This window comes from Microcoleus sp. EPA2, assembly GCA_020882975.1.
Taxonomy (GTDB): Bacteria; Cyanobacteriota; Cyanobacteriia; order Cyanobacteriales; family Microcoleaceae; genus Microcoleus.
This window is the reverse complement of record JAHRFD010000001.1, coordinates 162,007-219,677: the sequence shown is the minus strand read 5'-3', so window position 1 is coordinate 219,677 and position 57,671 is coordinate 162,007. Positions and strand designations below refer to the sequence as shown.

Genomic DNA, 57,671 nt, shown 5'->3' with positions numbered 1-57,671 from the left:
ATCCTATAATTTTACAAAGACGCGCCCGGACGCAGTAGAGCAAATACTGCATCCAGACGGCTTCTCCAAGGTTGTCAACCCAACACAGGGAGCAATACAATTATGCCAAACAATCCAAACTGGTTGCGTTACGATCCAGACGAAGACAAATCTCGACACGCAGCAGCCGACGAAGCTTGTTGCTATGAGATGCAAAGAAAATATGGTTGGAAACTACTTGACATAGAGGAAATTGATACAAATGGTCTAGAAGTTGATTGTGTTTTTCGAGGCCAAACAGAGTTTCCCAAATCATTCTACGACACTGAAAGAGAGGACGACGATGCATAAATACATTATTTTCAGAGCAGAACCGAGAACTCCTGGGTGGAAAGATCGAAAATTCCAGCACACTCAATCATTGACTCGCATTTTAGCCGAACACTTTGACTCTTCTAATGACCAAATTCCTGAAGTTGGCTATCGTCCCCCAGAGTTTGTGCGCGTAGAAGCAGAACACGATCCAGATAGGCACGGTTACAGCACTCATTACCGCACCAGCGATTGGGAAGTGGCGCGAGTTGAGACTTATACTCCCGATATTCCGATCGGTGAATTTGATATGGTAGTAATCTGCTATTGCCAATATTCCCCGATCGATGCTCCACTAAAACCGATGCCAGAACGTCAAGTTTCGATCGATTCCTTTGGAGGTGACAAAGAAGCTTATCAACGTTGGTTGGAGTCTCAAAAAAGCAAAGAATATACTGAAGTGTAAATGAGATAGAGTCCAGTAATAATATACCTGAGAAATAAGAGTGCGATCGTCTTGAAGTGCGATCGCACCCTATATCTTTAGGCGTTATCCTGCGATAATTCTCCAAACTGCGATCGATAACGCTCTAACAAAGCTTCGAGTTCATTCGCACGTTGACTTTCAGCCTCAGCCCGTTGCCGTTCTGCTTGCAAAGCTGAAGCCAATTCATCGGGAATCAATAATTTCTCCCCATTATCTTCCCGATAAAACCCAATCAATTTTCCTTCTATTTCTAACCGCAGTTGCAATACCTCGCTGCGACTATCTCTAATTAATTCATACCCATCTTCTCCCAATCGATACCCACGCCATTGTTCAGGAATCCATTCACCTCTAGGGTCAAACAACCAATATTCCTGAACTTCTATCCCCTCATACAAGTCTTTTTTATAGATTATATCTTCCGACTTTGTACCGGGTGATGTGATTTCAAAAATCGCTTTCGGCACTTGACCTTCTTCCCAGATTTTGTAATTATCTCTGCCACCTGGTTCTACATCAAAAATCACCATGACATCAGGTGCTACGCGCAATTTGGAAAAACCTTGAGCGTAGTATAAAAATTGGTTTGCTAAAACAGTAGCTCGACGGTCAGCCAGGTATTGTTTTAAGACTTCTAAAGTGGTTAAAATTGCGTAAAGATGGTCGTAAGTTTCTGCCACTGGTTCTCCATCAGCGCTCGGGTATATAATTTCAGAATTTTTGAGGGTGGTAACGACTGCTGTCATGGTCGTGCTTCCTGTGAGTTGTAGACTTATTATAAACTTTTTTCCTGCAACTATCGATCGCCCCTCCTCAAAAAATTGGTGAAGCGAAGCTATCCCAAAGGGAATCGCCCTCTTAATTTTAACGCAAGTGCGATCGCCCGTTAAAACTCCAACGCCGCATCACCGATCGAATTCATCAACACGCATCGGTTAGCAAATCGAAATCCAACTCAGGTACTAACTTGCTGTGGCTTGTGCGATCGTCACCGCAAAAGTTATTCTATAATTCTGCAAAGACGCGCCCGGACAGCGATATTTATACTGCGTCCGGATCGATACCCTGACTTCTTAAATAAGCTGCAAGTCGATCGGCCCGCTGTTGTTCCTGTTGTACCCTTTGTTGTTCCTGTTCCACCTTTTCTGTACCCCACAACAACAAATTGCCATTCTCATCCCACCAGCGCAACCAATAACCCCTCCTCTGAGATTTTTCACCTTCCCAAACCCCCAAAAATAATCCCATTGATTCTATCCAAAATCGACCGTTGGCATCCGCCTCTTGCAATTCGTACTGTCCCGAAACCAAGCGGTATACTTCCAATTCTCCCGATTTAGGATCGAAAATTACATACACCGGTACTTGCAAGATTCGCTCGTAAAATCGCCACTTTCCGTAAGGATATGTCGGTTTAATTGAATATTCACTGCCGTCAGTATCTGATAGAAATTCCATCACTACTGCTGGCACTTCTCCCTCCGCATTGGGACTATAACTGCGACGAACTTCTCCCGGTTCGGCTGGCAATACTGATGGCACGTACACCCAATCCGGTGCTTTTACTATTGTTTTGTCATTAACTTTGGCGCACAGTCCAAAATTGGAAGCTATCAGCATTGATGCGAGGATAAATCCGGCAAGTTCTAAGGATTCTCGCAAGGCGGCTGCTAGCAGTGGTTGGTCGATGTTTTCCACAGGATCGTCTGGTAATTTGAAGTCTTCTGGCAATTTTTCCCAAGTTATAGTGTACTTGGTTTTGGTTTCGGGTGGTTTCGATAGTGTTTGGGTCATGGTTTTTCCTGATTATTCATTAATAATTCCTGCGTCAAACACCTGTTGTGCCGTTAAGTTTAACTCGGCAAAAGCAGCCGATTTAATGCGATCGCCTCCTCTGAACTGCGTTAATTCATACTCTCCCTCAACCAATAGATAAACCGAAATTGTAGGTTGTTTGGGATTGCCGATGTAGCGTCTTCCACCCAATCCCAAATAATCGACAATCCAGTATTCAAAAATGCCCATTTCTTCATAATCCCGCAGTTTGGTGAGATAATCAGTTTGCCAGTTATTGCTAACAACTTGTACTGCCAAACGCACCGACGAACCCATTGTAATAATCGATTCTGCTGCCCAACGCGGTTCATTTATCACTTGCTGGCGATCGATAACGATGACATCTGGCTCATATCCTGACTCGTCGCGATCTGGCTTAAGGACGCATTCTTTGGGAAGGAAATAAGGCAATCGAGCAGCGCGGCACAAAATGCCGGCTTCTATGTTGATAAATCCAGAGACTTCTGAATGTTGACCAGTTCCTTTGGGCATTTCAACAATTACTCCATCGTGCAGTTCGTAGCGGCGTTCTGAATTCTCAGGATACCACGCAATGAATTCGTCAAATGTTACTAATTTTGTTAAGGCTTGAACCATGTCGATCGCTCCTTGATTCTAATTTATATTTAATTTTACTCTATTTTAAATATTTCGGTAGGGGCGATTCCAAGAGATCGGCCCCGTGAGTGCGTAAGTCATAAAATATTTAGCTTTCCTTCAAAGCCTGAATAAATTCCGTAACAGCATCGTATTGGTCGAAGTAAGTCACGTACTTGACTAACAAAGCAATGTCTAACTCGGGCAACAATTCGCTGCGATCGACTTTTTCGTACTCCTCCCTCAAATAATAGATACTCAGCACCCCATCTTCCCAAAACCAAACTTCAGGTATGCCCAAACGCTTGTATAGTTGCAGTTTATCGATGCCACCGCTGGTGAATATAACTTCGATCGCCAAATCAGGAATTGCCTTTTTAGTCTGCAAATTATACGACTCATCAGGCTCTTTTCTGGCCCCTAATTCTTCACTTCCCAAAGTTGACCCACCCTTAACATAAAATCGGATGCCCTTTTCTCTCATGTATGCTTCTAACAAAAGACTAAGGGTACTCTTCGATTGTTCATGTTCGGGGCTAACTGTCCTAGTGTCTAAAATCCCATCTAAATAAGCGAATTTGATACCGCCGAATGACTCAAAAGCGGCTTCTAGCGATTCAAACTGCGACCAAATCACTCCTTTTAGAGTCAAGCAGCTATCGGCAATTGAGTTTTTGACTGCTGTTTGCAGCATAGTTTTTCCGGCAATAATTTTGATTTTAATCTTTAGAAACCACGACTGCTTTTTCTATTTTAATTAATAAAAAACACCCTGATATTCAAGAGTTCCAGTAGAGGAAACGGCACTGCCATTTTCTCTATTTCATGTCTAAGTGCAACTGGAATTGATATTACTATGGTAGTTCTCCAAAGTGCGATCGATAACGCTCTAACAAAGCTTCTAGTTCAGCAGCCCGTTGTCGTTCCGCTTCGGCCCGTTGCCGTTCCGCTTCGGCCCGTTGTCGTTCCGCTTCGGCCCGTTGCCGTTCCGCTTGCAAAGCTGAAGCCAATTCATCAGGAATCAATAATTTTTCTCCATTATCTTCCCGATAAAACCCAATCAATTTTCCTTCTATTTCTAAACGCAGTTGCAATACTTCGCTGCGACTATCTCTAATTAATTCATACCCTTCTACCCCCAATCGATACCCGCGCAATTGTTCGGCAATCCATTCACCTCTAGGGTCAAACAACCAGTATTCTTGAACTTCTATCCCCTCGTACAAGTCTTTTTTAGTGATTATATCTTCCGACTTTGTACCCGGTGATGTCATTTCAAAAATCACTTTTGGCACTTGGCTTTCTTCCCAGATTTTGTAATTATCTCTGCCACCGGGTTCTACATCAAAAATCACCATCACATCCGGTGCTACCCGTAGTTTGGGAAAACCTTGGGCGTAGTATAAAAATTGGTTGGCTAATACCGTAGCTCTACGGTCTTTTAGGTATTGTTTTAAGACTGCTAAAGTGGTTAAAATTGCATCTACATGGTCGTAAGTTTCTGCCACTGGTTCTCCATCAGCGCTAGGGTAGAAGATTTCTGAAGTTTTGAGGGTGGGAACGACTGTTGTCATGGTCGTGCTTCCTGTGAGTTTGAGATTTTATATAACAATCCTAAATCATTGGCGTATTGTAGGGGCAATCCCCCTGTGGTTGCCCCTGGCTTAATACCTCTTATCCTATGACAATTCTCCAAACTGCGATCGATAACGTGCTAGCAAAGATTCGAGTTCAGCAGCCCGTTGACTTTCGGCTTCGGCCCGTTGACTTTCGGCTTCGGCCCGTTGACTTTCGGCTTCGGCCCGTTGACTTTCGGCTTCGGCCCGTTGACTTTCGGCTTCGGCCCGTTGACTTTCGGCTTCGGCCCGTTGACTTTCGGCTTCGGCCCGTTGCCGTTCTGCTTCGGCCCGTTGACTTTCCGCTTGCAAAGCTGAAGCCAATTCATCAGGAATCAATAATTTTTCTCCATTATCTTCCCGATAAAACCCAATCAATTTTCCTTCTATTTCTAAACGCAGTTGTAATACTTCGCTGCGACTATCTCTAATTAATTCATACCCTTCTACCCCCAATCGATACCCGCGCAATTGTTCGGCAATCCATTCACCTCTAGGGTCAAACAACCAGTATTCTTGAACTTCTATCCCCTCGTACAAGTCTTTTTTAGTGATTATATCTTCCGACTTTGTACCCGGTGATGTCATTTCAAAAATCACTTTTGGCACTTGGCTTTCTTCCCAGATTTTGTAATTATCTCTGCCACCGGGTTCTACATCAAAAATCACCATCACATCCGGTGCTACCCGTAGTTTGGGAAAACCTTGGGCGTAGTATAAAAATTGGTTGGCTAATACCGTAGCTCTACGGTCTTTTAGGTATTGTTTTAAGACTGCTAAAGTGGTTAAAATTGCATCTACATGGTCGTAAGTTTCTGCCACTGGTTCTCCATCAGCGCTAGGGTAGAAGATTTCTGAAGTTTTGAGGGTGGGAACGACTGTTGTCATGGTCGTGCTTCCTGTGAGTTATAGATAGATAATAAACTTTTTGGCTGGAATAAACAAGTTTATTTAATTAATTTTGTTGAAATTCAACTGTTTCTGGTTTCTGGGTAGTTCCAGATGACAAAGCAGCAGGTTTTGGTTTATTGAGTAAAATCGGAACCATCGGTTTAGCAGGTGGAACTACCGTCGTTGCACTAGAATTAAAATTGGTATTCAATTGACTAGAAAGTGGAGCCAAGGTTTGAGCTACTTTCACTTGCTGTTGCAATTGTTCCGTGGAACTGAACAAACCTCCTAGTCCGTTTAATAACTTGCGAATATTGTTGCGAAAAGCTGGATCTCCTGTAACTTCGTCTACATCGGCAGTGATTTTATGGACATTCTGAAGTGTGGCGCGGGCTGCATCTAAAGTTTGCTGTAATAACTGGAATGTGGCTGGATTATTCAGATTGGTAGATAAATCTCGCAAGTTAGCAGCAGCTTGGGCTGCATTTGCTGATAGATTTTCCAGGTTGTTCAGTAATTGTCCTTGGTTAATTCGATTGATAGTCGGACTCAAGCTGCTGACGGTGACACGGATTTCTTGACTGGCTTGATTGAGATTATTCAGAGTTGCAACTAAACTCGATCTGTTGCTGATAACTAGAGAATTGAGTTCGTTAGCGGTTAAAGTAATTTGATTAGCAGCTCTAGTGACGGAGTTAGCTGAATCTATGGCAGCGGCAGATACTGCTTTTGTGGAACTGTCCGCCGTCTTTGCTACTTTAGACACATCGGCTGCTACTCCTGATAGTTCTCCTTTCAGTGATTGATTTAAACTGCTCGCTTCTCGCTTCAAAGATTGATTTAAACTGCCAATCTCTCCTTTTATTGACTGATTAAAAGTTCCTAATTCTCCTTTCACTGATTGAGTTAAGTTGTTAACATCTCCTTTGACTGATTTAGTTAAATCTTTAATTTCTCCTTTAGCAGAGATGGTCAAGTTTGATAATTCTTGAGTTAATTTTGCAGCACCTTTGGCTGTATTGGATGTATTTTCAGTGAGGGATTTGATATTATTAAATAGGGCGGGGTCTGTGTATAAATTAGCTAGGCGGACGGTGGAGCGAATTAGTTCATCGAGGCTGACTCCAGCTTGACCTTTTAAGCGCGAATTTTTGCAGATAATTGCAGCCGGACATTCGGTACTCAAAGGATTGGCGGTAATTAACGATTCGGGTAAAATTGAATTGGGTGTAATGTCGATCGATGCTTCCCCAATTAAACCAGATTTATTTGCTTCGATCGCCACATCGCTGGGAATGACTAAATTACCAGGGGAAATTTCCAGGATCGCGTCTACTCCGTTGGGGCCAGCTTTCAGGGCAGTAATTTTACCCACACTAACCCCGCGATACCTGACTGGTGTGCCGATTTGCATTCCTTGGGCGCTGGCAAATTCTACGACAAATTTATAGCTGCGGTTCCCTAGTTGTACCCCTCGCAGCCAGAGGACTAAGCCTCCAAATAAGCCGATTCCTACTAAAATTAAAAACCCGACAGAACCTTCTCTAACAGTTCGCGATCGCATAGGGCCTCCTTAGTCATTAGTCCTTGGTTATTAGTCATTAGTCCTTGGTTATTAGTCATTAGTCATTGGTCATTGGTCATTGGTCATTAGTCATTAGTCATTGGTCATTGGTCATTGGTCATTAGTCATTGGTCATTGGTCATTAGTCATTGGTCATTAGTCATTGGTCATTGGTCATTGGTCATTGGTCATTAGTCATTGGTCATTAGTCATTGGTCATTAGTCATTGGTCATTAGTCATTGGTCATTAGTCATTGGTCATTGGTCATTAGTCATTAGTCATTGGTCATTAGGCATTGGTTATTGGTTATTAGTTATTAGTCATGATTTTTTGGGGATGACCCGATAGATTGTAGGTATGAGTTTAATTGAGGGGCTAAGTCATTAATAATTACTGTGAATATATTGACTTGTTCAACAGTTAAAACGTTTCGAGTGTAAGCTCGTCTCAACCAGTGTTGAGTTTCATATAAAGAACCTCTAGCTATCTTGACAAAACGTCTATTGTCTTGATAGCTGCCTCGTCCGACTCCTTCTGCTATGTTAGCACCGACGCTATCGGCTGAACGGACAATTTGTTGGCCGATCGTATTTTTGGCAAATGGCTCCCAAGTGTTAACAGTTGTCCAAATTTCATCAGCTAGTCGTTCTGATAATTTATAAACTCGCAATTCCTGAAAACTTTTTGTTGCCATATTACTCTCGCTCCTAATAACTAATGACTGCTGACTAATGACCAATAACCAATGACCAATGACTAATGACTAATGACTGCTGACTAATGACCAATGACTAATGACTGCTGACCAATGACCAATAACCAATAACCAATGACCAATGACCAATGACCAATAACCAATGACCAATAACCAATGACTAATGACTAATGACCAATGACCAATGACCAATGACCAATGACCAATGACCAATGACCAATAACCAATGACTAATGACCAATGACCAATGACTAATGACCAATGACTAATGACTATCCAATGACTTGAATTGGCCCAGTAACGCTGCCACTAAAAAATTGTTGAATTAATAAATTATCTGTCGTCGCAATGTCGTTGACTTGGCCCTCCCACTGCACCTTGCCTCGATACAGGAACACGATGCGATCGGCTGTGCGACGGATGGTACTGTCTTGGTGAGTGACGATCGCATAAGTGCTGCAAACACCCTGAGCCCTCTGCAAATCGCGGATTAAATCTTCAATTACCGTCGAAGCAATGGGATCTAAACCCGCCGTCGGTTCGTCATACAACAAAACCTCTGGATTATCCCTAGCATTATCGGGATTAGCCATAATGGCACGGGCAAAACTGACCCGCTTTCGCATTCCCCCAGACAACTGGGCTGGATAGCGATCGCCAATTTTGGGCAAACCCACCATCTCCAATTTTTCCTCCACCAATTCCCGAATCCGGCGACGCGACAGCTTAGAATGCTGGTACAGTAAAAAACCAACATTCTCTTCCACCGTCAGCGAATCAAACAAAGCCGCTTGCTGAAACACCATCCCAATCCCGATCGGATCGGTCACGTCGTCCACCCATCCTATCCTGCGCTGTCCCTGAACAAAAACCTCACCGGCATCTGGAACCAGCAAACCCGCAATTATTCGCAAAATCGTAGATTTCCCAGTCCCAGAAGGACCAATAATTGCCAGAGCCTCTCCCCGATAAATCTTCAGATCGACTCCATCGAGGATTGGAGTCTGATTGAAGGACTTACTTATCCCCTTGAGTTCGATTAACGGCTCATCCATAAGATGCGATTAAGATGTTATCATTCCCCAGTCATCAGTCTAGCTATTGACTCTCTCAGTGTTGACTAATGATTAATAACTTAAATTGACTGTCAGAATCAAAACTCTCTTGTATTCTAAATTTGTCAGGTTTAGCTGTTCCCATACCCTTAAGACTAATTAACCATGTCAATTAGTTCATTTCCCAAAGCCCTCCGTGTTTGGGCTAAAACCAGACAGGTTGTCACCAAATCCAGAAATCCTTACCCTTCCTCTTTACGAAACGGGCGAGTTCACCAGTGGTTTAAGTGGTTGTCCCCCGGACTGTTAGTGAAACGCTGGCTGCTGATCAGTGCTAGCGGTGTGGTACTTGCCAGTTTGGGTTTAGCAATTTGGACTGGGATGACTCCCATTTTCTTTTTGTTGCAATTATTGAGAAATTTTTTGGCGTGGATTGCGGAAGTCGTTCCCAATTACATATCTGGTCCCCTAGTCATCGCCACCGGGATTTTGTTGATTCTGTGGGGACAAACCCGCAGTTTGAACTCCATTACTCAAGTGCTGATGCCCGAAGGAAACGAGGAATTGGTCGATCGACTCCTCAACCACCGCAGGTTGCACCGCGGACCAAAAATAGTCGCCCTCGGTGGCGGTACGGGTTTGTCCAATTTGCTGAGGGGATTGAAGGACTATAGTGCCAAAATCACTGCTATTGTCACCGTGGCCGATGACGGCGGTTCTTCGGGACGCCTGCGGCGAGAAATTGGGGTGCTACCACCGGGTGATATTCGCAATTGTTTGGCTGCTTTGGCTGATGAGGAAAAGTTATTGACGGAGTTGTTTCAATATCGTTTTCGGGCCGGTGACGGTTTGGTTGGTCACAGTTTTGGGAATTTGTTTTTGACGGCGATGAGCGATATTGCTGGAGATTTGGAACAGGCGATCGCGGCTAGTTCTAAAGTTTTAGCCGTGAGGGGGGAAGTGCTGCCGGCTACTCTGAGCGATGTTTCTTTGTGGGCAGAACTAGCAGACGGCCGGAGAATCGAGGGGGAGTCCAGCATTACCAAAGCTAACGGGCAAATCCTCAAAATAGGCTGCACTCCTGCTAATCCTCCGGCTTTGCCGAGGGCTGTGGAAGGGCTTCAGGAAGCTGATTTTATGATTATTGGGCCAGGGAGTCTATATACGAGTGTAATTCCGAATTTATTGGTGCCAGAAATTGCTGAGGCGATCGCCAATAGTCAAGTTCCGCGCATTTATGTCTGCAATATTATGACTCAGCCGGGGGAAACGGATGGATATACGGTGGCGGATCATATTCGGGCGATCGACCGTGCTTGCGGCCGGCCACTATTTGATGCTGTAGTAGTTCAAGGAAAAGTCCCTTCTGCAAAGGCTTTGATCCGTTATTCTCAGGAGAATTCCTATCCTGTCGTACTCGATCGAGAAGCAGTAACGCAATTGGGGAGGAGAATTGTGATTGCCAATGTCATGGATGAAGATGAAAATACTGGTTTAATTCGTCACAATTCTCAGAGATTAGCTGGGATGTTGCTACGTTGGTACAGTCGCGCCCAAAATATTTAAGTTATTGACGGTTGACTAATGCTATTGGTTATTAAAACAAACAACAAATAAAAAATGACTAATGACTAATGACTAAAATCCTACTTTCTCTTCCCGATGCGGAAGCTACGCGCCAGTTGGGTGTAACATTAGGGCGATCGCTCCCCCCCGGCACTGTCATCTTATTAGAAGGAGATTTGGGCGCTGGCAAAACTACTTTAGTGCAAGGCATCGCTGAAGGTTTAGAAATTCAAGACTCCATTGAAAGTCCTACTTTTACCCTCATTAACGAGTATTTAACAGGGAGAATTCCTCTTTATCATTTAGACTTGTATCGTTTAGAAACAGACGAAGTGGAGGCTTTGCACTTAGAAAGTTATTGGGACGGATTAGAAATGGATTTGGGAATTGTAGCGATCGAATGGGCGGAAAAATTGCCCTACAAACCAGATAATTATTTGCAAATTAGTTTAAATTATTGCGACAAGGGGCGACAAATTGAATTGATTGGTGATTGTCAATTACAGGATTTGCTATTACATAATCATGATTCATTTCATCACCCGTAGGGGCGAAGCATTTAGGCGAAAAATCCTATATGGTATGGGTGAATAATGACCCAAATGCTTCGCCCAAACCCACAGGTAAACCACGATGGGGAATTCTGAATCGGGATTTTTGCTTGGGGCCAGGCGTTGCATTCGGGCACCATACTTTGCGTATCCTTCATCGATTGTCTTCCGAATGCTTCTCCCCTACATATCTGCGTCAAATGTCAAGGCTTTTCCCCTCACATTTGTATCCAATTTCCCATTCTCAAAAACCACTTTTCCTCCCACAACAGTCACCACAGGCCAGCCCGTCAAGTTCCAACCTTCAAAGGAACTCCAACCGCACTTACTCGCCATTTCTTTTCCCACAACCGGGCGATACTTCTCCAAATCTACTAAGACCAAATCCCCATCAAAACCAGGGGCTATTTTACCCTTATTCGGAATCTTATAAGCCTTAGCAACTGCCGTTGACATCCAATTAGCAACTTGAGCAACCGTACACCTTCCATTCATAGCTTGGGTGAGCATCAAAGGCAAAGAAGTTTCAACACCGGGCATTCCTGACGGTGTATTTGGATAAGTTTGAGCTTTTTCGGCTAAGGTGTGTGGTGCGTGATCCGTGGCGATAAAATCAATTACGCCGTCAAGTAAAGCTTGCCAAAGTATTTCGTTATCGCGCGGCTCACGCAAAGGTGGATTCATTTGAGCTAAACTGCCAATAGTTTCATAGGCACTGGTATTTAACAACAAATGCTGTGGTGTCACTTCTGCTGTCACCCAACTTGGTTTTTCTTGGCGCAAAAACTCCGCTTCTTCTCCGGTAGATAGATGCAGAATATGCAGACGGCGCTGATATTTTTTAGAAAGTTTCACAGCTAGCTGAGTAGCTAACAAAGCAGCTTGATTGTCTTGAATTTGTGAATGAATGGCCACATCAGAAATCCCTGCAAATTCCTGACGACGCTGATTAATTCTAGCTTGGTCTTCGGCGTGTACCGCAATTAGCCGATCGCCCTTAGCAAAAATCTCCTCTAAAACTGCTGCGTCATCCATCAATAAGTCGCCGTGCATCGAACCCATGAAAACTTTAATTCCAGATGTTGGATTGGCGCTCAATAAATCGGGTAAAATTTCAGGCGTTGCTCCAATAAAAAAGCCATAATTCACCAAACACTTCTCGGCGGCGCGGCGCAATTTATCATCTAAAGCAGCTTGAGTGGTAGTCAGAGGTCGCGTATTCGGCATTTCCAAAAACGAGGTAACACCGCCTTTAGCGCAAGCACAGCTAGCCGTAAACAAATCTTCCTTGTGTTCCAAACCCGGTTCGCGGAAGTGTACCTGGGGGTCAATTACTCCCGGTAACAAAGTTAAACCGCTCGCGTCTATTTCCCGATCGCCCGATGCGACAATTTCAGCAGCAACTCCGACTATTTTGCCATCGCAGATTTGCACGTCCCCTAGCAAAAACTCACCATTGGGCAAAAGAATACGAGCGTGGCGGATCGACAAACTTGATGTGGGAGCCATAAGATACAATTAATTGAGTAAACAGCTTGCTAGCTGGGAAACATTTTATACTTAAAATAGTTGACTGAATACTAAGAAATATAAATTTACTTAAAAAATATTAGTTGTTTAGTAGGGAGTTGAGTTCTTTGATTCTAATTGTTGATATTAGTAAATTTATACTGTAAAATGATTGAATAATCCCTGTCTATTGACGGACAGGGAGTGTCAAAATTGGTATCCAGCTCAGTCACTACAATACTCTATGACTCGTTTAGACAAGTCAGGCGACGAAAAACCCCCCCAGGACACCGAAAACCCTTGGATAGAAGGAATTAAGACCATCGGGTTAGCAGCAGTCTTAGCCTTTGGCATCCGCACTCTGGTTGCCGAAGCTCGTTACATTCCCACAGGTTCGATGCTCCCCACTTTGCAAATTAACGATCGCTTAATTATCGATAAGGTGAGCTATCGATTTCAAGATCCTCACCGAGGAGATATTATCGTATTTACGCCTCCAGACTCGGCCAGCTTGTGTACGGGACAGCCACCGCCGATCAAAGATGCCTATATCAAGCGAGTAATTGGACTTCCAGGAGACAGCGTGGAAGTCAGAGAGGGAAAAGTTTATATCAACAAGCAGCCCCTACAGGAAAAATATATTGAAGAAATTCCCCATTATCCGTATGGGCCAGCAGTAGTACCTCAAAACTCTTACTTAGTGCTCGGCGACAACCGCAACCAAAGCTGCGACAGTCACTATTGGGGCTATGTACCCAAGCCAAATATTATTGGTAGAGCAATTGTGCGTTTTTGGCCTCTCAATCGGACAGGTTCCATCGACTCTTCGCCCCTTTATCCCCCTACAAATTAGCCAACTCCGAGTTAGATTAAATGCCCGATGTCCTAAAAAATGAGGGCATTTAAGCTGACTGACTCGAACCCCGTTCAAATCTCAAATCCGATGCAGTTTCTCGATCGAGAACTTTCACAACTTTATTATAAATTTCCTCTGCCTCTTGGGAAGAATTGCCAATACTTGTCAATCCCAATTTACCATATTCTGACAAACAACCCATTAAATGAAACACCGTACCAGTTCCAGTACCGCTGTCAAAGTGTAGTTGATTATCCGCAATAATATCCATCAAATCATTCGGCAACAATCCCCGATAGCGGTCTTTTTTTAAATTATCAGAAGCCACATAATATTTCGGACGACCCTGCTGACTGTAAAATAATCCTGTAGAACGTTCGTACCGACCATTTGTTAACAGCTTGAGCGCCATAAAAGGATGGGTTGTGCCACCCTTGCGCAGGTTAATTTCTATAGCTTGGATATCCCACTTGCCGTCAGATGTGAACACCGCGAGAAAATCTACTCCAAATCTCTCTAAAGCGCCTTTTTTAGCTAAATTTTGCCCCACTTTCCATCCCAATTCCTGCAACGCTATTCGATAAGATTCGTCCGCAGGAAATCGGCATCCTAGGAAAATTTGACCGTCTGGACCTCCTAAAATTTGGTCGTGGGTTGACAGAATTTCTACTTCGCCACTGGGGACAATTCTGCCTTGAACGCTGGGCGAGAACTTTTCTTCTCCTTCGATAAATGCTTCGGCAATCGCCCCTAGTTCGGGGATGCGACTGCTGAAATTTTCCCAATTTTCTCCCGCAGCTTGAAAGCGCAAATTTGGGAAACAATCCTCTATTACTTTGGCTTTTTCCGCAAGTGCTGTAGGGGCGATAGACTTCAATTCTAAAATCGCATTTCCCTCCCCGGAAAACCCTTCATTTAGCTTAATTACAATTCTCTGTAAATGGGGCTGGCGTTCCCACAACTGGGCTGTTGCTTCGGCCAAATCTGGCACATTCCAAACTAGCTCAGAACCGTCAGGATAAGGTACGCCCGATTCTTCAAAAATCTGCCTGCTACCACTTTTTGTTCCCCAGTAGAGCAAATCTGGATCGCTCGCCCACAAAGGAATTCCCAACTTTACAGATAACTCCCGCTCTAGGGGGGTGGAGTTGTAACAAACCATGTAAGATTTTGTCGGCCGCACTGAAGAGCGAATCCGTTCCATCAACCGGGGTCGCTCTAAAATTTTCTGGGTGAGGGATTTGGCAGAAGCATCGTAAGTAGAGAATAGCAAAAGTCGATCGCGCGCGTGTGAAAAAGGAATGCCGGGGAGCAATTGCAAGTAATAATCAACGATCATTGGATGCAGCGGCTCGGAAGTAATATAAATCAGGCGCGTGCGAGGATTTCGCAGACGAATCAACGAAAACAAATGCCGTTCTTCGTAGTGGTAAGCACCGGGAACTTTCTGCATTTCTTGCTGGTCTAAGCTGAGAGAAGGAATGATGATGATGTCACAATCTCCCCCGTCGAATTCTTCGATTTTCTGCCAACTTTCCCGCAATTCTCTCTGAAGATTACGAAAGGGCTGGCTATATTCTGAGGCAACATCTTTTAACTCTTGCATTCGTTTGATTCCGCTAATTTATATAACTATTTATGTCTATTGATACTATCGAAACCCTAGGCAGCTCGCCGCACTCGAAAAAGTCTAGCGTTCGCTAATACAGGCTCTAAGCGCAGTTGATTTCGCTTAAATGCCGATCGCAATTTTTCTGAAGGGCGAAACACCAGGGGAGCCGAATATTTGTTCAGCATCTCCAGGTCTGGTGACTGACTAATTAACATCAGCCGCACGTCTTTGTCAAGCAAATAGCTCAGAGAAAGCAAATCGCCCATATTCGTAAAATCGTTGCCGCGATCGCTAATTACAATTGTATCTTTGATTGACCGATTAGCGATCGCCTCTTGATTAATCCTCTGGGCGACTTCAGCATTAAAATAGCTCACGTCTTTGCTCCACCAAGTATCAGCAAAAGCGCTAACAACGCAAGATACTATACTTGCTGTAAATACTCCCGCTAAAATGAATTCCCAGAACCGCTGCCGATTTTTGACGCTATTTGCGAGGAAATAAGCCACCACTAGCTGCACTCCCGGAAAGCAGGAAATCAGATAACGACTCACAGCAGAGCGTTTACCGCCAATGATTAGATCCGGCAATGCTAGCATCAAAAAAGGTACAAAAATTGATAATAAAATAAATAAAGTATGAGCACGGTTGATGCGGTGAAATACTTGGTAAATTCCGGCTACAATTATCATCAAAAATGGCAATCGAGCCAGAAAAATCCAAATACTATAAAAACCGAAATCTAAATCAAAAAATAGCGCCGTAAAACTCAAAACCCACAATTTTACCAAATAAAGTAATCCAGGAGCAACTCGCGTCCAATCTGTAGTATCTGAAGCTCTTTGCAGATTACTTCCTAGGACGTAAATCCAAGGAGCATAAATAATCAAGCCGCCTATTACTGACAAGAAAAAATGCGAATTAATTACATGACCTCGCAATTTGGTCTTGGCAAAAAACAGGCAGTAACACAGGACAAATATGCCCTGTGCAATTAGTGTTAAGATGAAAAAAGGATGGGTGTATAAACCAAGAGCGATCGACAATCCATACAACACCCAATTTTTCCAACGCTGCAACCGCACGGCTCTCAGCAGCAGCAAACTACTGCCAATAACGGTTACTGTCAGTAAACTATACTGCCTTGCGGTCTGAGCAAATAAGATATCAAAGGGAGATAAAGCTAACAGTGCTGTCGCTAATAACGACGTTAAACGTGAGGCAAAAAGTTCTTGAGCTAAAGCGTACATTAAAGGCAGGGACAGCAAACTTAATAGTGCTGGTAAAGTACGGGATGCTGTCAGAGAACTGCCAAATTCCTGCATCCAAAGGCGAGCCATCAGAAAGTATAAAGGCGGATGCTGTGGGTCTTCAAGTGCTAAAGAATGGATTGTGTCTGCTGCTGTACTTCCTGGTTTAAGGCGCTGATATTTTTGTAATTCCGGCGCGGGAACAATCCGGTTTTGGAATAGTTCGTCGTCGATTTCTTGTCTGGTGAAACCAGCAGCCCGCAGCGAGGTGTAGGCTTCGTCGTGCCAGTAAAGTTTACGATCGAGCTCAAAGCCTCGAAATCCGATGCCTAGTAAAATAGCGATCGCCAATAAGCCCAGCAGCCACCGGGAATTAGTGCGATCGACAGATTGGTCTTGACGTATTGTAGATGCCATGCTAGCGGTTGATTAACCTTCTCATTTTCTTGTAGGGGCCGCCCCCCGTGGCTGCCCCAGAACTTCAAACGCCCACAAATCATCTATGGGCTCGGCGGGCACTCTTGGCACCGCCCCTACAGATTTTCCTGAGAATGAAACAGCCAGGGCTGCTGCCGGACTTCTATTGTAGGGGCCGCCCCCCGTGGCTGCCCCAGAACTTCAAACGCCCACAAATCATCTATGGGCTCGGCGGGTACTCTTGGCACCGCCCCTACAGATTTTCCTGAGAATGAAACAGCCAGGGCTGCTGCCGGACTTCAGCAAAATCAAGAATCGTGAATCAAATCTCTCCAGAACCTCCCCACCCCTAAAATAACTGCTAACATACGTGTTGTACAGTTAATCAACAAGCTCCGCAAGGGCCCTACCTGTGTACCGCAAATGGCAAAAAAAGATACGTCTACAAAAATTACTGAAAGCCCCGAAAAGCAAAAAGCCCTGACTGCGGTACTTTCCCAGATCGAGCGTAGCTTTGGCAAAGGGGCGATCGTCCGATTGGGAGACGCCACTCGCATGAGGGTAGAAACCATTCCCAGCGGAGCCCTGACACTTGACATCGCCTTGGGTGGCGGTTTGCCAAAAGGCCGAGTCATTGAAATCTATGGCCCAGAAAGTTCCGGTAAAACCACTCTAGCGCTACACGCGATCGCCGAAGTCCAAAAATCCGGCGGTATCGCCGCCTTCGTCGATGCCGAACACGCCCTAGATCCCACCTACGCCTCAGCCTTGGGTGTCGATATTGAAAATCTCCTAGTTTCCCAACCCGATACCGGAGAGATGGGGCTAGAAATAGTCGATCAACTCGTCCGTTCCGTCGCCGTCGATATCGTAGTCGTTGACTCCGTAGCAGCCCTCGTCCCCCGCGCCGAAATTGAAGGCGACATGGGCGACTCCCACATGGGTTTGCAAGCCCGGTTGATGAGCCAAGCTTTGCGAAAAATCACCGGGAACATCGGCAAATCCGGCTGTACCGTCATTTTTCTCAACCAATTGCGCCAAAAAATCGGTGTCACCTACGGTAATCCCGAAACGACAACAGGCGGTAACGCTCTCAAATTCTACGCCAGCGTGCGACTCGATATTCGCCGGATTCAAACCTTGAAAAAAGGCACAGAAGAGTACGGGAACCGCACCAAAGTTAAAGTTGCTAAAAATAAAGTTGCTCCGCCTTTCCGCATTGCCGAATTTGACATTGTATTTGGCAAAGGCATTTCTACTTTAGGCTGTCTGACTGACTTGGCCGATGAAATGGGAGTAATTATCAAAAAAGGTTCTTGGTATAGCTACAACGGAGAGAACATAGCTCAAGGACGAGACAAAGTAATTCAACACATGGAGAAAAATATCGATTTCAAAAATGAAATTGAGAAATTAGTCAGAGAAAAACTTGCTACTGGTGCTGTGGTTTCTGCTAATTCCGTCGCTCCTGTGGAAGATGAGGATCTAGAAGATCTAGAAGATATGGAAGATGTCGAAGATTTGGAAGAAATCTAAATCTTTTGACTCTCAGTACAGAACTCCCGCGATACCTGCTACTCCAGGTTAGCGGTGAGTAGTTCGCTCAATCAATGTTCTGCTGTTAGAGCCCTGATTTGTTAAACAAGTCGGGGCTCTAGTTTGGCTGTGCCTCCACCACTGATATATTTACTGGAAAATTGCAGGGGCTAATTATTTGCAGTCAAATCAATCATACACGTAAGTATGTTTTTGTCTTAATCACCCCTAAATAATGTAGATTCTACTGAGTAGTCCCGCGACGCTGAAGTTGGCTAGAGGACAAGGAGCGCGAGCCTCAAAGTTGGCAAATTTTATATTTTCGGCTGTTTGTAAAGAAATGCAAAGCTTCCTGAAAGCTGATTGGTTAAACAGAAAATACGACTTGCTGAGCCTAGCTACCCAAAAACCAAAGTAGATTTATGGCAAATATGAACTTGAGAAACGCGAATTAAATTATCAAGAATATTAAATGATTGCTCAAAGGATAATAAATCATGGCGGATTCTGAGTTAGAAGTTATATTGAAGATGGCTGAAAATTTTAATCCTAAAATTAAGAGCAGTCTAAAATGTGAAATTGACTTGGAAACATGGCGCCAACTACCAGCAGGAACATTAGGGTGCGAAGTGGTGCAGTTTTTGAATGAGCAAGGCTGGGAGCCGATCGCCTCGGCAGACTGGATTCCTGGGAAAGACTAGGTTTGCGACGTTTTTACTGGTCTTTAACCTTCAGTGTCAGAGGAATTTATACTGGAAGCGTTTATTCGCGATCGAGTATTTCGCCCTGACTCTGCGATTTTAGTTTTAGTGAAAATGGAAAGTGGCAAGCTCCCGATCTGGGAAATTATCAACTGTTTAAGACCAGGCAAAATTGCCCCTCGATTAATTAAGTGGGATGTTGAATCTGATTGAAAAAATCCTCGATCTAAAGTGCGAAAAACAACTCGCAATTCTGTGATTCCTGGATGAGATTTTAACTCATTTTCTGATTGCAAAATTATGCAAAGCACAAGTTACAAACCGGAAATTAGCCTCAGTCCACGCGAAAAAGCGATCGCCCAATTAGTAGCCCAAGGTCTGCCAAACAAATGTATTGCCAAACGTCTAGATATCAGCCACTGGACGGTTGCTACTTACGTGAGGCGAATTTTTATCAAACTAAGTGTATCTTCCAGAACCGCGATGATTGCAGAGTTGATTAAAGAAAATTTGCTCTGGGATTAACGATTTTGGGAATGGCGCATCGGGAATAGTTTCTGTTTTTTCCCTCTTTCCTGTTCCAGGTTGTTTCTTACTTCATTGAATTTTTGTGGAACGGGCTGTTCGGCCCGTTCTTCTTTGCGTAAGTCCTGTCAAAATTTAAAATTTTTCTATCCCAAAACCAAAGAAGGAGAAGAATTTCTCAGAAAACTCAGCAATTCTCGATTCACCGTTTGCGGAACTTCTTGCTGAATCCAGTGGCCACAATTCGGAACTAACTTTAGCTTAAAGGGAGCAGAAATTAATCGGTCTAAACCTTCCACCAGTTTGTGGCTCAAAAACGCATCCTCTTCTCCCCAAAGCACCAAAGTCGGAACCTTCACCGTTTCCCATGGATGACCCAAATTCCACAGCCTCTGCGGATGAAATATCTGCCGGTAATAATTCACCGCAGCCCCCAATACTCCCGGCTTTTCCAAAGCTGTCTGATAAATCTTAGTTTCTTCAGCGCTAAAAGAGCCTTTACGAATAGCTTGTCCTTGAAACACATTTTGCACAAAATCTTTCAAGTTTTGCTGAATCAACCATTCGGGAATACCAGGAACCTGAAAAGCAAAAACATACCAACTGCGACGGAGTTGATCTAAGTTACTCGCCATTTCTTGCACGAAGCGTTGCGGGTGAGGAGCGTTTAAAATTGCCAAACGGTTGAGCTTTTCCGGGAATTTTTGAGCTAAATGCCACGCGATCACCCCTCCCCAATCATGACCGACAATGTGAGCTTTTGTATAGCCGAGGCGATCGATCAAACCACGAATATCTGCACTCAGCGTATCCAAATCATAGCCACTTGCGGGCTTGTCCGAATCGTTGTAGCCGCGCAAATCCGGGACTACAACCTTGAAATGACGCGCCAAGGCAGGAATTTGGTGACGCCAAGAATACCAAAACTCTGGAAACCCGTGTAAGAGCAAGACAAGTTCGCCTTCACCTTGGGAAACGCAGTGCAAGCGGATTTTGTTGGTTTCGACAAAGATATGCTGTTGTTCGGAATCTAAAAATTTCATATTGTGAAACTTATACTTACCTTTTGGTTATACAAACACCCCAAACGGGCTGCCTACTCCAGCAACCTACTGGTTTTAATTTTTCTTCTTTCATTGTAGCCGATCGCACTTAATGTGTAAAATTTTCCTGCTATGATTGATTTTTTTTAACAGCCGCTGAGGCGATTTAATAACAGCACAATTTCGTCGATCGCCGCTCGCACTTGGGCAGCAGACCGATCCGATTGATTCACCATAATGCTAAACACCAACGGCTCGTAATTCGGAACTTCCACATATCCCGACAGCGCTGCAACGGAGCTTAAAGTTCCAGTTTTTGCTTGCAAAATGACTCGATTTGGTGTATTGAAACGATTTTTCAAAGTTCCGCTCTCCCCAGCCACAGGTAAAGACGCGCGGTAAACAGATCCCAAAGGTGAATTCGCCATTAATCTCAAAGTTTGCACCAAGGCTTCTGGACTAATTAAATTGTGGCGAGACAATCCAGAACCATCAACTAATACATAGCTATCGGGATTTACACCTAATTGAGTTAAAGTTGTTTTTAACTCTTGCAAACCAACTTCCATTGTATCCTCTTGTGGTCCAGGCATCTTACCTGTAACTTTCCCCAACAATCTCAATAAAACCTCTGCATAAACATTGTTACTTTCCCGATTAGTTTCTTTCACCAATTCTGCCATTGGTGGGGATTCAATAGTTGCTAACTTTTGAGTTAAATTGCGAGAATTAGATACCACTAAAGCCTGTTTAACCGCAATTCCTTCCGCCTCCAGAGATTGCTGAAACTGTTGCAAAAAATGATGAGCAGGATTCACCACTGCCACGTAAGCGGATTCAGACTCTGCACCAACTCTCAAATTACCACGAACTTGCAGCATAGGTTGCCCGAAATCTCTGCCAACTTCAATAAATTCTGATTCATTTTGTCCGACTGTCACAGACTTATTTTCGATTCGCCACTGATTTGTCAACTTTGGTTGGGCAAAAGTAACTTTCAGTGGTTGCCCGATCGCCTGGGGTGATAAAATTAGCTCGATCGCATTTTGATTAAACATTAAACTATTAATCGGTGCTCCGTAGCCAGCCTGGGCATCTTCCCATTCCCAATTCGGATGGACTGCATTACCTTGAAAATAGCTATCATCGCCAATCAATTCGTTAACTTGACTAATTCCCCGCCGCTTCAACTGCTGAGCCAAATCTTGCAACTGAGCCTCCGCAAGACTCGGATCGCCCCTACCTGCAATATATAAATTACCATTTTCACCGCTGTAAACCGAGGTCTCGATCCGAAAATCAGCACCCAGTTTTTGTAAAGCAGCGGCGGTGGTTAATAGCTTGACATTTGATGCCGGAATAAAGTATTTTTGAGCATCACGACTGTAGAGAGTCGTAGTAGAAGATAGGGGTTGAATCAAAATGCCCCAGCGCGATCGACTAAATTCAGCACGATTGGCGATCGCATCTATTTTTGCACCTAAATCTACCGCACAAATATTCCCAGAAACTGCTGGAATTTGCGCCACAACCGCCGATGAAGTACCCAGCAGCGTCAATAAACCAATCACAATTCCTGGGATGCTCATGAATAATAAAGATGAATTCTCGGATTGAAAAGCGCTTTGACAGGCTTTCCCTCCTGGAGGTGCTCTTCCACAATCCGGGGCACATCGCTGATTTTAACTCGACAATACCAAATTTCCTCTGGCGTTACTCGCACCGTCGGGCCGGTGTTACACTGTCCCTGACAACCGCTAGCCTCCACCTTAACTCCTGAAACCGGATGGGCTTCAAAAGCAGCTAGCACGGAGGCTGAACCATTTCTCAGACAAGATTGATGTTGACAAACTAATACACAGCGCACTTCGGGTGGGGATTCTGGTTTTTTAGCGTCGGATTCTGGCATTGTTCGGAAGCATTTTTTAATATATCTTAACAATTTTGAAAGCGATCGACCGATTTTAGATTTTAGATTGGAAATTAGATATATGATCGAGAGAAACAATTAAATTAAACGCCAATCATGCCCAAAACCGTAGCCGATTTAATGACTCGCGAACCCCTGACAGCGCGAGCAGAAATGTCCGTCAAGGAAGCGATTAAAATTTTAGCTGCTCGCCGGATTAGCGGCCTTCCGGTTGTAGATGCCAATGATTTGTTGATCGGTGTCATATCCGAAACTGACTTGATGTGGCAGGAAACAGGTGCAACTCCCCCCACTTACATCATGATACTCGACAGCGTGATTTACTTAGAAAACCCTTCTCGTTACGAGCAAGAACTTCACAAAGCTTTAGGACAAACAGTAGGAGAAGTTATGAGCCGAGAACCCATTAGCATCACACCTGAAAAATCAGTCCAAGAAGCAGCCAAACTTCTGCACGAGCGCAAGATCCACCGATTACCTGTGATCGATCAGAATGGTAAGGTAATTGGTATCCTCACTAGGGGAGATATTGTCCGAGCAATGGTATCGGAGTTTTAAGTAGCTCCCATATTAACACGAATTGACCAGAAAATCAGCCACTCTCATCTTGAATCAGTGAACTTTTGGCAATTACCAATTACCAATTACCAATTACCAATTAGCAAATTTAAAAACCCATGAGCCTTAACCCTGAGTCTGTCGAACAATTGCTGAATTCCGAGGATTTTGGCGATCGCCTCCGTGGTGTCAATCAACTGCGTCAACTAGAACCAGCCATCGCCTATAAACTGATTCAAACTGCGATCGGCGACAAAAACGTCCGCGTTCGTTACGCAGCCGTCAGCCAAATGTCAACCCTCGGTACAGAGAATCTCTCCAACGCCTTAGAGATACTGCTTCACAGCTTGAACAACGACCCCGAACCCGACGTCCAAGCCGCCGCAGCCGATGCTTTGGGTGCTTTGAAATTAACCGATGCTCTAGCAGATTTACAACAAGTTTACAGCAATACATCGGAGTGGCTAGTTCAACTCAGCATCGTCGCAGCCTTGGGAGAAATGGGAGATCCCAAAGCATTTCCCATGTTAGAAAATGCCTTAGCCTCCGACAACGAGTTAATCCAAACCATTGCGATCAGTGCATTAGGAGAATTGAAAGATCCGCGAGCCATTCCCCTACTCCTCCCCTACGCTACCAACGCAGATTGGCAAATCCGTTACCGAGTCGCCCAAGCTCTCAGACGATTAGGCGGTGCTGAAGCAGAAGCAGCTCTAGAAATTCTGACTAAAGATGAAGTTGAGCAAGTTGCATTGGAAGCCAAAGGAGCATAGGGGCTAGCGTCTAGGGCATTGTAAGTCTAAAATTTGTATTTCAAGTTTTTTTTTGCTTCTTGCTTATTACATTTTCAAGAACAGGCTTTTGGGCCTGTTCCACCACAAAAATTAGGTCATATTAAGTAAATATACTGAATTTAAATACCAAAATTATTAAGCTTTTATATTGAATCTTCTCAAACCATTATCCAATTTATACATCGACTCAGTAGATTAACTTAGATGAATTGAAGATCGGGAATTAGAGGCTTAAATCTCTCAAATTCCCGGTCGATTAACATCAAAATTTTTAGGCAATATCTACGGAAAGCAAGTACAGCAGTTGTAGATATGAAGTAAGCCAATCTCAATTTTTATAACTCACCATGTTTGAACAAATCAATAATGCCACCACTCAACCTTTAGACATCTTAAACGAAGGAGGTTTAGCCCCTGAACGTTTTGCAAGTGCAACCAATCAATCTTTTGTTGATAAAGTTCTAGAACTTACCAACATAGAACGCACTAAATTTGGTTTATCACCCCTAACTTTCAATGCTCAGTTGCTGAATGCGGCGGCAAATCACACCGAAAATATGGCCCTGCAAGACTTCTTTTCTCATACCGGAAAAGATGGTTCTTCCATCAGCAGTCGGATTACTGCAACGGGCTATAAATTCTCAGCGGCGGCGGAAAACATTGCTGCGGGCTCTTCTACACCCGAACAAGTTGTAGCTTCCTGGATGAACAGTGCTGGCCACCGTGCTAATATTCTCGATCCTAAGCTGAAAGAAATTGGCATTGGTTACTATTTTTTAGCCAATGATACTGGTACTGAAAATTGGAATCACTATTGGACGCAAGTGTTTGCTACTTCTCTTAACGGTACCACTACACCCATATCTACTCCCACTCCCACTCCCACTCCTACTCCCACTCCTACTCCTCTTCCCACTCCCACTCCCACTCCTACCCCTACCCCTACCCCTACTCCTACTCCCACTCCCACTCCCACCCCCACTCCTACCCCAAATCTATCTGTATCTATCACCACACCGATCGCCAATGCTACAGGCGATGGCAGCCCGACGACAGCCCCCAAAAATACAGTCAGCGGTGGCAATTATTTCTTATCTGACAGTGGGGATGCTCAGTTGCCTACAAGTCCTGGGGGATTGCCAATTTTTGCCCTTTCTGGGAAAGACAATCTCACCGGAGGAGAAGGTGCAGATACTATTAATGGAATGCAAGGTGCCGATACTATTAATGGTGGTGGGGGTAATGATAGTTTATCCGGTGGTAAAGAATCAGATTCAATAGATGGGGGTGTTGGTAATGATTTTATCAGCGGTAACAATGATAACGATCGCCTGATTGGAGGAGACGGTAACGACACTCTCCGTGGTGGCAAAGAAGATGATATCTTGATTGGCGGTAATGGCGATGATTTGTTAGGGGGCGATCGCGGTCAAGATATTCTGACTGGCGGTACTGGCAATGATACCTTTATTCTGGGCGGTGGTTTGTCTGCGGTCACTACTTTAGCAAATGCAGATGTAATCATCGATTTTGTGGCAGGGGATAAAATTGGTTTGACTGACGGTATTGTGTTTACCAACTTGACTTTTGAAGCTGTGAGTTTGCAGTTGAATGGAAGTCCAAGCGTTGCTTCTACGGCGATTAAATCTGGTAGCAATTATTTGGGAATTGTCCAAGGTGTAAGTCAAAGTCAACTTACGGCGCTCGTTTTTGTGAACGGGTAATATCAAATCCGGTAGCATCGTCCTGTATTCATCTCTCTTATCTCCCTCTCTGTTCTCTGCGTTCTAGGTCCGGTTAAATCATTCCGATACAACCGGAAACAACATAACATAAAATTTGAGTTATGCAGCTTTTAAGGTGCGTCAGTGGGTAAAGATGGGATGGGTAGCCCAGATTGTCCAAGCTGACGCACCCTACTACTTCGGAGGTTTTTATGAAAAAAGTAGCTGTATTTGGCAATACTGGAGGCGGTAAATCAACTCTCAGCAAGAGATTATCCGAAATCACTGGTTTGCCACTTTACATTTTGGATAAGATTCAATATCAATCGGGCGGCGCTGAAGTTCCCTATGAAGAATTTAAGCGTAATCACGATCGAATTTTGGCGACAGACCGATGGATTATTGAGGGGTTTGGTTCTATGGAAACCCTCTGGCCACGACTCAATGAGGCGGATAGTCTAGTTTTTGTCGATCTGCCGCTATACGTGCATTTCTGGTGGGTAACTAAACGAATGATCTCAGGTAGCTTTAAACCCCCAGAAGGCTGGCCGGAAAAAAGTCCGATTTTGAAAAGTTCCCTTAATAGTTACCGTGTTTTGTGGTTGTGTTACAAGTATTTGACTCCCAAATATCGCGAATATGTCGATCGCGCTCAAAGTACCAAAAGTGTTTATCACCTCAGATCCAGTCAAGACATTGCACAATTTTTGGAATCGAGATTGCCAAGGACAGTTGACAACTGAATGAGGAATTGGGAATTGGGAATTGGGCATTGGGAATCGGGAATTGGGAATCGGGAATTGGGAATTGGGAATTGGGAATCGGGAATTGGGAATTGGGAATTGGGAATCGGGAATCGGGAATCGGGAATCGGGAATCGGGAATCGGGAATCGGGAATTGTTGACTGTTAACGAATAACCAATAACGAATAACCAATAACCAATAACTAATAACAACTGACTAACGACTAATTGATGCCACAGCCGATCGCAAATCCCCTTGAAATTCTGCCAAAATGCGATCGCACTCCTCCTTCTCCAAACCAGTCCAGTGCATCATCAAAGCCAACTTCACAGACTTACCACTTTTGTCGAGCAAAAAACTGGCTTCATCCCGCTTTAAATCAGTCAAATCCTGTAGCATCCGCACAGCCCGAGCGCGTAACTTCTGATTAGTTACAGCCACATCAACCATCCGATTGCCATAAACCTTACCCAGCTTGACCATTACCCCAGTCGAAATAATATTCAAAGCCATTTTTGTCACCGTACCCGCCTTTAAGCGCGTCGAACCCGCCACGACTTCCGGGCCAACCAACAAGCGAATATCAACATCCGCCTCAAAACTCACTTGTTCAGCGGGTACACAGGCGATAAACACAGTCTTCGCACCCCGCTGGCGGGCCGCCTGCAAAGCACCTGCTACAAACGGTGTCGTACCCCCAGCGGTAATGCCGACAACCACATCGAGATTGGTAATCTGACGGTGGGCGATCGCCTCTGCCCCATCTTGAGCCCGATCCTCCAAATCCTCCGAACTCCGCACCAGAGCGCCGGCACCCCCAGCAATAATCCCCTGTACCAGCTCTGGTGGCGTGCAGAAGGTGGGCGGACACTCAGCCGCGTCCAGTACCCCCAAACGCCCAGAAGTACCCGCACCGACGTAAAACAGGCGGCCTCCTTGACGGAGACACTCAGCAGCGATGTCAATGGTTTGGGCTAAATGCTCGCGGGCTTGAGCAATCGCCTTTAAAGTTTGAGCGTCTTCCCGGTTGAACAAGTCCACCAATTCGATCGAACTTAGCCGATCTAAATTCTCACTATTGGCATTCACCTGTTCCGTCAGCAGATGCCCCCGTTCTTCCAAATTCTTCATTTTTTGTCAAGTGTGAATATTACAAAAGTCCTTCAAGTCGGCGGCGAATAGAGTCTAGTTCGCTTTCGGAGACATCAGTATCAGACTTGGGTTGGGGATCTGAGTTCCACTCTGTCTGTGCTACATTGTTTTCTGGCGGAATTTCCAGCGCCCCCGCCGGCACCAGTTCCCAGTCATAATCGACACTATCGCAGAACTCCTTAATTTCTTCCTCGTCGATCGCCTCGACAGTAGGTTCGGGAAAATCCTGAGCTTCCAACATCACGCCAAAGCGGATGGCGTCGTCTTCTGACTCAAACATGAGAACCTTATTGCGATCGCCCAGTTGAATGGTATGAATTCCTTCATTCTCCGTGCGGGCATTGAAGAGTAAGACGAACACTCGCATAAGTTTACAAACTTTCCTAACCAGCGTTTTTTTATCTTAGGATCGATCGGTCGATTTTTGATTTTTGATTTTTGACCTCTGACGAAAAAGTGGCACTGTAGAATGTTGAATATGGCCCAGAATCGGGCAGTGCTTTCACCATCCCTGTGGTTGGCGACTTACTTACTGATGAGAGGGATATCTTTTAGGCTGCTGAAAGCCAGCGCTGTATGCGATAGCATTAGCATCGGGGAGTGTCATATAAAATTCTCTCTTCATCGTCCTGTATTAAACTCTCTCTTCTCTTGCTTCGCGTACTACCCTACGGGAACCCCTGCGGGGAACGCGCCTTCGCGGTTAAATCACCTGACGGTACAACCGGAATTGATATCAATTCCTCAATTCTCCGAATCTCTCAGAGACAACCATGACTAACTCTCCCGATGACAAAAATCAACAGGCACCCCCTCGCACTGTTCGCTGGTGGCGTCCTCTACTGCTTAGCGGTACGGGATTGGGGATTGTCGCCCTGGTAGGGGCGGCCGCTGCTGCTGCTTGGTGGATTCCCGAAAAGTTAGCTCCTGTGGTGGAAACTGAAGTTAGTAAGCTAGTGAAACGCCCGGTGCAGATTGGACGTTTGGAGCGATTTTCTCCCACAAGTTTGCGATTTGGTCCATCGAGCGTACCTGCAACTGCTACCGATCCCGATTATGCCTCTACCGAAGCAGTTGAAGTGAAATTTTCACTCTGGCAACTGTTGTTGAACCGCACTCTCAAGTTAGATATTACCTTAGTCAAACCCAACGCTTATATCGAACAGGACGAACGAGGAGTTTGGGTTAATATTCCCACTATCGACAAGCCAAAATCTCCCAGTTTCTTTAAAACTGAAATTGGTGCAATTAGAGTTGAAAATGTCGGTGCAGTCTTGGCTCCCGCTCCAGCAAGGGGATTAAAAAAACCTCTGCCCATTTCTGTAATTGTTAAAACAGGTAGCGCTCAATTTACGCAGCAAAACCAGCGAGTTATTTATGAATTAAATGGTAACTTTACCAATAGTGACAATTTTATTATTAAGGCTGACTCTTTGTTGACAACAGCTCAGACTAACATACAGATGCAAGGTCAAAAATTGCCTTTATCTTACCTAGTCCAGTTGCTAAGAATTCCTGATGTGTATTTAGGTAGAGGTCTAGCCAATGGTAATTTAACTGTACAATTACGAGATAACAAAGTATTTGGCATTACCGGAACTTCGGATTTTCAAGGAGTTGATTTAGCCATTAAAGCACTGAGACAGCCAGTCCTAAATAGTAGCGGTCAAGTGCGGTTTAATGGGACTAATATTATAGTTGATAATCTGACTGCTAATTATGGTTTGATACCTGTAAAAGTAGCAGGGACAGTGGCAACGGGAGCTAATTTCAATCTGGAGCAATCTAAGTTCGATCTGGTAGCAAATGTGCCACCAGTGACAGCGACAAACATTATCAGTACCCTAGAACAAGAATTAGGCCAAAAAGTAATATTGCCCTTGGTGGCTGCGGGAGAAGTCAAGCTAGATGCTAAATTGACTGGGACTGTTTCGCAGCCAGTTATGGTAGGTGCGATCGCATCCACCAAACCAGCTATAGTCGATCGCCTACAATTCAAAAATATTAGCACCAACTTTAAACTAGAACGAGGTAGAACAGCCTCCGCCCCAACTCCCAATTCTCTCTCTTCAGTTCCCCCATTTTCATCCTTAGCTTTGACGTTGAGCGATATTCTGGTGGAGCCTGCTGTTGGTGGTAAAATTGGCGGTAAAGGTAAAATTGATATCGCCTTGGCAAATAACAATTCACCATCGGGTTTGGTGTTTGATTTGCAAGCCGAGAACTTGCCGGCCGACGCGATCGCCCAAATTTACAGTCTGCCAATTCCTGCTACAGTTAAAATTGGGAGCGTCTCAGCTAAAACTCAAATTTTTGGCCCTTTAAACAACATTCAAGCTAGGGTACAATGGCAAGCACCCCAGGGCAACTTTCCGGCTAGTGGCGAAGTTCGCGCCGGCGGAAATGCGGTGGATTTGCCAAATACTGTTATAAAAATTGGCGAGGCTACTGTGAATGTGAATGCAGCCATCGTCGGCCGTCAATGGCAAGCTTTAATTAAAGGCGATCGAGTTAATCTCAACAGTTTACAGCCAGTTGTACCCGGACTTTCCTTACCTCCTGAATTAGCAAGTTTCTTCACCGGAACTGCCGAAGCAGCAGGCACTCTCGACAATTTGAGTTTAAATGCGATCGATGCTAGAGCTAAAGGACAATTAAATATAGCTGACAGTATTGTGAATGTTAATGGCGAACTAGCATCGGGCAGTTGGCAAGCTTTTGGTAATACGGAACAAGTGGCTTTGAATCGAATCATCGATATTGGCTTGCCATTTGTGACTCTTGGTACTTCTAACACTTCAAACGCCGAAAGTATCAACAATCTCAATAATCTCAAATCCAAAATTACGAATCTAAAATCGTTAGATGGACAGTTGGCAGGAGAATTTCAAGCTAGGGGAAATATTGACAATTTAACCCCGAAAGGCATCAATGTTAGAGGTAGTGGTCAACTCAATATTGCTGAAAGTAATCTCAATTTCCAGGGAGAATTGGTAGAGGGAAATTGGCAAGGAATTGCAGCAACAGAAGGGGTAGCCATCAGTCGCTTAGTAGATTTAGGATTGCCACTGTTAGATGTAGCTTCAGCCTTGAATACTGACAACCAGCCCACGGCAAATCTCAATAATCTCAAAACCAAAATAGCTAATCTCAAATCAATTAATGGACAACTATCAAGTCAATTTAAAGCCACAGGTAATCTGGATAATTTGACGGCAAAGGGCATTAATGTTGCAGGCCGTGGTCAACTGAATCTGGGTTCAGGCAATGTTAATTTTCAAGGAGAATTAGTAGAGGGAAATTGGCAAGGACTGGCGGAAACCGATCGCACTGCCATCCGCAACTTGGTAGATTTAGGGTTGCCCTTGTTAGATGTAGCCTCAGCGTTTAATACTGACCCTCAGCAAACGGCAAATCTCAACAACCTCAAATCCAAAATCACTAATCTCAAATCCATTGACGGACAAGTATCCAATCAAATCAAAGTCAGTGGCAGTCTGGAGAAATCAAGCGCAGTTGAGATTGCAGCCAACAGCAGTGGCAAATTAAATATTGCTGATGGTACGGTAGATTTTAAGGCCAAATTAGCCGCCGGACAGTGGCAAGCTGTCGCTAATCTCGATCGCCCTATTCTCAGTCGTTTAGAACAAACAATCCGCAATCTCCAACTGTTTCCCCTAACGGCGACTTTGCCCACAGGATTTGACGGCAGAATTAACGGCCAACTCCAAGCCGCCGGCAGTTTAGATAACTTGACAGCAAAGGGAATTAGTGCTAGGGGAGAAACGCGGATTTTGGCCAATGGACTTGGGGCGATCGACACTACAGCCCAATTAGAAAACGGCAACTGGCAAGCATTCCTCGAAACCAACGACATCGCCCTAGCCAATCTCCAGCAAACCCTCAAACAAACCGGTTTACTCACAGCAGATTTACCACCAGAAATTGATGGCAATCTCGACGGCAAAGTCCGCCTTTTGGGAACAGTAGATAATTTAACCGCCAACGGCATCACCGCCCAGGGCGAAGGACAAATTCGACTTGCCAACGGTGGAGGTACTGTCAATGCCAAAGCCCAAGCCGAATCGGGGAATTGGCGGGCCTCAATTAACGGCGGACAAATTGCCCTAAGTCGCTTCCAGAAAGCCTTTGAAGCCCAGCGCCAAAACTTGCAATCCCCCGGTTTAGTCTCCCAAGCCCAAAATCTGCCCCTACTCCGAGGACTATTTAACGGTAATCTAAATTTATCAGGTCCGATCGCAGCGGGCACGGGGGCACGGGCGGACACGGGGGCACGGGCGGACACGGGGGCACGGGCGGACACGGGGGCACGGGCGGGCACGGGGGCACGGGCGGGCACGGGGGCACGGGCGGACACGGGGGCACGGGCGGGCACGGGGGCACGGGCGGGCACGGGGGCACCGCCCCTACAGGATGTGCGCGCTGGTGGCAGTTTTCGCATCTCCGAATTGCCATTTCTCAAACAACCTCTTGAGGCTATATTTAATTGGGATGGCAAACGGGTGGAAATTGAGAACGCCACAACTCCCGGTTTGACAGCCAATGGCATTGTTAACGTCGAACTTGCAGGTAAAGGATTGCCTTCAATTTCTAATCTAGATTTGAATGTCAAACTCTCCAACTTTAACCTGGAAGCCTTACCGACAGAACAACTCGCATTTTTGAGACCCATGGGTCTCAAAAAGTCTTCAAATAATAATTCAGCCTTGGGCGGCAACGTCGATTTTGTCGGCCGCCTCACGGGTACTCTCAGCGCCCTCAGCTTAGTTGGCGATGTGGCGGTGCGAAATTTAGTCGTAAATCAGGTAGCTTTTGACCCCCTACTGGCGGGCACTGTGAATGCAAGTTCGGGCAAAAGTGTAGATTTGCGTCTAGCCGGCGCCAGCGACAAAATCGAAGTAGCCTTAAATCCATCTTTTCTACCGACATCTTTCTTAGTCAAACGTGGGGAATCGGTGGCTAGCGGCCAAACTGAGGGCGAAACTCTGCGAGTCAATTTAAGCGATTTCCCCCTCGCAGCTTTGAATCTGTCACCGGGTAAAGATGCTGGTTTGGGGCCGATAACTGGTACGGTTTCGGGACAAGTTAACGTGCCCGGTTGGAAAATGCCACTGAATCCGGCGACTTTGCAAGCAACGGGACAAATTGCGATCGCCCAACCAGCGATCGGCTATATTAAAGGTGACAGTTTCCAGGCAGAATTTAGCTACGCTAACGGTAGCGCCACTCTCACCAACGGCGTTTTCCGCCAAGGCAGCGGTCAATACTTAATTTCTGGCAATGTCAAAGCAGGCGCTAACCCAGAATTTGCCGGAAAAGTTAACATCCAGCAGGGAAACCTCCAACAAGTTTTAGCCGCCCTGCAATATTTCAATTTAGGAGATTTCGCCAGAGGTTTAAAACCTCCCGTTTACGGTAGGGCCGCCGATGTCCAAACCGTGGCTGTGGGAGTCCCCGAAGCCCCTTTAATCGAACAGTTGCAGCGCTTGGTAGAAATTGAAGAAATTCTCAGACAGCAGCAAGCAGTCACAGCATCGGAACCCTTGCCTCCCTTGGATCAATTGCAAGGCACTTTTGGTGGAGAAATTGCCGTAGCCGGTTCTTTGCAAACCGGAATTCAAGCTAAATTTAATGTCAAAGGTGATAACTGGCGCTGGGGTAAATATGTCGCCCAACAATTCAGCATTGAGGGAGGTTTCCAGGACGGGATTCTAACTATCTTACCTCTGGAAATTCGATCGGGCAAAAGTGCGATCGGCTTTTCTGGACAACTAGGCCAAAAAGCTCAATCCGGGCAGTTGCGGGTGGAAAATTTACCAGTCGAAGAGTTAGCAAAACTGGTGGAATTGCCCTTTGTCGATGTCACGGGAAATTTGAATCTGCGCGCCAACTTGGCCGGCACTTTAGCTAATCCGCAACTAGCCGGAGAATTGAGTTTGCAAGACGGTACTCTCAACAGAGAACCAATTAAAAAAGCCGATGGCAGTTTCAGTTACAGCAACGCCCGTCTGAATTTTGGCGGCAGCGCTTTGGTGACTCAAACCGAACCGATTGAAGTCCAGGGAAGTTTACCCTTTGAGTTGCCTTTTGCCACTGTCAAAGCTGATAGCAATCAAATCGATGTGCGGGCCAATTTGCAAAATGAAGGATTGGCGATTATTAATGTCTTAACTCCCCAAGTTACTTGGGTTAGTGGCAAGGGACAGGTGCAAATTCGCGTGGGAGGAACCCTGGAACGCCCTGTAGCTCAAGGAATTGCAAATTTTGAAAATGCAACCGTCCGCGCCAGGGCCTTCCCAGAACCGCTCACAGGGCTGACTGGGGCGGTGCGCTTTGAGGGCGATCGCATTCGGGTACAGGGCCTTCGGGGACAGTTACAGCAGGGAGAAATTGTCGCCCAAGGTGTGATTCCGCTGTCAGTACCTTTTGTTGAGGGTGATGTGGATGCGGCGAGTCCCTTAGCTGTAAATTTAGATAAGTTGGGTTTGGACCTTAAAGGATTGTACCGTGGCAAGGTAGTTGGTCAAGTGCAGGCGATCGGCACGGCTTTGCGGCCGCAGTTGAGTGGCAAAATTGAACTGTATGAGGGCGAGGTATTTTTACCTAGCGCAGGTGGTGCGACAAAGTTAGTCTCTGCTGCTGCTTCCGGTGAAACTCCTTCTGCTGCGGTTGAGGTTTCTCCTGCGGTTGCGACTCCAACGGCGACTTCCTCTTCTCCTTCCTTTGAAGTCCGTTTAAATGATTTGCAGTTAAACTTGGGGCGTGGAATTCAAGTTAAAAGCGCGCCCATATTGAGTTTTGGGGCGACTGGGGGTTTGACTGTCAATGGTACTCTTGACGATCTGCGCCCGGAGGGTACAATTAGATTGACAAACGGTGCGGTGAATTTGTTTACAACCCAGTTTAGGCTCGATCGAGGATATCCCCAAACTGCTACTTTTGTACCATCCCAAGGATTAGACCCGACTCTGGATGTGAGATTAGCAACTTCGGTACAGGAAGTAACCCGATTTCGGACTCCGGGAAATTCTGTCGCATCGGAAATAGCAGATGAACCGAATCTGTTTGGGAATGTGCGGAGTGTACGAGTTCAAGCCTTGGTAAGGGGAAAAGCTTCTGGGTTGGCTGATAGTTTGGAGTTGAGAAGTTCTCCGAGTCGATCGCAAATAGAAATTGTCGCACTGTTAGGTGGCAGTTTTATCCAAACTTTAGGTAGGGGAGATAGTACCCTGGCGATCGCCAATTTAGCAGGTGCAGGCTTATTTGGCAACATTCAATCTGTGATTACAAATGCCACGGGATTAACGGAATTCCGGCTATTTCCCACTAGGATTGGTAGCGGGGAAGGGCGCACCGCTAGTGCGGGTTCCACAAATGCTGGTGCCGGTTCCCTCGGTGTCGGATTGGAAATTGGAGGCGATATTACCCGCAATCTTTCGGCTACTATCATCCGGGTGTTGTCTGCTAATCAGCCCACAGAATTCAATTTGCGCTATCGTTTGAGTGACAAGGTTTTGTTGCGTGGTTCTACTGATTTTCAAGGAGATAATCGAGCAACTGTGGAGTATGAATTAAGATTTTAAAAGGAAATAAGCTCTGGAAACGCAGAAAAACGAAGGATTTAACCACAGAGAACACAGAGGACACAGAGGGAGATCAGAGAGATGAATACAGGACTATGCTAGCGGATTGGATATAACAAACAACCAATAACCAATAACAAATAACAAACAACAAATAACCCATAACCAATAACTAAATTGTAATTTCATCCAAAGATGCGATCGTCACATCAGCCTGGGACAAATGACTAACCTCCGCTTTCCCCCAACAAATCCCAATACAGCCCGCCGCGCCAGCATTTTTACCCATCTGAATATCTCCGGCTGAATCTCCCACCATCAAAGTTACTGCGGGATCTACTCCCAGTCTCTCACAAGCTAACAAAAATAATTTAGGATCGGGTTTATTGAGATGCACAGAATCCACACCCATTTCTAACTGAATGTATGCGCCTAATTCGGAACTTTTCACAAAGTTTTTCACGGCTTGAGTCGTAGCAGCCGAAAGAATTCCCAGTTTTAAACCCGCATCTGAGAGAGATTTCAACACTTCTAAACTGCCCACAAATAAGGGAGAAGGGGGACTATTTTTTAACATTGCGTCGGCTTCATCAAAAGCACGTTGGGCGATCCCTAAAGATTCTATCCATCCTCTGCCAGTTTCGGCAATATATCCCGCAGCTACAATTTCGTTTTCCCGGCGGCTACCCACTGCCATCAATCCCGTGGGGTCGATTTTACCAGCTTCGATGCCGAAAGCCATTTGCAATGGCTCTCCAACGCCCGGAATTTGGGCATCTACCAAGCGCGATCGCTTCAGCCCTAAATGTCTCAAAAATTCTTGAGAATCCTCTAGAGTGCCGTCTTTGTCAAAGATAATGGCTTGAATATTAAAGAAGGTAATACCCCGACATTTAATAGTTACCAAGAATCAAAACTCCGTAATTTCTATATTTTTTTCTATTTTCTCATCTTTCGATGTTTTTCGCAATTAGTATCGGAATTATTTATCCCTCTCTTCTCTTCCTCTGCGCTCTCTGCGTTCTCTGTGGTTAAATCATTCCGAAACAAACCCCAAGGCATTCTTTTGAGCAATTAAATCCGCAATGATTAATGCTAATTGAGCAGGCTTAACAGGTTTAGCAATATGCTGATTAAAACCTGCATCGATCGCCTTTTGTCGCTCTCCATCGCTAGCATAAGCAGTCAGCGCAATAGCTGGAATGTTTCCAGCTTTGGCATCAAGAGAACGCACTTGTTGCATCAAGGAATACCCATCTTCCTCTGGCATTCCAATATCAGATATCAAGATGTCATATTTGTCAAGGTTTTCCGTCAAAGCTGCGATCGCCTCTTTTACAGATCCCACCGTCAGCACCTCGGCCCCATAGTCTTCCAGCACAAATTGCAATAACTCGCGGGTATCGATATCATCATCTACGCTTAATATCTGCAAACCTTCAAGGCTGGTTACTCCATCTTTTGAAGTGTTTAAAGGTAGTGTAAATACAGTCGGTTCTACATCACTTGGCGGTGTTAATTCCTGGGGAATTGAAACTAGCGGCAACCTCACAGTCATCGTAGTTCCTTGTCCCTCACCCGGACTTTCGGCTCCCACTGTACCACCATGAAGTTCGACTAAATGACGCACGATGGACAATCCTAATCCTAGCCCTTGATTAGTCTTGGTAGTGCTGGAATCAGCTTGATGGAAACGATCGAAAATATAGGGTAAAAAGTCTGGTTTAATGCCTTTTCCTGTGTCGATGACTCGAATTTGAGCCTGACTCTCGATCGCCTCTAAGACAATTTCTACTCGTCCACCCGATGGAGTAAACTTAATCGAGTTAGATAGCAGATTCCATAGGACTTGTTGCAATCTGTCAGCATCACCTAAAACTGTCGCAGAACTCAACTCGGCAAATATTTTGATGTTTTTGGCATCCGCTGATAATTGCACCCCGTCGATCGCACTTTGCACCACTACCAGCAGATCGATCGGACTGGTATCCAGATGCAGCTTACCACTCGTAATCCGGGAAATATCCAGAATATCTTCAATTAACTGAGTTTGGGCGATCGCACTCCGCTCAATCACCTCTAGGGCACGAGTCACGGCTGCTTCATTAAGTTTGCCAGAGCGCAGCAATTTTGCCCATCCCAGGATGGGAGTCAGGGGGTTACGAAGTTCATGGGAGAGATTCGCCAGAAATTCATCTTTAGCACGGTTGCTGTTTTCTGCTTGTTGACGGGCTAACTGCTCCTGCATCAATAGCTGCGATCGCTCTTTCTCAAACTGCTTGCGACTTGTGATATCCTCGATCGACAACAAAATCATCATACCTTGGTCTTCTCGTTGCAGTTTAGAAGCATTCAGCAACATAGTTTTGTTCCCAATCTGCTCAAATACGTGCTCTAACTCAAAGTTTTGAAGCTGAACATCACTCACCAAAATATCGGCCAATATCGATCGCAGTTGCGGGATATTCCATTGCCCATTTCCCAATTCAAACAGTGAAATCTGCGATGTTTCTGGGAAGGAAACCTGAAACGTTTCATAGAAACATCGATTGGCTGTATTCACACATAAATCAGCATCCAGCACGACTAAAGGTGTGGGAACAGTTTCGACGATGGTTTCAGCATAATTTCTGGCTAACTCTAAGGTTTTGGTACTGCGTTTCATAGCATCAATATCGATCCAAACCATTACCACACCGTCAATGCGGTTTTCCGTGGTCCGATAAGGACGAATGCGGAGGATGTACCAATATCCCGCTAGAGTTTGAACTTCTTGTTCCTGCGTCTGAAGAGTCTCAATCACCTCCAAAATCATCCCTGACAAATCAGGAACATCAAGATGGGAACGAATATCGCTAAAAGGTCGCCCAATATCGGTAGGAATCAGATTAAAAAGTTGCTGTGCCATCGGCGTAAAGCGTCTAATTTTTAAATCGTTTTCCACCATTAAAATCGGAATATTGATACTGCCCAGCAAATTTATCAAGTCGTTAGTGATATGATGTTGTTCAATATTGCGACTCCGAAGTTCCTCGTTAGTGGTGATCAGTTCCTCATTAGTGGCTTGAATCTCTTCTTTTGCCGTTTCTAGTTCCTCGTTGGTGCTTTGCAACTCCTCGTTGCTGGATAGGATTTCTTCGTTGGCAACTTTGATGTCTTGGTTGAGAATTTCCTGCTGCTGAATTACCGATTGGAGATGTGCTTGAGCCACATTTTTGTCTTCATTCGCGGTGGCCAGTGCTTGTCTCAGTTCCAGAATCTCGCGCTGTAAATCAGCAGGATTCAAGCTCTCAGAATTGACGGTACTGAGGTTGACCCCAGTAAGTAAAGCTTCTTCAAATAGAACCAAAAAGTAGCCTGATTCGGCCGGGGCGGGATGGAAGGGAATCACCTCAAAATTAACGAAACTCGATCGCTCGCCCACCACCAATTTTACCCGTTCTTTTTTCACAACTACGTTCTGCATCAGTGCCTGATACATTGCAGTACGAAGTTCGATGGCTAAGTCTTCCCTTGCCATTGTCAGCAAGTTTAAGCTGGGAATCCCTGGTGTCAGTCTCAAGTAAGCATTGGTATCTCCCCGCACTTGCAGAATGTTCATCTGCTCGTTGACAACCACACCTGTTGGGGCGTAGCGATTCAAAATTAGTTGGTCTGTGTATTGCTGTAAGTCAAACCCATCTGGAGAGTTTTCATTAGTGGGCTGAGATTTATTTACTTGAGCGATGGGGTAAGAACTCGTTGCAAAGGAAAATATCTGACTATTTTCTGTCAATGTTTTAGCATAAATTTTGCACTTTGTGTGCAATGAATTAAACAAAGATGAAAATTTTCCGATACTCTCAGAAGAGCCTAACAGGAGAAAACCAGTGGGGTTAAGACTGTAATGAAAAATCGGAATCACTCTTTTTTGCAAAGGCTCTGCTAGGTAAATCAGCACATTGCGACAGCTAATGAGATCGAGATTGGAAAAAGGCGGGTCACTGCCTAAATTTTGTCTGGCAAATATACAGAGTTCGCGGACTGTTTTGTTGATTTTATAGCCTCCTCCTTCCCATATAAAGAAGCGAGTCCGGCGCTCTGGTGAAACATCGAGCATCTGGTTTTGTAAGTAGAAGCCAGACCTGGCTTTGGTAATGGCGGCTTCGCTAATATCTGTGGCAAAAATCTGGATCTGTGGCTGGGGAGATCGATCGCCCAAAAACTCTAACAAACAAATGGCGATCGAGTAAACTTCTTCCCCTGTGGAACATCCCGCCACCCAAATCCGTATGGGATTCTTGACTGACTTATTGGCGGTAATCGTGGGAAAAACCAGCTCTTTTAGCTGTTCAAAGGCTTCAGGATCGCGAAAAAAACTGGTGACGTGGATCAGGATTTCTTGATATAGGGCATAGACTTCAGGGGGATGGTCTTGCAGATATTGGGCGTAATCTGCCAACGACTCGAGCTTGTACAATACCATTCGTCGTTGGATGCGTCGATCGATCGTAGCGACTTTGTAGTGGGTGAAGTCAACCCCTGTAGTCGATCGCAACAATCCTAAAATAGTGGTGCGGACATAGTTGTCTGGGGGTAATTCTGTAACTGCGGCGATGGATATCGGGCAAGAAAGCCAGGAATCAGCGCGGAAATTTGCCAGTTCCTCGGCAATTTTTTGAGGGGGTAAAACGAAGTCTACATCACCTGTAGCCACTGCGGTATTTGGCATACTATCGAATTTTGCCGAGGCTTCGCATTGAGCAAATGTCACACCTCCGGCTGCTTTAATTGCCTTGATCCCCAGGGAACCATCTCCGTCTCCCCCGGATAATACTACGGCCAGGGCCTTGGGTCCGCGATCGGCCGCCAAGGACACCAGAAACGCATCTCCCGGCATATATTTGCCATAAATTTTCTCGCGGGCTGTGAGTTTCAGGACACCGCTGGCTAGTGTCATCTTAGTGTTGGGCGGAATTATGTATACTTGATTCGGCTCTACAGTCGTCCCGTCAACCACCTGAGTGACTGGCATTTGTGTGGTTCTGGCGAGAATTTCAGTCAGCAGACTTTCGTGATTGGGGTCTAAGTGCTGAATCAGCACAAAGGCCATACCAGTATCGATGGGTAAGTGATGGAGTAATTCTGTGAATGCTTCTAGTCCTCCGGCTGAAGCCACAATCCCAACGATGGGAAAGGGGGCTTCTACGGTGTTTTGCTGTTCCGGGTCGATCGCGGGTAGTGCGATCGATTCTGGTACATTTTGTTCATCAGGCTGATTAGCGACCATAGAAATCTCCTTACGCTCAAACCAACTACCCATAGGTATTACTATGGCACTTTCTTTTGTTTTACTCTTGTTTTGCGAGTTCAACACTAGCCCCTTGAGTAGGATCTAATCCTAGTCGATCGCAAAGCGCATGAATAAACTTGTGAAATCCAAACTCGGTTGATTGTAGTCAAATAACCATTACTATTGACGATAAACTTGAGTCAAGACTGGCAAAATTTTACAAAAATTGTGCCGTGATCTGGGAATTAACCAGAGTATTCGCGCACAGAATTCCTGATGCTGCCACCGCAGGTACGCCAATTCCGGGCATGGTACTGTCTCCTACTCGATACAAACCTTTGACTGGTGTTTGTGGACCAGGAAATGTGCCTTTTCCGGCGGGGATTCCCGGCCCGTAAGTACCTTGATATCGGTGCAAAAATCGGGCGTGGGTTAGGGGTGTGCCGATCGACTCTAGGACAATTCGCCTCCGCAAATCGGGGATAATTTTTTCTAAAGCTGTGAACAGAGATTGCGATCGCTCTTGCTTTTTCTGTTGATAAAATTCGCCATATTCCCAACCTTCGTAGGGTTCCAGTGTATAAGCATGAATGGCGTGATGTCCCGGCGGTGCGAGATTGGCATCCCAAACCGTAGGAATCGAAATCATGCAAGTATTTCCGGGTACTGTAATATCGATGTTACTGTCATGGACAACAACGTGGTGCCCAGTCAAACCATGGAGTCCTTCAGCTTTAATACCTAAATGCAGGTGCATAAAACTTTCTACCGCTGGCGTTGATAAGGCAATTTGGCGATAATTTTTTGGTAAATCTTCTGGTGATAGCAACTTGGTATAAGTATCCCAGATGGTCGCATTGGAGATAGTAATTGGTGCGCGGATAGTTTCCCCATTTTGCAAGCGAACACCTGTTGCTCTCCCGGATGCAACTAAAATTTGCTCGACAGGTGTTCCCAGGCGCAACTTTCCCCCCCAACGCTGCAAGCCTCTGACTAAAGCATCGACGATCGCACCACTGCCACCGACGGGATATTCTATAACTGAGCGCGATCGTTCGCCAATCATAAAAGCGATTTCCGGGGCGACAGTTCCCTCCGCCTTCAAACCCGACAGCAAAAAGCACTCCAAATCGATCAAACGCCGCACCCAAGGGTCCCTCACATCCCTATCCATCAACACCCCCGCAGCACCTCCTATCACCCCTACAAGGGGCAGCAGTTTCAGCATAGATGGCCAGTACCGAAACAGCAAAAGAGGCATTAACTGCCAATCTGCTCTAAGCGCCACAGCCGGAATTCCCCGCAAAGCTTCATATAAAACTAATAAATTTTGTTGGAATTGCTGCAATTCCTTCGCACCTTTTGGTGTAAACTCAGCTACAGCATCTAAGTATTTTTTCCCATTAGCATAAACCGGCAAACTTCCCTCTGGAAAATGATAATGGCCCAAGGGGTCGTAGGGAATTGTGGCGATGGATTCCTCCAAAATCTCCAATACTTGTCGCAAAGGATTGAGGGACTGGGGGTCAGTCAAACCGCAATAAAAAGAAGGTCCCGAATCAAAATGAAATCCCCGGCGCGAAAAACTGTGAGCCGCACCACCGGCTATGGTATGGCTTTCGCAGACGAGTACCCGCTTACCGTAGCGAGCTAGCATTGATGCCGCGACTAAGCCGCCAATGCCACTCCCAATTACAATTACATCAAAGTCTGGCATCTTTTAAATGTGGTATAATTTTATTGTTTCTTGGTAATTGTTGACAGGGTATTTTTTGGAGGTAGAAAACTATGAAACCTTTATCTATTTTAGATGAGGTTGTTCGCGATTTGGAACAAGATGTCAATATCTCGCGGATTAAAAGAATAATATTTTTTGCTTGTAAAGAATTTTGGGAAAACGATGTCGGAAAATTAGGTGAGACAGATTTAGGTATTCTGCTCCAAGAGTTATGTACCAAATATAGCAATTTAGAAGATATTGAGACAGTTTTAAATATTATAGTTTCTAAAGTCAACAAAAAAGAAGAGTACGCTTTAGTAGCAGACCTAATCATCTGTCAACTGAGCAGGCTGTACGAATTTGAAGACTTGACCAATTTAGAAACAAACATATCTAGATTTGGCGGTGAGAGTCCGCCCGCATTTCAAGAGGAATTTAGTTCGGAAATCCCAGGTAGCAACGAAACAGAAAGAAACCCCGGATTTTTATTTGATGTCAGACAAAAAATATTGCAGCAAACAAATCCGCTGAGGGCGAAAATACTAATTTTTTCGACTCTTTATCACGAATTTACTTTTAGCGATCGCGACTGGTTGCTACTGAAAAGCCAAGAACTAGATACTCTGCTGCGACAACTGTTTAACGTCTGTCCCACCCTAGGAGAACTCGAATCTCAATTGTACAGAACTGCGAGCACTCTGGAAAACAGAGACGAAAATGACCAAACAGCTAGCGTCATTATTCAAGCGATGAATCCTTGTTACGTCAAAATAGAACCTGAATCACCAAATATTTCTAGGGAAGATGTGGCGGGAGAAGATTACGATCAGACCCACTTAATCAATAATATTTATGAAGACAACAAGCAGAGTAACGGCAAAAAAGATTATTTTGAAGCTGGGGATATTACTCACATCATTGAATCTTCTCCCATTCAGTATGCTTCTAACTCCCCTGATAGTTACTTCGTGACCGGAACCGGAGAAAATTCACCTGTTCAGCAAACCGAAATCAACACTAATAATTCGCCCCTGAATTTTCAACAGGAATTGAAAAACACTTCATCGGCTGAAGAAAATCAGACTACGGCTGGAAGTTATGTTTCCCCTGGGAATACTATAAATATTAGCGAATCTATCAAGCAGAAATTGGGCTTAGAAGAAGAAATTAAATCCTTAGTAATTCAAAGTGCTAACTCCGCCACTGCCAAAATTGAAAACATCTTCAGTGATTTAGAATCGGCTCTGAATCGACAGTTTTCAACAGAAAGTGTAGAAGAGCGCTTGTACTGGAAATATAAAATCCTCCGAGATTATGTAGGAGAAGTCCAGGGCTTTACCTACAAATTAATGAAAATATTGAGTGATTTGGAGTCAAAAGAAAGGGGACAATTTCCTGCTGAAATAGTAGATAATTTTGATGGTAATGTTTCGCAACCAGAATCAAATAAATCTAGCCAAAGACCCAGCCAGCAGCAGCTACTAGAAATGGCAAGACAAGGAAATCCCAAGGCGATCGCCACTTTAATCAATCAACTGCTACAGCCCCAAGGAATTACGGCTACAGCGGGATTTAAAGACGGTTGGCTCCACATCATTTTGGAATCTGCCCCCAGCGCACCAAATCAACAAAATACCGCCACCTATATTTACAAAAAACTCTGTACTTTAAAATCGAAGTTTATCCCTAAAGTAAAAATTCACGGGCGACAGCTAGGTAACAAAACTATAGTCTGGACTCAAGATTTTGTTACTAAAATGAATTAGCCATAAAATCTGCCAAGAATTTCCCGCATACCTTCACTAAATTTGCCCGTAAAAATCCTAGTCCCGAAATACAAAACTACCAGATTTTAGTAACTAAATTAACCAGCACCAACTATGAATGCTAGCGAATTATTAAGACGATATACATCAGGTCAACTTGATTTTGAAGGTATGAATCTGAGAGGTGTCTATCTAAGTGGTGCCGATTTAATAGGCGTAAATTTAAGGAGTGCCGACTTATCGGGTGCAAACTTAGCAATGGCATATCTGAGTAGAATTAACCTGCAAAATGCAAATTTAACCAAGGTCAAATTTGGGGGTGCTAACTTGAATCAGGCGAATTTAAGTTCAGCAAATTTGTCCGATGCCGACTTTCACGGAGCTACTTTACAAAATGCTGACTTTCGCAGAGCCAACATATGTTTGGCTATCTTAATCGATGCAAATTTGACTGATGCGGATATGCGAGGTGTCAATTTGCAAGGTGCAGATATGCGGGGTGCGTGCTTGCGGGGTGCAAATTTGCGGAAGGAGCAGCGAATTTTTGATGGAGCAAATTTGCGGGGTGCGAATTTGCAAGGTGCTGATTTACGCGGAGTCAATTTACAGGGTGCTGATTTGACTAAGGCAGATTTAAGTCGAGCCAATTTGACTGAAGCTTCTCTCCGAGAGGCAAATTTGAGTCAAGCAAATTTGAGCGAAGCTATTTTGGACAATGTATTTTTGACTGATACAAATTTGACGGAGGCAAATTTTTCCTGGGCTGTCATGACAAATGCCAAATTAGAAAGGGCTATATTAATCGATGCTGAATTCGCAGGCGCTAACTTACACGGTGCTTTTCTTCCTGATGTGAAGTTGAACAATGCTAGTTTAATTATGGCTGATTTAACTAGGGCTAATTTGGTGAGGGCGGATTTGAGTCGTGCTAATTTCAATCAGGCTAATTTAACAGAAGCCGATTTGACTGATACTTACATGGCTAAAACGGATTTACGGGATGTAATTTTACATCGCACAAGTTTGATGAGGGTAGATTTGAGCACTGTTAATTTAGGGGGGGCGAAGTTTGGCGGTACAATCATGCCGAATGGAGAAATTAATGGGTAGTTGGGCATCGGGAATGGGGAATTGGGCATTGGGAATTGGAGAGCCTGATATTAGTTTGAGTCATTGATTATGGTAAATTACAGAACTGTTTTTTTGTTCAATAGCTTAACTTTACTGCTGGTTGGGCTAGTGACTTTGTGTCTGAGTTTATTCGGTTATTCGGTAAAAGGGCTATTTTTTCCGCCTTGTCTTGCGACATATCCGGGTGCGGGTTTCTTATTTCTGATGTTCCAAATGCTGTTTTATTTATCTGTGATGATTTGCGTTTTTAGCTTTGGTTTGCTAAGAATTACTCAACCGAATCGTCCCGAAAATAAGTTTATTTTAGGTTCAGCCCTAGTTACGGGCTTTTTCCTGTTCAATGAAGTTTTCCGCACCCACGTTCACCTCGCACGCGCTGGCTTTCCTAAAATTATAATAGTTCTTATCTACGCTGTTGCTGCCGCAGCTTATGGATTAACTTTTAGAAGGCAAATCAAATCAACGCCTTACTTTTTGTTAGCAAGTGGCGTGGGTTTATTATTGTTGGCTTTTTTTGCGGAAGCATTGCCGTTGAAAGATGAGGTAATTTCCAGTTTGGTTGAGGGTATTCCTAAGTTGTTAAGTGGGGTCAATATTGCACTTTATTTTTGGTTTGTTTGCCAGGGTTTGATACTGCGATCGCTCAAATTTTATAACAAGACATCAAATCCCGAATTAAGTAAGTTTAATTAGAGCGGGGCGGGTTTACGAGATCGTTAGTTTTTCACATAGACAGTTGGTGAAACCCGCCCCTACATGATTTGATAATGGGCTTAAAACAAAAAGTATCGCTGCGCCATTGGTAAAATATTTGCAGGTTCGCAAATCAGCAATTCTCCATCCGCCCTCACTTCATAGGTTTCTGGATCTACTTCCATTGTGGGCAAATAATCGTTGAGTTTCATGTCTCTTTTAGTAATTTGTCGCGTGCCAGAAACTGCTACAGTTGGCTTTTGTAAACCTAGCTGTGCGGCAATATTGCGATCGCACGCAGCCTGAGAAACAAACGTCAGACAAGTAGCCCCGATCGCACCGCCAAAACTACCAAACATCGGCCGCATATGCACCGGCTGTGGCGTAGGAATGCTGGCGTTAGCATCTCCCATCTGCGAATAGGCGATCGCCCCACCCTTAATCACCATCTCCGGTTTCACCCCAAAAAATGCCGGTCTCCACAAACACAAATCCGCCAATTTCCCCTCTTCAATGGAACCCACATACTGACTAATTCCATGAGTAATGGCCGGATTAATGGTGTATTTTGCAATGTATCGCTTAGCCCGAAAATTATCATTTTCTCCCTCCATTCCCCCCCCTTGATAAGGGGGAGTTATTTCAGATCCCCCCCCTTGATAAGGGGGAGTTATTTCAGATCCCCCCCCTTGATAAGGGGGGGTTAGGGGGGGTAAAATTCCCCCTTGATAAGGGGGAGTTATTTCAGATCCCCCCCCTTGATAAGGGGGGGTTAGGGGGGGTAAATTACCACGCTGCACCTTCATTTTATGAGCAGTTTGCCAAGTCCGAATAATCACTTCCCCAACTCTGCCCATCGCCTGAGAATCCGAAGAAATCATACTAAAAGCGCCTAAATCATGCAATATATCCTCAGCAGCAATCGTTTCTCTTCTAATTCTCGATTCAGCAAAAGCCACATCTTCAGGAATACTTCGATCCAAATGGTGACACACCATCAACATATCTAAATGTTCTTCCAAAGTGTTGACAGTATAAGGGCGAGTCGGGTTAGTAGACGAGGGCAAAACATTAGCTTGGCCGCAAACTTTAATAATATCCGGTGCGTGTCCGCCTCCCGCACCTTCCGTGTGATAAGTGTGAATTGCCCGATTTTTAAATGCAGCAATTGTTGCTTCCACAAATCCGGCTTCATTGAGAGTATCGGTGTGAATTGCAACTTGCACGTCGTATTCGTCAGCTACACTTAAACAAGTGTCGATGGATGCTGGTGTAGTTCCCCAATCTTCGTGCAATTTTAAACCCATGGCACCGGCTAATACTTGTTCAATTAATGCTTGGGGTTGACTGGTATTTCCTTTACCTAAAAATCCTAAATTGACGGGAAAAGCGTCAGCAGCTTGCAGCATTCGGGACATATGCCAAGGTCCGGGAGTGCAAGTTGTGGCGTTTGTACCCGTTGCGGGGCCTGTACCACCGCCGATCATGGTAGTGATTCCAGAGGCGATCGCCACTTCAATTTGTTGCGGACAAATAAAGTGAATGTGAGTATCGATTCCCCCAGCGGTGAGAATCATGCCTTCCCCGGCAATTACTTCAGTACCGGGGCCGATAATAATATCTACTCTGTCTTGAATATAAGGATTTCCGGCTTTACCAATCTTGTAAATTTTGCCTTCTTTAATCCCAACATCTGCTTTAACAATGCCCCACCAATCTAATATTAAAGCATTAGTAATTACCGTGTCAACAGCGCCGTCAGCATTAGAAATAGGCGATTGTCCCATACCGTCGCGGATGACTTTGCCGCCACCAAATTTGACTTCATCGCCGTAGGTTGTGAAATCTTGTTCCACTTCAATGAATAATTCAGTATCCGCTAACCTGACGCGATCGCCCACAGTCGGCCCAAAAGTTTCCGCGTAGGCGCGGCGATCCATTCTGTAACTCATATTAATTAGCTCCTCATCAGATTTTCTAGAATTTTTGTCATTGCCTCAATGCTTGAGTATACATTGATTTATGCTAAAATTTTTCCGTGTGTATACCTTCTATAAACTCAACAAATGGTTTGAAACATTGAGGACATTTATCGGCAATTTCTTGATACGAAGTATCCCGTAGTATCAATTGTGGATCCACCCTTTTATCGTATTTTTTGCCAGAATCGCGGAAAAGTTGCTCTACAATTTCCGAGGGGGGGCGATCGTGATTTTGGTCTTCTACTGGTATTGTCCAGGTGACAGCTAGAGAAGTAACTCCTAGTTTATCTCGTAATGCAGATTCAGCCGCCAAAATCAAAGCTTCCATTTCGTATTTAAAACAAAAAACTTTGAAGCGTTCTTGGAGACGTTCATCCTGAATACCTTTCTTTTGTAATGCGTGAGAAAAATTCTTCATAATTCCCGCTTCTAGCTGTTGAAAAGTCTCATGGGGAAACCCTTTATTCCTAGGATATAAGTCTGGTAAAATAATTGCTATTGAGTTCGGATTATTGCAAAGAATATTAACAGCTTTTGTTGGAGCATTCAGCAGCAACTCTTTTTTAGCGTCACCTCCCCTATCATTCTTAGGTCCTTTGATTGCAAAAAAATTTATACTGACACCTTCTTCAGATTTTTTTTCAATCAATTTCTCTAACAATGCTTCCATTGCATTTTTATCTGATGTCCCTTCTACATAGATAATTACCCTCATGGTAGAAGCTCCAATTCATCACTGCGGTGGAGTTTTTCAATTTCCTCTGTCCCAAAGTCCTCAAGCATATCTGTTAAAACTTGGGAATTACCAGGTTTAATAAACTTTGATTCTCCATTCTCCTTTCGCATCACAGCAATTTGGGAAATATCAAATTGGGTTAAAAAATAAGAAGAATGAGTAGCCAAAAGAACCTGAGTGCGTTCAGCAGCTTTTTCAAACAATCCTGCTAAAAGAGGGAGTGTCCGAGGATGAACGCCTTGATCCGGCTCATCAATACAAATTAGAGAGGGTGGTTTCGGGTGCAAACAAAGACAAATCCAACAAATTAATCTTAGAATACCATCGGATAAATCCGCAAGACTTAAATCCTGGTTAATCCCCTTTTCCTGCCAAAATGCGATAACTTCCCCAGGCCCGCCGCGAGCTTTTACAGTCATTTTTTTGAATCCTGGAATAACTGATTGTAAATGTTGTTGTAGTTCATCAAAAACTGCGCTATGTTCAGTCATTAAATAGTGCAAGACTGAACTTAAATTACCTGCATCTTCATCCAGCACTGGCTCTTGTTCAATCAGAACAGATTTCCGAATTTTGTGATTAGCAATGTTAAATGAACTGTAAAATTTCCACTCCCCGATATACTCTCGTAGTTTATAAAGAGTTGCTAAACCTGGATTTGTTATTGTCCTGAGTGCGAGTTGATTGCGTTTGGGAAATACGCGATTTGTCTCTGCATATCCTGGTTCGCGATACAAACCTTCAGTACCTTTAATATCCATGAACAAATGTTGAGATGACTCAACTCGCTCGAAAGAAATTTGCGGATTGCTTCTCGGTCCCATGAGTTCTCCTTGATAGGAGATATTAGACTCACCTGTATCAATTTTAAGCTCCCATTCAAACTTTTCTGAGCCGGGAAGATGAAAAATCTGTTGACCGATAGAACCCTTAATAATTTCGTTAGGAATCTCACTTTCCATACTGTCGGTCAAAAATTTGAGAAACTCAAACAGGCTTGATTTCCCAGAACCATTAGATCCGACAATAATTTCTAGTGGTTCCAATGGAGCAGTAAAATCTCGGAATGGTCTATAACCTTGAATTTTGATTGAGGTTATTCGAGAGTGCGGTGTCATTTCGCTACCTGTCGTTTTAGTAATATTGTTGATAATACAGGACTTACGCACTGCCTCCAAAAACCAGGTTTCTCTGTCAATATCTCTCCCATAGATGCAGGATTTTTCTCAGAAACCGGGTTTTTGGCGTAAGTCCTATAATAGTCGAATTGTTTCTCATCCATCTAACTCACCATTAACTTTTCCATTAAAGCCGTAGACTTCACGACTACCAACAAACGGCACTAATTGCACTTCTCTTTCATCTCCCGGTTCAAATCTAACTGCTGTACCTGCGGGAATATCCAATCGCATTCCTTTTGCTTGTTCTCGATTAAATTCTAAGGCTTCGTTGGCTTCATAAAAATGGTAGTGGGAGCCGACTTGGATTGGTCGATCGCCTTTATTTCCTACCAACAACCGTACTGTTGGACGACCTGCATTTAGTTCTATTTCACCTGGTAAAACAATCATTTCCCCTGGAATCATTTTTCTCTCCTTTGAGTTGATGCAGTTAATTTTTTAACGGATCGGATCGTGGACTGTAACGAGTTTAGTACCATCAGGAAAAGTCGCCTCAACCTGGACTTCATGGACCATTTCTGGTATACCTTCCATCACATCTTCCCGCGTCAGGAGAGTTGTGCCATAACTCATTAAATCCGCAACAGTGAGGCCATCTCTGGCTCCTTCTAAAATCGCGGCGGAAATGTAGGCTAGTGCTTCGGGATAGTTTAATTTTAAACCTCTTTGTTTCCGGCGTTCTGCTACCAGGGCGGCGGTGAAAATCAGCAGTTTGTCTTTTTCTTGGGGGGTGAGTTGCATTTTTATTCTGGTAAGAGAGAGATGAATAATCTAGTTAGGATGGCAACTATTTATGGAAATTCAAATGTATTCCTATTTTATCCAAACACGGGGAAAACAGCAAGGACGTTCTGAAAAAGATAGGCGGAGCAAGTGCCAAATGCTGACAAACCAGTCTCTAGCTGCCGTGGTGGATGTACCGCGATATCGGCACAGCAAACCGTTAGGAATACGAGTGATGCCGATGGTACAATTACCAGGATAAATTGTTGCCTCGGAGGGCAAAGCACGCAGTTTTTCCATAAGTTCTGGGGTTACAGGTGTGCCCACCCAAGCAAGGGTGGCAACTACGGGTTTTCCGGCGAGTCCGTGGGGACTTTGGAGCATGGTTTCTCCGCCTCTGAGCAATTGTCTGTCAATCCATAAAGGGCTGTTTTGTTGCCAGATTTCGGTGTGCGATCGCCATTTTCCAGACAAGAATTTTTCGCCCCTAGCACTGCGTCCAAATCTGGTAATTTCCCACAGTAAAATACTCGCTGTTGGTGCTAATTCTACCCGCAAGTTTTGCTGATAAATTGCACCGTCAAAAACTATTGTTTCCTGGGGTAGCCATTCTAAGTTAGCACCAGATTCTAATTGAATGTCAATATTTTGTTGTGATTCTAGTCCGCTGCTACGATAGATTTTAGCAGCAGCGGCGCTGGTAATCAAGGCTTTGGTGTCGGGTTGGAGGTGAAAATGGCTCGAAAGGCGATCGCCCCCCACAACTCCTCCAGCCGTGTGTAAAATGACGCTGTGACAAATCTCTTTACCTTCAGGATAGAATGGGCGCTGCACTTTTAGGGGTGCTTGCATTTGATTTTTGATGATTTGAGTTGAGCCATCGCGGTTAGCATAGACTAAGTTTAGACGGCCGTGCCATCCATTTTGAATATTATTTGTAGGTTTGTCAGTTGAGTTTTGAATCATAAATTTCAAGAACAATGAAGAATAAAAAAGGCGATCGTTTGTAATACCCAATCACCAAGGACTTCCAACCATCACAAAAGCCGACCAATAAAAAGGATGGGACAAATTTGTATCTGCAAAACCTCGCAGCGACGGTGGTAAATCCACCCCTCCACCCCGACTCGAACCCCGCAATTGACCACCCTCCAAACGCACATCTCCTCGCAACATTGCAATTTGCGCTTTTCGCAGGGCGGCCGCCCTAATTGGCGCAGTCTTCAACTGTTGATAAAATTCACTCATCAATCCCAAAGTACCTTCATCACTCACATACCACAAACTCCCCAAGGCCGTTTGCACCCCAGATTGTACCGCCAATCCGCCAAAACCTAACTCCGCTTCCTCATCTCCCACCGCAGTGCGACAAGCACTCAAAACCAATAAATTTACCTGGGGATCGTTCAATCTCAACTGTCGCAATTGATCCAGTTGCAGTCGGCTATTCCACAACTGAATAAAAGAATTACTTGGTAATCCAGGTTTAAATTCGCCATGAGTAGCTAAGTGAATAATCCCAAAGGGCCGACTTTGATGCTGTCGCCTCAAATTCTCCAAAGTAAAGCCCTCATTCAGAAAACTAATTCCCGGCCAATCTCTGGAAATAGCCGCTATTTCAGCAGGAACTGCCGGCAAAGGTTTCAACTCAGAAAATTGTGACGCACCCATGGCTAAAACCTGAACGTTTCTAATATCAATGTAACGAGTGTCGGTTAAACTAACGCTGGGAATTAGACTGATATTGTAATTTTCCACCAAAAATTGCTGTCCGTCGTGCAAAGCGGAAAAAGGAAAGCCTCGCAATCCTTTATCAGCGATGAATGAGATTGTATCAATTCCCCGCTCTTTTAAAGTTGGCTGTAAAGGAGCAATTATCCACTGATAAAGTTGTTGGGAATAGGGGAGATAACTGGTAGTTCCCCGCGCACCCAGTTTGGTAATTTCTTCCCGGAATTTACTGACAAGTTGCATCAGTTCTTTGCGGTTAGCTTGTGGCACAGTTTGGTGAATGACAGAACCTGAAGCTGTAATTAAAACTAAATCTAATTTTTCGGGTCGGGAAAAGAGATAAATAAAACTGGGTTTAATACCGGTTTCTGCGGAGAGGGCTGCTAATTTTTTTTGAGTTGCTTCGGTGGAGATTAGTTCGTCTTCAATGTCGGGGAAGTTTAGGCCGAAATATTGTTGGTATTCTTGGCTGAAAGATTTGTCTAGTAAAGCTATACCTTCCGAGAGTTTTCCTTGGTCAAAGTTACTGCCGATGTTGCTGCGAAATGCTGACAGGAAGGCTAAATTTGGGGGATTTGAACGGATGAAATCTAAGATAGCTTTGGGAGGTAAGTTTTTTTCGAGTCCAACTATCATTTGTCGCGGTGCTTCTATGTTTCGCAAAATGATGTTTTGATTTAGCAGTTGTTCTGGTGTTAAGGCTTGGTTTGGCCCTGGAAAGAGCGATAAAAATCTATTTAATGGTGTTGGCGGTGTTAGTGGTGTTGGTGTTGGTGGTGGTGGTGGTGTTGGTGTTGGTGGTGGTGGTGTTGGTGTTGGTGGTGGTGGTGTTGGTGTTGGTGGTGGTGGTGGTGTTGGTGTTGGTGGTGTTGGTGTTGGTGGAATAATATTAACATTGCCAGAATCGATCGCTGCGGCACTACCGTTAATTCTGGCATCTCCGATCGCAAAAGGCGTTGGCGGGTTAGTATTAGCGCCACCGTGATTAATAGTAACGGAACCTGGTCGATTAGCACCAACAGTTGAGATGCTAACAGGAGTACCGTTTTGGTTTAAAAAAGAATTGGTGATTCGCACAAAACCCGGAGTGCCGATCGCCACCGTACCTCCAGTCGCATTAATCGATGCTACACTAATATCATTGCGAGCATTCAGATTTACCGTAGCAGTGCGATCGCCCCCAACAGAATTAACATCTATACGCCCTACTGTGATTTGCCTTCCCGCTAAAACCCCCACAGTCTCGGTAGCATTTATATTACCAGTCGTAACACTCCCCCTGCTGCTGTTAACATCAACTGCAACTCCCCGCAAAATTGCTGCATTTACATCGCCTGCTGCGGCTAAATTTACATTTAGAGTTGCAGTAGTATTGGCAGTTTCAATACTTCCAGAATCACTCTTAACATTAACTCTAAGTCCCTGCAAAATTCCTGATTTTACATTACCGGAAGCAGCAACATTAATATTTCCAGTTGTCACACTATTGCCGATCGCAATTTGGCCCCCATCACTACTAACATCAACTGCCCCCCCCTGCAAATTCCCGATATTTAAGTCCCTAGATGCTCTCACAGCAATGGTGGCCGCGGGAGCATTAATAGAGGGCGTAGCAATGTTAGTTTGAGCATCCAGATTGACTGTGGGAATGAAATTTAGCCCAACAGAATTAACAGTTACCACCCCAGTATTAATTACTTGTCTGGCTAAAATTCTGACATCACCAGTAGTAGCGATCGCCCCCGTGGTGACATTGCCCGTATTGCTGGTAGCATTGACAGTAGCAGCATTAAGATTACCTACCGTTAAGTCCCTAGAAGCCCTCAAACTGATATTTGTAGTTGCTGCAATATCCACTGGTATAGTATTAGGGACTATGACATTAGGATCGCTCAAAACTCCCAATTCCCCGGAGTTACTAGCAACATCAACCTTAGTGCCCTGTAAATTCCCAAAATTCACATTTCCAAAAGCTCTAAGTTCGATCGCCCCAGAATTCCCCGTATCGATCGCCCCAGTGACTATACTACCCCCACTGCTGTTGAAACTCACATTACCATTTACATCACCACGGGAAATGTCATTTGTCAAGATAATATTATCAGCAGCCTGAATATTAATTGTCGAACTAGAAGTCAATCGGCCACCAACCACAACACCCTGTCCGCTTTCGACCTTAATTTCTCCACTATTAATATCTCTAGTTGCGACTGTTCCCGGTGCCGATAAACTCACCAGCCCCCCAGCAGAAAGATTATCTACAATAATTAAGGGAGTCGAGTTAATAATCCCCGGATTAAATATAGCCTCCTCACCTAAAGAAGTAGTTTCATTATCATCAAAACTCCCCTCAACAGCATTAGGAACATTCGGAGTATTAGCCAAATTCCGAACTCCAGCCCGCAAAATCAATGCCGGAGTCCTAGTTAAAATAGCAATATCGGAATCAGCACTAACATTTCCAATATCGAGGGCAGTATCCGGGCGAGTAATTGTAATATCCTGTGCCACAATACTTCCCTTAGCCTCCACTTTCAGAGAAGCACCAGTATAATCTCCCAAAAAAACATCAGCCTCAGAACTAATAATCGGGTCAAATAAACTCACAAAATTTCCCGGCATTCCTGACAGATTACGAATCGAAAAATTGCCACCAGAAACAAAGTGAGTATCCCCAGAAATCACGCCATTACTAACTAAAGTCAAAGCGCCGCCCGCCTGAAATTGGGGAGCCAGAGCCAAAGCACCGATCGCATTTTGAGTCAGAATATCGATAGTGCGATCGCCCTGAATGTATAAATTACCCCCAGCCTGAGCCAAAAACGGATGCGTCGCACTGTCACGCACTTGCGCAGCATTTCCCGCGGTCAAAGTCAAGTTACCACTTGTGTATAATTGAACCCCATCTAATGTGAGATTATTAGCGGCCCAGAGGCGAGCATTTGCCGCCGTTAAATCAGAAATGGGGGTAAGATTACTTTTAGCGATCGCCACATCCCCCGAATTCACCTGCAAACCAGAGCCCACCAGTCGCACCGTACCATCAGTCGCCACAGCAACACCAGTCGCACCATTCACACCGCTACCAGTCAGCAACTGCGGCAAAGACAGAGGATTTGCAAGCAAGGGAGAATTCGGTAAATTGCCACCAGTAGCAATTTCTAAACTCAACAAATGCCCTGGTTGACTAATGCGAATAGCACTTCCACTTCCCACACTAGCAACAGTAATGTTACCTCCCGGTGCCGACAAATTCCCCGTACTAATCACAGTACCGCCCAACAAAGCCAAACTTTGGCCAGGTGCCACAGCCAAATTAGCAGCATTCACAATACTTCCCGGTGGAGCCACCCCAAAATAAAAACCATTAGGAGTACCAACTAGCGTGCTAAAATCATTTATGCCCGTAGCATTAAACCAATTAGAACCAAAACCTACCCCACTAGCAGTAGTTGCAGTGAAAGCCGCCGGCACATTCAAACTCGCGTTGGGACCAAACACTATCCCCGCAGGATTAATTAAAAACAGATTAGAGTTGCCACCAGTGACAGTAATTAAACCATTAATTAGGGAAGCATCCCCGCCAGAAATGCGACCTAATATATTTTGAATCGCTGGATTGGTCAAAAAATTAGCAACCTGACCTTCCGGGATACCGAACTTCTGAAAACTATGAAAAAGATTCGCCCCGTCCCCCGACAAACTGCCACCACCAATATCGTAGCGGTTGTCAGTGCGTGTCACATTAGTGCCAGTACCATCCGCCGCTGGGATGACTGTTTGGGCTTGGGCGAAAGTATTAAAAATTAACAAAGAAAACGGAGAAATAAATAGACAGACCTTTTTAATCTTTAAGTTGGCATTTTTCATAGCATCTAGGTCCGATCGCGATTCTCTTAAATTATGACATCTGGCAACAACATACCTCTAAAAAATAGATTAACTCGCCCATGACACTTCCCCAAATCAAAAGCTTGTACACAGACGGCGCTTGTTCCGGCAATCCAGGCCCAGGCGGCTGGGGCGCAGTAGTTTGCTTCGCCGATGGCAACTGTCACGAACTAGGAGGTGCACAGTCCCAAAGTACCAATAACCGCATGGAAATGCAGGCTGCGATCGCCGCCTTAGAGTTTTTTGCCAATTCCGGTCAAACCGAAGCAGTCACCCTTTACACCGACAGCGAGTATGTTAAAAACGGTATCACCAAATGGATTCAAGGCTGGAAAAACAAAGGCTGGAAAACTTCCACAGGCAAAGATGTCGTCAATCAAGACCTCTGGCACCTGCTAGACAAGCTGAATTCCCGGCAAGTGAAGTGGGAACACGTCCGGGGTCACTCTGGGGATTTCTATAACGATAGATGCGACGAAATCGCCCGCAGCTTTTCGCAGAATCTCGTTCCCGAACTGCAACAACACAAAGGGGTTGGGGCAGCCACGGGGGCACTGCCCCTACAGTCGGAAAACACAAATGTTTCAGATGAAACGGAAACAATTGGTAACAAAACGATAGAATCCTATGTCATAACTTCTGACCTTCTCATCTCCAATGCTGCCATGATGGATTCTACTGCCGATACTCTGGAGAACTTGCCCCGCGAGGTGAGGGTTCAGGACCTCCGAAACCTGATCGAAACCTTGCATATAGCCGATGAAGTTGCCACTAAAGGCTACTTGATCACAAGTTCTGAATTAGCTGACTTGATGGATGTAAATGCCAGTGCTGTTACCAGTCGTGGAGACAACTGGGTTTGGCGAAACTGGGTAGTTTCGCGGGTGCGCCGCGAGGGAAATCAAATTCTCTGGCAATTGGAACGCATAGACCACGTAAGTACAGTTGATTAATTATTAGTTATTAGTTATTAGTCAGTTGCCAGAAAGCAGAAAGCAGTATTTCATCAAAATACTGCTTTCTGCCAGTTTTTTTTACTGCTGCGATCGCCTCTTGGTTAGACAGTCCTCGCCCGCTGATATAAAATCCTCTCTTCATCGTCCTGTATTAAACTCTCTCTTCTCTTCCTTCGCGTACTTCGCGCCTTCGCGGTTAAATCATTCCCATCCCAGTCGCGATCGGGGCGGGTTTATTTAGATTGTTAGTCTGAACGAAAGATTGTTGGTGAAACCCGCCCCTACAGAAATGCTCTCCTAGGCTAACTATACTTGCGGCCGCGCCACTGAGTCGGCTGATTCAATGCAGAAATCAGAATCCGCAAAAATGCTAAAGGATCGGCTAAAGGAGAAAGCCAAAACAGCCATTTACCCGATGCTTTTGTCCGATCGTAGGAAGGTGCGATCGCCAAACACAAAGCCCATCGCACCGCCACCAAAAATACATTCAATCCCAACAGCAAACCGTAGGGAAAAACTGCCATAGGCGATCGCCAACCAAACAGCAAATAGCACAACAAAATCAATATCGGCAAACCTTGAACTGCAAACAACAGCCACAAATCGCCCCAAATTTGAGTCCTAGAAGCAGCATCCTTCAAATCGAGCGATCGCCCCCACTCATTCCAAGTCTCCATCGCCCCCTCATACATCCGCACCTTCAACACCTTAGCCCCATCCAAAAAGCCCACCTTAAAGCCCTTAGCAGCCGCATAGCGAGCCA

At 44.8% G+C, this 57,671-nt stretch carries 47 protein-coding genes (1 of these 47 running past the window's edge); 18 read left to right on the top strand and 29 right to left on the bottom strand.

The features are described from left to right. Positions 1–102 precede the first annotated feature (102 nt). A complete protein-coding gene (locus AAFP14_RS00830; RefSeq protein ID WP_333056238.1) occupies positions 103–330 on the top strand; it encodes a hypothetical protein in 228 nt (75 codons plus the stop codon). Continuing rightward, complete coding sequence (locus AAFP14_RS00825; RefSeq protein ID WP_341730452.1) at positions 323–757, top strand: hypothetical protein; 435 nt, start codon at positions 323–325, stop codon at positions 755–757. The genes AAFP14_RS00830 and AAFP14_RS00825 overlap by 8 nt, the downstream gene beginning before the upstream one ends. Before the next feature lie 77 nt (positions 758–834). On the opposite strand, the gene AAFP14_RS00820 is transcribed toward AAFP14_RS00825, so the two are convergent. The 9 genes from AAFP14_RS00820 to AAFP14_RS00775 form a co-directional block, all read right to left on the bottom strand. After that, positions 835–1,524 carry a Uma2 family endonuclease gene (locus AAFP14_RS00820; protein WP_341730451.1) on the bottom strand — a complete coding sequence of 230 codons (690 nt, stop codon included), beginning with the start codon at positions 1,522–1,524 and terminating at the stop codon, positions 835–837. Positions 1,525–1,819: 295 nt separating this feature from the next. Beyond that, positions 1,820–2,572, bottom strand: coding sequence for a Uma2 family endonuclease (locus AAFP14_RS00815; protein ID WP_341730450.1), 753 nt, complete (start codon positions 2,570–2,572; stop codon positions 1,820–1,822). Positions 2,573–2,584: 12 nt separating this feature from the next. Then, positions 2,585–3,211 (bottom strand): Uma2 family endonuclease, encoded by a 627-nt coding sequence (locus tag AAFP14_RS00810; RefSeq protein WP_341730449.1) that lies wholly within the window; start codon positions 3,209–3,211, stop codon positions 2,585–2,587. Positions 3,212–3,320: 109 nt separating this feature from the next. After that, complete coding sequence (locus AAFP14_RS00805; RefSeq protein ID WP_341730448.1) at positions 3,321–3,905, bottom strand: Uma2 family endonuclease; 585 nt, start codon at positions 3,903–3,905, stop codon at positions 3,321–3,323. A 160-nt stretch (positions 3,906–4,065) separates the two neighbouring features. Further along, on the bottom strand, positions 4,066–4,785 hold the full coding sequence (locus tag AAFP14_RS00800; RefSeq protein ID WP_341730447.1) for a Uma2 family endonuclease: 720 nt from the start codon (positions 4,783–4,785) through the stop codon (positions 4,066–4,068). A gap of 105 nt (positions 4,786–4,890) precedes the next feature. Further along, positions 4,891–5,715, bottom strand: coding sequence for a Uma2 family endonuclease (locus AAFP14_RS00795; protein ID WP_341730446.1), 825 nt, complete (start codon positions 5,713–5,715; stop codon positions 4,891–4,893). Between the two features lie 67 nt (positions 5,716–5,782). After that, positions 5,783–7,282: an MlaD family protein gene (locus AAFP14_RS00790; protein WP_341730445.1), complete on the bottom strand. Its 1,500-nt coding sequence runs from the start codon at positions 7,280–7,282 to the stop codon at positions 5,783–5,785. Between the two features lie 317 nt (positions 7,283–7,599). Then, positions 7,600–7,977, bottom strand: a complete 378-nt coding sequence (locus tag AAFP14_RS00785) for a four helix bundle protein (protein WP_341730444.1) — start codon at positions 7,975–7,977, stop codon at positions 7,600–7,602. Between the two features lie 293 nt (positions 7,978–8,270). Next, the gene (locus AAFP14_RS00775) at positions 8,271–9,053 is read right to left on the bottom strand and encodes an ABC transporter ATP-binding protein (RefSeq protein WP_341730443.1); all 783 of its coding nucleotides are present in this window, start codon (positions 9,051–9,053) and stop codon (positions 8,271–8,273) included. Positions 9,054–9,218: 165 nt separating this feature from the next. Here AAFP14_RS00775 and AAFP14_RS00770 point away from each other — a divergent pair, with 165 nt between their 5' ends. Next, the gene (locus tag AAFP14_RS00770; protein WP_341730442.1) at positions 9,219–10,619 is read left to right on the top strand and encodes a gluconeogenesis factor YvcK family protein; all 1,401 of its coding nucleotides are present in this window, start codon (positions 9,219–9,221) and stop codon (positions 10,617–10,619) included. A 68-nt stretch (positions 10,620–10,687) separates the two neighbouring features. Further along, positions 10,688–11,167 carry a tRNA (adenosine(37)-N6)-threonylcarbamoyltransferase complex ATPase subunit type 1 TsaE gene (tsaE, locus tag AAFP14_RS00765; RefSeq protein ID WP_341730441.1) on the top strand — a complete coding sequence of 160 codons (480 nt, stop codon included), beginning with the start codon at positions 10,688–10,690 and terminating at the stop codon, positions 11,165–11,167. Positions 11,168–11,353: 186 nt separating this feature from the next. Here tsaE and AAFP14_RS00760 read toward each other — a convergent pair whose 3' ends face one another. Further along, entirely contained in the window at positions 11,354–12,679 is a 1,326-nt protein-coding gene (locus AAFP14_RS00760) for a dihydroorotase (RefSeq protein ID WP_341730440.1), read from the bottom strand. A gap of 244 nt (positions 12,680–12,923) precedes the next feature. On the opposite strand from AAFP14_RS00760, the gene lepB reads away from it, so the two are divergent. After that, positions 12,924–13,532, top strand: coding sequence for a signal peptidase I (gene lepB, locus AAFP14_RS00755; RefSeq protein ID WP_341730439.1), 609 nt, complete (start codon positions 12,924–12,926; stop codon positions 13,530–13,532). A 49-nt stretch (positions 13,533–13,581) separates the two neighbouring features. Here lepB and AAFP14_RS00750 read toward each other — a convergent pair whose 3' ends face one another. Both AAFP14_RS00750 and AAFP14_RS00745 read right to left on the bottom strand, forming a co-directional pair. Continuing rightward, the gene (locus tag AAFP14_RS00750) at positions 13,582–15,141 is read right to left on the bottom strand and encodes a peptide ligase PGM1-related protein (protein WP_341730438.1); all 1,560 of its coding nucleotides are present in this window, start codon (positions 15,139–15,141) and stop codon (positions 13,582–13,584) included. Positions 15,142–15,197: 56 nt separating this feature from the next. Next, positions 15,198–16,814: a glycosyltransferase family 39 protein gene (locus AAFP14_RS00745; RefSeq protein WP_341730437.1), complete on the bottom strand. Its 1,617-nt coding sequence runs from the start codon at positions 16,812–16,814 to the stop codon at positions 15,198–15,200. Between the two features lie 423 nt (positions 16,815–17,237). On the opposite strand from AAFP14_RS00745, the gene recA reads away from it, so the two are divergent. The 3 genes from recA (at position 17,238) to AAFP14_RS00730 (ending at position 19,576) form a co-directional block, all read left to right on the top strand. Next, positions 17,238–18,350, top strand: coding sequence for a recombinase RecA (gene recA, locus AAFP14_RS00740; protein ID WP_341730436.1), 1,113 nt, complete (start codon positions 17,238–17,240; stop codon positions 18,348–18,350). Between the two features lie 497 nt (positions 18,351–18,847). Next, entirely contained in the window at positions 18,848–19,051 is a 204-nt protein-coding gene (locus AAFP14_RS00735) for a hypothetical protein (RefSeq protein WP_341730435.1), read from the top strand. Positions 19,052–19,351: 300 nt separating this feature from the next. Then, positions 19,352–19,576, top strand: a complete 225-nt coding sequence (locus tag AAFP14_RS00730) for a response regulator transcription factor (RefSeq protein WP_341730434.1) — start codon at positions 19,352–19,354, stop codon at positions 19,574–19,576. Positions 19,577–19,722: 146 nt separating this feature from the next. Here AAFP14_RS00730 and AAFP14_RS00725 read toward each other — a convergent pair whose 3' ends face one another. The 3 genes from AAFP14_RS00725 to AAFP14_RS00715 form a co-directional block, all read right to left on the bottom strand. Further along, complete coding sequence (locus AAFP14_RS00725) at positions 19,723–20,619, bottom strand: alpha/beta fold hydrolase (RefSeq protein WP_341730433.1); 897 nt, start codon at positions 20,617–20,619, stop codon at positions 19,723–19,725. 146 nt (positions 20,620–20,765) lie between these two features. Further along, complete coding sequence (gene dacB / locus AAFP14_RS00720) at positions 20,766–22,208, bottom strand: D-alanyl-D-alanine carboxypeptidase/D-alanyl-D-alanine endopeptidase (RefSeq protein WP_341730432.1); 1,443 nt, start codon at positions 22,206–22,208, stop codon at positions 20,766–20,768. Beyond that, positions 22,205–22,528, bottom strand: coding sequence for a (2Fe-2S) ferredoxin domain-containing protein (locus AAFP14_RS00715; protein ID WP_341730431.1), 324 nt, complete (start codon positions 22,526–22,528; stop codon positions 22,205–22,207). The genes dacB and AAFP14_RS00715 overlap by 4 nt, the downstream gene beginning before the upstream one ends. 117 nt (positions 22,529–22,645) lie before the next feature. Here AAFP14_RS00715 and AAFP14_RS00710 point away from each other — a divergent pair, with 117 nt between their 5' ends. The 5 genes from AAFP14_RS00710 (at position 22,646) to AAFP14_RS00690 (ending at position 26,530) form a co-directional block, all read left to right on the top strand. After that, positions 22,646–23,107, top strand: coding sequence for a CBS domain-containing protein (locus tag AAFP14_RS00710; RefSeq protein ID WP_341730430.1), 462 nt, complete (start codon positions 22,646–22,648; stop codon positions 23,105–23,107). A gap of 119 nt (positions 23,108–23,226) precedes the next feature. Further along, positions 23,227–23,880 carry a phycobilisome degradation protein NblB gene (nblB, locus tag AAFP14_RS00705; RefSeq protein WP_341730429.1) on the top strand — a complete coding sequence of 218 codons (654 nt, stop codon included), beginning with the start codon at positions 23,227–23,229 and terminating at the stop codon, positions 23,878–23,880. Between the two features lie 368 nt (positions 23,881–24,248). Further along, positions 24,249–25,625, top strand: a complete 1,377-nt coding sequence (locus tag AAFP14_RS00700; RefSeq protein WP_341730428.1) for a CAP domain-containing protein — start codon at positions 24,249–24,251, stop codon at positions 25,623–25,625. A 212-nt stretch (positions 25,626–25,837) separates the two neighbouring features. Next, positions 25,838–26,368: an isopentenyl transferase family protein gene (locus AAFP14_RS00695; RefSeq protein WP_341730427.1), complete on the top strand. Its 531-nt coding sequence runs from the start codon at positions 25,838–25,840 to the stop codon at positions 26,366–26,368. Continuing rightward, positions 26,369–26,530, top strand: a complete 162-nt coding sequence (locus AAFP14_RS00690; RefSeq protein WP_341730426.1) for a hypothetical protein — start codon at positions 26,369–26,371, stop codon at positions 26,528–26,530. It abuts the gene before it with no gap. Between the two features lie 56 nt (positions 26,531–26,586). Here AAFP14_RS00690 and murQ read toward each other — a convergent pair whose 3' ends face one another. Next, positions 26,587–27,501 (bottom strand): N-acetylmuramic acid 6-phosphate etherase, encoded by a 915-nt coding sequence (gene murQ / locus AAFP14_RS00685; protein WP_341730425.1) that lies wholly within the window; start codon positions 27,499–27,501, stop codon positions 26,587–26,589. Positions 27,502–27,520: 19 nt separating this feature from the next. Continuing rightward, positions 27,521–27,889: a DUF3110 domain-containing protein gene (locus AAFP14_RS00680; RefSeq protein WP_341730424.1), complete on the bottom strand. Its 369-nt coding sequence runs from the start codon at positions 27,887–27,889 to the stop codon at positions 27,521–27,523. Positions 27,890–28,295: 406 nt separating this feature from the next. On the opposite strand from AAFP14_RS00680, the gene AAFP14_RS00675 reads away from it, so the two are divergent. Next, positions 28,296–35,126, top strand: a complete 6,831-nt coding sequence (locus tag AAFP14_RS00675) for a translocation/assembly module TamB domain-containing protein (RefSeq protein WP_341730423.1) — start codon at positions 28,296–28,298, stop codon at positions 35,124–35,126. Positions 35,127–35,298: 172 nt separating this feature from the next. On the opposite strand, the gene AAFP14_RS00670 is transcribed toward AAFP14_RS00675, so the two are convergent. From AAFP14_RS00670 to AAFP14_RS00660, 3 genes are all read right to left on the bottom strand, one after another. Next, positions 35,299–36,033 carry an HAD family hydrolase gene (locus tag AAFP14_RS00670; protein WP_341730422.1) on the bottom strand — a complete coding sequence of 245 codons (735 nt, stop codon included), beginning with the start codon at positions 36,031–36,033 and terminating at the stop codon, positions 35,299–35,301. A gap of 129 nt (positions 36,034–36,162) precedes the next feature. Then, the gene (locus tag AAFP14_RS00665; protein WP_341730421.1) at positions 36,163–40,395 is read right to left on the bottom strand and encodes a chemotaxis protein CheB; all 4,233 of its coding nucleotides are present in this window, start codon (positions 40,393–40,395) and stop codon (positions 36,163–36,165) included. A gap of 220 nt (positions 40,396–40,615) precedes the next feature. Further along, entirely contained in the window at positions 40,616–42,115 is a 1,500-nt protein-coding gene (locus AAFP14_RS00660) for a phytoene desaturase family protein (RefSeq protein ID WP_341730420.1), read from the bottom strand. A 71-nt stretch (positions 42,116–42,186) separates the two neighbouring features. Between AAFP14_RS00660 and AAFP14_RS00655 the strand changes: the two genes are divergently transcribed. The 3 genes from AAFP14_RS00655 to AAFP14_RS00645 all read left to right on the top strand — a co-directional run bounded on the left by AAFP14_RS00655 (position 42,187) and on the right by AAFP14_RS00645 (position 45,708). After that, on the top strand, positions 42,187–43,884 hold the full coding sequence (locus AAFP14_RS00655; protein WP_341730419.1) for a hypothetical protein: 1,698 nt from the start codon (positions 42,187–42,189) through the stop codon (positions 43,882–43,884). Positions 43,885–43,998: 114 nt separating this feature from the next. Next, a complete protein-coding gene (locus tag AAFP14_RS00650) occupies positions 43,999–44,994 on the top strand; it encodes a pentapeptide repeat-containing protein (RefSeq protein ID WP_341730418.1) in 996 nt (331 codons plus the stop codon). A 69-nt stretch (positions 44,995–45,063) separates the two neighbouring features. Next, on the top strand, positions 45,064–45,708 hold the full coding sequence (locus tag AAFP14_RS00645; protein ID WP_341730417.1) for a hypothetical protein: 645 nt from the start codon (positions 45,064–45,066) through the stop codon (positions 45,706–45,708). Positions 45,709–45,788: 80 nt separating this feature from the next. Here AAFP14_RS00645 and ureC read toward each other — a convergent pair whose 3' ends face one another. From ureC to AAFP14_RS00610, 7 genes are all read right to left on the bottom strand, one after another. Beyond that, entirely contained in the window at positions 45,789–47,660 is a 1,872-nt protein-coding gene (gene ureC / locus AAFP14_RS00640; RefSeq protein ID WP_341730416.1) for an urease subunit alpha, read from the bottom strand. Positions 47,661–47,733: 73 nt separating this feature from the next. Beyond that, positions 47,734–48,405: a DUF4276 family protein gene (locus AAFP14_RS00635; RefSeq protein ID WP_341730415.1), complete on the bottom strand. Its 672-nt coding sequence runs from the start codon at positions 48,403–48,405 to the stop codon at positions 47,734–47,736. Continuing rightward, a complete protein-coding gene (locus tag AAFP14_RS00630; protein WP_341730414.1) occupies positions 48,402–49,544 on the bottom strand; it encodes an AAA family ATPase in 1,143 nt (380 codons plus the stop codon). Before AAFP14_RS00630 ends, AAFP14_RS00635 begins: the two co-directional genes overlap by 4 nt. A gap of 156 nt (positions 49,545–49,700) precedes the next feature. After that, positions 49,701–50,012 (bottom strand): urease subunit beta, encoded by a 312-nt coding sequence (locus AAFP14_RS00625; protein ID WP_341730413.1) that lies wholly within the window; start codon positions 50,010–50,012, stop codon positions 49,701–49,703. Positions 50,013–50,045: 33 nt separating this feature from the next. Next, positions 50,046–50,348, bottom strand: a complete 303-nt coding sequence (gene ureA / locus AAFP14_RS00620) for an urease subunit gamma (protein WP_015179363.1) — start codon at positions 50,346–50,348, stop codon at positions 50,046–50,048. Between the two features lie 72 nt (positions 50,349–50,420). After that, a complete protein-coding gene (locus tag AAFP14_RS00615) occupies positions 50,421–51,296 on the bottom strand; it encodes an urease accessory protein UreD (RefSeq protein ID WP_341730412.1) in 876 nt (291 codons plus the stop codon). A 51-nt stretch (positions 51,297–51,347) separates the two neighbouring features. Continuing rightward, positions 51,348–55,931, bottom strand: coding sequence for a CHAT domain-containing protein (locus tag AAFP14_RS00610; RefSeq protein WP_341730411.1), 4,584 nt, complete (start codon positions 55,929–55,931; stop codon positions 51,348–51,350). Positions 55,932–56,011: 80 nt separating this feature from the next. On the opposite strand from AAFP14_RS00610, the gene rnhA reads away from it, so the two are divergent. Then, positions 56,012–56,905, top strand: coding sequence for a ribonuclease HI (gene rnhA, locus AAFP14_RS00605; RefSeq protein WP_341730410.1), 894 nt, complete (start codon positions 56,012–56,014; stop codon positions 56,903–56,905). A 10-nt stretch (positions 56,906–56,915) separates the two neighbouring features. Here rnhA and AAFP14_RS00600 read toward each other — a convergent pair whose 3' ends face one another. Beyond that, entirely contained in the window at positions 56,916–57,050 is a 135-nt protein-coding gene (locus AAFP14_RS00600) for a hypothetical protein (protein WP_341730409.1), read from the bottom strand. A gap of 160 nt (positions 57,051–57,210) precedes the next feature. Then, positions 57,211–57,671, bottom strand: partial view of a 2'-O-glycosyltransferase CruG gene (gene cruG / locus AAFP14_RS00595; protein WP_341730741.1) — the 3' end only. Its footprint extends 751 nt past the window's final position; only the last 461 of its 1,212 coding nucleotides appear in the window; its start codon lies off the right edge, out of view; the stop codon is at positions 57,211–57,213.

Excerpts from the sequence above, each read along its gene's own strand:
- AAFP14_RS00830 (WP_333056238.1), top strand. The coding sequence starts at position 103 with ATGCCAAACAATCCAAACTGGTTGCGTTACGATCCAGACGAAGACAAA.
- AAFP14_RS00825 (WP_341730452.1), top strand. The coding sequence starts at position 323 with ATGCATAAATACATTATTTTCAGAGCAGAACCGAGAACTCCTGGGTGG.
- AAFP14_RS00820 (WP_341730451.1), bottom strand. The coding sequence starts at position 1,524 with ATGACAGCAGTCGTTACCACCCTCAAAAATTCTGAAATTATATACCCG.
- AAFP14_RS00815 (WP_341730450.1), bottom strand. The coding sequence starts at position 2,572 with ATGACCCAAACACTATCGAAACCACCCGAAACCAAAACCAAGTACACT.
- AAFP14_RS00810 (WP_341730449.1), bottom strand. The coding sequence starts at position 3,211 with ATGGTTCAAGCCTTAACAAAATTAGTAACATTTGACGAATTCATTGCG.
- AAFP14_RS00805 (WP_341730448.1), bottom strand. The coding sequence starts at position 3,905 with ATGCTGCAAACAGCAGTCAAAAACTCAATTGCCGATAGCTGCTTGACT.
- AAFP14_RS00800 (WP_341730447.1), bottom strand. The coding sequence starts at position 4,785 with ATGACAACAGTCGTTCCCACCCTCAAAACTTCAGAAATCTTCTACCCT.
- AAFP14_RS00795 (WP_341730446.1), bottom strand. The coding sequence starts at position 5,715 with ATGACAACAGTCGTTCCCACCCTCAAAACTTCAGAAATCTTCTACCCT.
- AAFP14_RS00790 (WP_341730445.1), bottom strand. The coding sequence starts at position 7,282 with ATGCGATCGCGAACTGTTAGAGAAGGTTCTGTCGGGTTTTTAATTTTA.
- AAFP14_RS00785 (WP_341730444.1), bottom strand. The coding sequence starts at position 7,977 with ATGGCAACAAAAAGTTTTCAGGAATTGCGAGTTTATAAATTATCAGAA.
- AAFP14_RS00775 (WP_341730443.1), bottom strand. The coding sequence starts at position 9,053 with ATGGATGAGCCGTTAATCGAACTCAAGGGGATAAGTAAGTCCTTCAAT.
- AAFP14_RS00770 (WP_341730442.1), top strand. The coding sequence starts at position 9,219 with ATGTCAATTAGTTCATTTCCCAAAGCCCTCCGTGTTTGGGCTAAAACC.
- tsaE (WP_341730441.1), top strand. The coding sequence starts at position 10,688 with ATGACTAAAATCCTACTTTCTCTTCCCGATGCGGAAGCTACGCGCCAG.
- AAFP14_RS00760 (WP_341730440.1), bottom strand. The coding sequence starts at position 12,679 with ATGGCTCCCACATCAAGTTTGTCGATCCGCCACGCTCGTATTCTTTTG.
- lepB (WP_341730439.1), top strand. The coding sequence starts at position 12,924 with ATGACTCGTTTAGACAAGTCAGGCGACGAAAAACCCCCCCAGGACACC.
- AAFP14_RS00750 (WP_341730438.1), bottom strand. The coding sequence starts at position 15,141 with ATGCAAGAGTTAAAAGATGTTGCCTCAGAATATAGCCAGCCCTTTCGT.
- AAFP14_RS00745 (WP_341730437.1), bottom strand. The coding sequence starts at position 16,814 with ATGGCATCTACAATACGTCAAGACCAATCTGTCGATCGCACTAATTCC.
- recA (WP_341730436.1), top strand. The coding sequence starts at position 17,238 with ATGGCAAAAAAAGATACGTCTACAAAAATTACTGAAAGCCCCGAAAAG.
- AAFP14_RS00735 (WP_341730435.1), top strand. The coding sequence starts at position 18,848 with ATGGCGGATTCTGAGTTAGAAGTTATATTGAAGATGGCTGAAAATTTT.
- AAFP14_RS00730 (WP_341730434.1), top strand. The coding sequence starts at position 19,352 with ATGCAAAGCACAAGTTACAAACCGGAAATTAGCCTCAGTCCACGCGAA.
- AAFP14_RS00725 (WP_341730433.1), bottom strand. The coding sequence starts at position 20,619 with ATGAAATTTTTAGATTCCGAACAACAGCATATCTTTGTCGAAACCAAC.
- dacB (WP_341730432.1), bottom strand. The coding sequence starts at position 22,208 with ATGAGCATCCCAGGAATTGTGATTGGTTTATTGACGCTGCTGGGTACT.
- AAFP14_RS00715 (WP_341730431.1), bottom strand. The coding sequence starts at position 22,528 with ATGCCAGAATCCGACGCTAAAAAACCAGAATCCCCACCCGAAGTGCGC.
- AAFP14_RS00710 (WP_341730430.1), top strand. The coding sequence starts at position 22,646 with ATGCCCAAAACCGTAGCCGATTTAATGACTCGCGAACCCCTGACAGCG.
- nblB (WP_341730429.1), top strand. The coding sequence starts at position 23,227 with ATGAGCCTTAACCCTGAGTCTGTCGAACAATTGCTGAATTCCGAGGAT.
- AAFP14_RS00700 (WP_341730428.1), top strand. The coding sequence starts at position 24,249 with ATGTTTGAACAAATCAATAATGCCACCACTCAACCTTTAGACATCTTA.
- AAFP14_RS00695 (WP_341730427.1), top strand. The coding sequence starts at position 25,838 with ATGAAAAAAGTAGCTGTATTTGGCAATACTGGAGGCGGTAAATCAACT.
- AAFP14_RS00690 (WP_341730426.1), top strand. The coding sequence starts at position 26,369 with ATGAGGAATTGGGAATTGGGAATTGGGCATTGGGAATCGGGAATTGGG.
- murQ (WP_341730425.1), bottom strand. The coding sequence starts at position 27,501 with ATGAAGAATTTGGAAGAACGGGGGCATCTGCTGACGGAACAGGTGAAT.
- AAFP14_RS00680 (WP_341730424.1), bottom strand. The coding sequence starts at position 27,889 with ATGCGAGTGTTCGTCTTACTCTTCAATGCCCGCACGGAGAATGAAGGA.
- AAFP14_RS00675 (WP_341730423.1), top strand. The coding sequence starts at position 28,296 with ATGACTAACTCTCCCGATGACAAAAATCAACAGGCACCCCCTCGCACT.
- AAFP14_RS00665 (WP_341730421.1), bottom strand. The coding sequence starts at position 40,395 with ATGGTCGCTAATCAGCCTGATGAACAAAATGTACCAGAATCGATCGCA.
- AAFP14_RS00660 (WP_341730420.1), bottom strand. The coding sequence starts at position 42,115 with ATGCCAGACTTTGATGTAATTGTAATTGGGAGTGGCATTGGCGGCTTA.
- AAFP14_RS00655 (WP_341730419.1), top strand. The coding sequence starts at position 42,187 with ATGAAACCTTTATCTATTTTAGATGAGGTTGTTCGCGATTTGGAACAA.
- AAFP14_RS00650 (WP_341730418.1), top strand. The coding sequence starts at position 43,999 with ATGAATGCTAGCGAATTATTAAGACGATATACATCAGGTCAACTTGAT.
- AAFP14_RS00645 (WP_341730417.1), top strand. The coding sequence starts at position 45,064 with ATGGTAAATTACAGAACTGTTTTTTTGTTCAATAGCTTAACTTTACTG.
- ureC (WP_341730416.1), bottom strand. The coding sequence starts at position 47,660 with ATGAGTTACAGAATGGATCGCCGCGCCTACGCGGAAACTTTTGGGCCG.
- AAFP14_RS00635 (WP_341730415.1), bottom strand. The coding sequence starts at position 48,405 with ATGAGGGTAATTATCTATGTAGAAGGGACATCAGATAAAAATGCAATG.
- AAFP14_RS00630 (WP_341730414.1), bottom strand. The coding sequence starts at position 49,544 with ATGACACCGCACTCTCGAATAACCTCAATCAAAATTCAAGGTTATAGA.
- AAFP14_RS00625 (WP_341730413.1), bottom strand. The coding sequence starts at position 50,012 with ATGATTCCAGGGGAAATGATTGTTTTACCAGGTGAAATAGAACTAAAT.
- ureA (WP_015179363.1), bottom strand. The coding sequence starts at position 50,348 with ATGCAACTCACCCCCCAAGAAAAAGACAAACTGCTGATTTTCACCGCC.
- AAFP14_RS00615 (WP_341730412.1), bottom strand. The coding sequence starts at position 51,296 with ATGATTCAAAACTCAACTGACAAACCTACAAATAATATTCAAAATGGA.
- AAFP14_RS00610 (WP_341730411.1), bottom strand. The coding sequence starts at position 55,931 with ATGAAAAATGCCAACTTAAAGATTAAAAAGGTCTGTCTATTTATTTCT.
- rnhA (WP_341730410.1), top strand. The coding sequence starts at position 56,012 with ATGACACTTCCCCAAATCAAAAGCTTGTACACAGACGGCGCTTGTTCC.
- AAFP14_RS00600 (WP_341730409.1), bottom strand. The coding sequence starts at position 57,050 with ATGAAGAGAGGATTTTATATCAGCGGGCGAGGACTGTCTAACCAAGAG.